At 62.7% G+C, this 56,438-nt stretch carries 56 protein-coding genes, 4 tRNA genes and 1 pseudogene (2 of these 61 running past the window's edge); 58 read left to right on the top strand and 3 right to left on the bottom strand.

Features of this window, described 5'->3' with window-relative positions; translation table 11 throughout:
- Window positions 1–131: the final stretch of an ATP-binding protein gene (locus ACYQ0Z_RS04355; protein ID WP_459864702.1), read on the top strand. 1,705 nt of this gene lie to the left of the window's left edge; the window shows 131 of its 1,836 coding nt (coding positions 1,706–1,836); the start codon falls outside the window, past its left edge; the stop codon is at window positions 129–131.
- A gap of 62 nt (window positions 132–193) precedes the next feature.
- Here ACYQ0Z_RS04355 and ACYQ0Z_RS04350 read toward each other — a convergent pair whose 3' ends face one another.
- Window positions 194–1,414: an ISL3 family transposase gene (locus ACYQ0Z_RS04350; RefSeq protein ID WP_459864700.1), complete on the bottom strand. Its 1,221-nt coding sequence runs from the start codon at window positions 1,412–1,414 to the stop codon at window positions 194–196.
- Between the two features lie 535 nt (window positions 1,415–1,949).
- On the opposite strand from ACYQ0Z_RS04350, the gene metG reads away from it, so the two are divergent.
- The 8 genes from metG (at window position 1,950) to ACYQ0Z_RS04310 (ending at window position 8,858) form a co-directional block, all read left to right on the top strand.
- Window positions 1,950–4,013, top strand: a complete 2,064-nt coding sequence (metG, locus tag ACYQ0Z_RS04345) for a methionine--tRNA ligase (RefSeq protein WP_459864698.1) — start codon at window positions 1,950–1,952, stop codon at window positions 4,011–4,013.
- Window positions 4,014–4,030: 17 nt separating this feature from the next.
- Window positions 4,031–4,801 carry a TatD family hydrolase gene (locus ACYQ0Z_RS04340; RefSeq protein ID WP_459864696.1) on the top strand — a complete coding sequence of 257 codons (771 nt, stop codon included), beginning with the start codon at window positions 4,031–4,033 and terminating at the stop codon, window positions 4,799–4,801.
- Window positions 4,802–4,896: 95 nt separating this feature from the next.
- Complete coding sequence (locus tag ACYQ0Z_RS04335; protein ID WP_459864694.1) at window positions 4,897–6,057, top strand: resuscitation-promoting factor; 1,161 nt, start codon at window positions 4,897–4,899, stop codon at window positions 6,055–6,057.
- A gap of 78 nt (window positions 6,058–6,135) precedes the next feature.
- Entirely contained in the window at window positions 6,136–6,729 is a 594-nt protein-coding gene (gene rnmV / locus ACYQ0Z_RS04330; protein WP_459864692.1) for a ribonuclease M5, read from the top strand.
- Complete coding sequence (gene rsmA / locus ACYQ0Z_RS04325) at window positions 6,726–7,607, top strand: 16S rRNA (adenine(1518)-N(6)/adenine(1519)-N(6))-dimethyltransferase RsmA (protein ID WP_459864690.1); 882 nt, start codon at window positions 6,726–6,728, stop codon at window positions 7,605–7,607. Before rnmV ends, rsmA begins: the two co-directional genes overlap by 4 nt.
- 4 nt (window positions 7,608–7,611) lie before the next feature.
- Window positions 7,612–8,091 (top strand): ribonuclease H-like YkuK family protein, encoded by a 480-nt coding sequence (locus ACYQ0Z_RS04320; RefSeq protein WP_459864688.1) that lies wholly within the window; start codon window positions 7,612–7,614, stop codon window positions 8,089–8,091.
- 223 nt (window positions 8,092–8,314) lie between these two features.
- Window positions 8,315–8,593, top strand: coding sequence for a biofilm formation stimulator Veg (gene veg / locus ACYQ0Z_RS04315; RefSeq protein WP_459864686.1), 279 nt, complete (start codon window positions 8,315–8,317; stop codon window positions 8,591–8,593).
- Between the two features lie 70 nt (window positions 8,594–8,663).
- Entirely contained in the window at window positions 8,664–8,858 is a 195-nt protein-coding gene (locus ACYQ0Z_RS04310) for a small, acid-soluble spore protein, alpha/beta type (protein ID WP_459864684.1), read from the top strand.
- Here ACYQ0Z_RS04310 and ACYQ0Z_RS04305 read toward each other — a convergent pair.
- Complete coding sequence (locus ACYQ0Z_RS04305; RefSeq protein WP_459864682.1) at window positions 8,794–10,338, bottom strand: IS1182 family transposase; 1,545 nt, start codon at window positions 10,336–10,338, stop codon at window positions 8,794–8,796. The two genes, ACYQ0Z_RS04310 and ACYQ0Z_RS04305, sit on opposite strands and share 65 nt — an antisense overlap.
- Window positions 10,339–10,505: 167 nt before the next feature.
- On the opposite strand from ACYQ0Z_RS04305, the gene ispE reads away from it, so the two are divergent.
- The 21 genes from ispE (at window position 10,506) to ACYQ0Z_RS04200 (ending at window position 31,378) form a co-directional block, all read left to right on the top strand.
- Window positions 10,506–11,369 (top strand): 4-(cytidine 5'-diphospho)-2-C-methyl-D-erythritol kinase, encoded by an 864-nt coding sequence (gene ispE / locus ACYQ0Z_RS04300; protein WP_459865145.1) that lies wholly within the window; start codon window positions 10,506–10,508, stop codon window positions 11,367–11,369.
- Window positions 11,370–11,395: 26 nt separating this feature from the next.
- Window positions 11,396–12,214: a pur operon repressor gene (gene purR / locus ACYQ0Z_RS04295; RefSeq protein WP_459864680.1), complete on the top strand. Its 819-nt coding sequence runs from the start codon at window positions 11,396–11,398 to the stop codon at window positions 12,212–12,214.
- A gap of 89 nt (window positions 12,215–12,303) precedes the next feature.
- Window positions 12,304–12,681, top strand: a complete 378-nt coding sequence (locus ACYQ0Z_RS04290; protein WP_459864678.1) for a RidA family protein — start codon at window positions 12,304–12,306, stop codon at window positions 12,679–12,681.
- Window positions 12,682–12,774: 93 nt separating this feature from the next.
- Window positions 12,775–13,068, top strand: coding sequence for a septation regulator SpoVG (gene spoVG, locus ACYQ0Z_RS04285; RefSeq protein WP_459864676.1), 294 nt, complete (start codon window positions 12,775–12,777; stop codon window positions 13,066–13,068).
- Between the two features lie 132 nt (window positions 13,069–13,200).
- On the top strand, window positions 13,201–14,574 hold the full coding sequence (gene glmU, locus ACYQ0Z_RS04280) for a bifunctional UDP-N-acetylglucosamine diphosphorylase/glucosamine-1-phosphate N-acetyltransferase GlmU (protein ID WP_459864674.1): 1,374 nt from the start codon (window positions 13,201–13,203) through the stop codon (window positions 14,572–14,574).
- A gap of 12 nt (window positions 14,575–14,586) precedes the next feature.
- Window positions 14,587–15,537 carry a ribose-phosphate diphosphokinase gene (locus ACYQ0Z_RS04275; protein ID WP_459864672.1) on the top strand — a complete coding sequence of 317 codons (951 nt, stop codon included), beginning with the start codon at window positions 14,587–14,589 and terminating at the stop codon, window positions 15,535–15,537.
- Window positions 15,538–15,727: 190 nt separating this feature from the next.
- The gene (locus ACYQ0Z_RS04270; protein ID WP_459864670.1) at window positions 15,728–16,348 is read left to right on the top strand and encodes a 50S ribosomal protein L25; all 621 of its coding nucleotides are present in this window, start codon (window positions 15,728–15,730) and stop codon (window positions 16,346–16,348) included.
- A gap of 75 nt (window positions 16,349–16,423) precedes the next feature.
- Entirely contained in the window at window positions 16,424–16,984 is a 561-nt protein-coding gene (pth, locus tag ACYQ0Z_RS04265) for an aminoacyl-tRNA hydrolase (protein ID WP_459864668.1), read from the top strand.
- A 61-nt stretch (window positions 16,985–17,045) separates the two neighbouring features.
- Entirely contained in the window at window positions 17,046–17,273 is a 228-nt protein-coding gene (locus tag ACYQ0Z_RS04260) for an anti-sigma-F factor Fin (protein ID WP_459864666.1), read from the top strand.
- Window positions 17,274–17,378: 105 nt separating this feature from the next.
- Entirely contained in the window at window positions 17,379–20,915 is a 3,537-nt protein-coding gene (gene mfd / locus ACYQ0Z_RS04255) for a transcription-repair coupling factor (protein ID WP_459864664.1), read from the top strand.
- A complete protein-coding gene (locus tag ACYQ0Z_RS04250) occupies window positions 20,902–21,888 on the top strand; it encodes a peptidylprolyl isomerase (RefSeq protein WP_459864662.1) in 987 nt (328 codons plus the stop codon). The genes mfd and ACYQ0Z_RS04250 overlap by 14 nt, the downstream gene beginning before the upstream one ends.
- 268 nt (window positions 21,889–22,156) lie before the next feature.
- On the top strand, window positions 22,157–22,699 hold the full coding sequence (spoVT, locus tag ACYQ0Z_RS04245) for a stage V sporulation protein T (protein WP_459864660.1): 543 nt from the start codon (window positions 22,157–22,159) through the stop codon (window positions 22,697–22,699).
- Window positions 22,700–22,869: 170 nt separating this feature from the next.
- Window positions 22,870–24,525 (top strand): putative polysaccharide biosynthesis protein, encoded by a 1,656-nt coding sequence (locus tag ACYQ0Z_RS04240; RefSeq protein ID WP_459864658.1) that lies wholly within the window; start codon window positions 22,870–22,872, stop codon window positions 24,523–24,525.
- Window positions 24,525–25,991, top strand: coding sequence for a bifunctional methyltransferase/pyrophosphohydrolase YabN (gene yabN, locus ACYQ0Z_RS04235; RefSeq protein WP_459864656.1), 1,467 nt, complete (start codon window positions 24,525–24,527; stop codon window positions 25,989–25,991). The genes ACYQ0Z_RS04240 and yabN overlap by 1 nt, the downstream gene beginning before the upstream one ends.
- A gap of 78 nt (window positions 25,992–26,069) precedes the next feature.
- Entirely contained in the window at window positions 26,070–26,342 is a 273-nt protein-coding gene (locus ACYQ0Z_RS04230; RefSeq protein ID WP_459864654.1) for an HU family DNA-binding protein, read from the top strand.
- A gap of 1 nt (window position 26,343) precedes the next feature.
- A complete protein-coding gene (locus ACYQ0Z_RS04225; RefSeq protein ID WP_459864652.1) occupies window positions 26,344–26,637 on the top strand; it encodes an RNA-binding S4 domain-containing protein in 294 nt (97 codons plus the stop codon).
- A 371-nt stretch (window positions 26,638–27,008) separates the two neighbouring features.
- Window positions 27,009–28,460, top strand: a complete 1,452-nt coding sequence (locus tag ACYQ0Z_RS04220; protein ID WP_459863947.1) for an ISLre2 family transposase — start codon at window positions 27,009–27,011, stop codon at window positions 28,458–28,460.
- Between the two features lie 176 nt (window positions 28,461–28,636).
- Entirely contained in the window at window positions 28,637–30,073 is a 1,437-nt protein-coding gene (locus ACYQ0Z_RS04215; RefSeq protein ID WP_459864650.1) for an amino acid permease, read from the top strand.
- Between the two features lie 112 nt (window positions 30,074–30,185).
- Window positions 30,186–30,473: a sporulation protein YabP gene (gene yabP, locus ACYQ0Z_RS04210; RefSeq protein ID WP_459864648.1), complete on the top strand. Its 288-nt coding sequence runs from the start codon at window positions 30,186–30,188 to the stop codon at window positions 30,471–30,473.
- Window positions 30,470–31,039, top strand: a complete 570-nt coding sequence (gene yabQ / locus ACYQ0Z_RS04205; RefSeq protein ID WP_459864646.1) for a spore cortex biosynthesis protein YabQ — start codon at window positions 30,470–30,472, stop codon at window positions 31,037–31,039. The genes yabP and yabQ overlap by 4 nt, the downstream gene beginning before the upstream one ends.
- A 21-nt stretch (window positions 31,040–31,060) precedes the next feature.
- Complete coding sequence (locus ACYQ0Z_RS04200) at window positions 31,061–31,378, top strand: FtsB family cell division protein (RefSeq protein WP_459865143.1); 318 nt, start codon at window positions 31,061–31,063, stop codon at window positions 31,376–31,378.
- On the opposite strand, the gene ACYQ0Z_RS04195 is transcribed toward ACYQ0Z_RS04200, so the two are convergent.
- Window positions 31,367–32,587, bottom strand: coding sequence for an ISL3 family transposase (locus ACYQ0Z_RS04195; protein WP_459863420.1), 1,221 nt, complete (start codon window positions 32,585–32,587; stop codon window positions 31,367–31,369). The two genes, ACYQ0Z_RS04200 and ACYQ0Z_RS04195, sit on opposite strands and share 12 nt — an antisense overlap.
- Window positions 32,588–32,773: 186 nt before the next feature.
- Here ACYQ0Z_RS04195 and ACYQ0Z_RS04190 point away from each other — a divergent pair, with 186 nt between their 5' ends.
- The 28 genes and pseudogenes from ACYQ0Z_RS04190 to lysS all read left to right on the top strand — a co-directional run.
- Complete coding sequence (locus ACYQ0Z_RS04190) at window positions 32,774–33,160, top strand: S1 domain-containing RNA-binding protein (RefSeq protein WP_459864644.1); 387 nt, start codon at window positions 32,774–32,776, stop codon at window positions 33,158–33,160.
- A gap of 147 nt (window positions 33,161–33,307) precedes the next feature.
- Window positions 33,308–33,384 (top strand) — tRNA-Met (locus ACYQ0Z_RS04185).
- Between the two features lie 6 nt (window positions 33,385–33,390).
- Window positions 33,391–33,467, top strand: a tRNA-Met gene (locus ACYQ0Z_RS04180).
- 4 nt (window positions 33,468–33,471) lie between these two features.
- Window positions 33,472–33,547 (top strand) — tRNA-Glu (locus ACYQ0Z_RS04175).
- Between the two features lie 13 nt (window positions 33,548–33,560).
- Window positions 33,561–33,636: transfer RNA gene (locus ACYQ0Z_RS04170), tRNA-Val, on the top strand.
- Window positions 33,637–33,886: 250 nt separating this feature from the next.
- On the top strand, window positions 33,887–36,379 hold the full coding sequence (gene spoIIE, locus ACYQ0Z_RS04165; RefSeq protein ID WP_459865141.1) for a stage II sporulation protein E: 2,493 nt from the start codon (window positions 33,887–33,889) through the stop codon (window positions 36,377–36,379).
- A gap of 122 nt (window positions 36,380–36,501) precedes the next feature.
- The gene (locus ACYQ0Z_RS04160; protein WP_459865139.1) at window positions 36,502–37,269 is read left to right on the top strand and encodes a vWA domain-containing protein; all 768 of its coding nucleotides are present in this window, start codon (window positions 36,502–36,504) and stop codon (window positions 37,267–37,269) included.
- 1 nt (window position 37,270) lies between these two features.
- Complete coding sequence (locus ACYQ0Z_RS04155) at window positions 37,271–38,164, top strand: protein kinase domain-containing protein (protein WP_459864642.1); 894 nt, start codon at window positions 37,271–37,273, stop codon at window positions 38,162–38,164.
- 7 nt (window positions 38,165–38,171) lie between these two features.
- Entirely contained in the window at window positions 38,172–38,957 is a 786-nt protein-coding gene (locus ACYQ0Z_RS04150) for a threonine/serine exporter family protein (RefSeq protein ID WP_459864640.1), read from the top strand.
- Window positions 38,958–38,985: 28 nt separating this feature from the next.
- Window positions 38,986–39,435 (top strand): threonine/serine exporter family protein, encoded by a 450-nt coding sequence (locus ACYQ0Z_RS04145; RefSeq protein ID WP_459864638.1) that lies wholly within the window; start codon window positions 38,986–38,988, stop codon window positions 39,433–39,435.
- Window positions 39,416–40,816: a tRNA lysidine(34) synthetase TilS gene (gene tilS / locus ACYQ0Z_RS04140; protein WP_459864636.1), complete on the top strand. Its 1,401-nt coding sequence runs from the start codon at window positions 39,416–39,418 to the stop codon at window positions 40,814–40,816. The genes ACYQ0Z_RS04145 and tilS overlap by 20 nt, the downstream gene beginning before the upstream one ends.
- 42 nt (window positions 40,817–40,858) lie before the next feature.
- A complete protein-coding gene (gene hpt / locus ACYQ0Z_RS04135) occupies window positions 40,859–41,395 on the top strand; it encodes a hypoxanthine phosphoribosyltransferase (protein ID WP_459864634.1) in 537 nt (178 codons plus the stop codon).
- Between the two features lie 78 nt (window positions 41,396–41,473).
- Window positions 41,474–43,408 (top strand): ATP-dependent zinc metalloprotease FtsH, encoded by a 1,935-nt coding sequence (ftsH, locus tag ACYQ0Z_RS04130; RefSeq protein ID WP_459864632.1) that lies wholly within the window; start codon window positions 41,474–41,476, stop codon window positions 43,406–43,408.
- Between the two features lie 158 nt (window positions 43,409–43,566).
- The gene (locus ACYQ0Z_RS04125; protein ID WP_459864630.1) at window positions 43,567–45,264 is read left to right on the top strand and encodes a formate--tetrahydrofolate ligase; all 1,698 of its coding nucleotides are present in this window, start codon (window positions 43,567–43,569) and stop codon (window positions 45,262–45,264) included.
- 51 nt (window positions 45,265–45,315) lie between these two features.
- Window positions 45,316–46,080 carry a type III pantothenate kinase gene (locus ACYQ0Z_RS04120; RefSeq protein WP_459864628.1) on the top strand — a complete coding sequence of 255 codons (765 nt, stop codon included), beginning with the start codon at window positions 45,316–45,318 and terminating at the stop codon, window positions 46,078–46,080.
- A 64-nt stretch (window positions 46,081–46,144) separates the two neighbouring features.
- Window positions 46,145–47,140: a sigma-70 family RNA polymerase sigma factor gene (locus ACYQ0Z_RS04115; protein ID WP_459864626.1), complete on the top strand. Its 996-nt coding sequence runs from the start codon at window positions 46,145–46,147 to the stop codon at window positions 47,138–47,140.
- A 124-nt stretch (window positions 47,141–47,264) separates the two neighbouring features.
- Window positions 47,265–48,155 (top strand): Hsp33 family molecular chaperone HslO, encoded by an 891-nt coding sequence (hslO, locus tag ACYQ0Z_RS04110; protein ID WP_459864624.1) that lies wholly within the window; start codon window positions 47,265–47,267, stop codon window positions 48,153–48,155.
- Window positions 48,156–48,202: 47 nt separating this feature from the next.
- Entirely contained in the window at window positions 48,203–49,114 is a 912-nt protein-coding gene (locus tag ACYQ0Z_RS04105) for a peptidyl-prolyl cis-trans isomerase (RefSeq protein ID WP_459864622.1), read from the top strand.
- Between the two features lie 74 nt (window positions 49,115–49,188).
- Window positions 49,189–50,127, top strand: coding sequence for a cysteine synthase A (gene cysK / locus ACYQ0Z_RS04100; protein WP_459864620.1), 939 nt, complete (start codon window positions 49,189–49,191; stop codon window positions 50,125–50,127).
- A 217-nt stretch (window positions 50,128–50,344) separates the two neighbouring features.
- Window positions 50,345–50,706 (top strand): annotated as a pseudogene (locus ACYQ0Z_RS04095) (chorismate-binding protein); the annotation flags it as partial.
- A gap of 4 nt (window positions 50,707–50,710) precedes the next feature.
- Window positions 50,711–51,316 carry an anthranilate synthase component II gene (locus ACYQ0Z_RS04090; protein ID WP_459864618.1) on the top strand — a complete coding sequence of 202 codons (606 nt, stop codon included), beginning with the start codon at window positions 50,711–50,713 and terminating at the stop codon, window positions 51,314–51,316.
- A gap of 92 nt (window positions 51,317–51,408) precedes the next feature.
- Window positions 51,409–51,987 carry an aminotransferase class IV gene (locus tag ACYQ0Z_RS04085; RefSeq protein WP_459864616.1) on the top strand — a complete coding sequence of 193 codons (579 nt, stop codon included), beginning with the start codon at window positions 51,409–51,411 and terminating at the stop codon, window positions 51,985–51,987.
- Between the two features lie 32 nt (window positions 51,988–52,019).
- Window positions 52,020–52,877, top strand: a complete 858-nt coding sequence (folP, locus tag ACYQ0Z_RS04080) for a dihydropteroate synthase (protein ID WP_459864614.1) — start codon at window positions 52,020–52,022, stop codon at window positions 52,875–52,877.
- Window positions 52,849–53,412, top strand: coding sequence for a 2-amino-4-hydroxy-6-hydroxymethyldihydropteridine diphosphokinase (gene folK / locus ACYQ0Z_RS04075; RefSeq protein ID WP_459865137.1), 564 nt, complete (start codon window positions 52,849–52,851; stop codon window positions 53,410–53,412). Before folP ends, folK begins: the two co-directional genes overlap by 29 nt.
- Window positions 53,364–53,576 (top strand): helix-turn-helix domain-containing protein, encoded by a 213-nt coding sequence (locus ACYQ0Z_RS04070; RefSeq protein WP_459864612.1) that lies wholly within the window; start codon window positions 53,364–53,366, stop codon window positions 53,574–53,576. The genes folK and ACYQ0Z_RS04070 overlap by 49 nt, the downstream gene beginning before the upstream one ends.
- 77 nt (window positions 53,577–53,653) lie before the next feature.
- A complete protein-coding gene (gene dusB, locus ACYQ0Z_RS04065; protein ID WP_459864610.1) occupies window positions 53,654–54,664 on the top strand; it encodes a tRNA dihydrouridine synthase DusB in 1,011 nt (336 codons plus the stop codon).
- Between the two features lie 203 nt (window positions 54,665–54,867).
- The gene (greA, locus tag ACYQ0Z_RS04060; RefSeq protein WP_459864608.1) at window positions 54,868–55,344 is read left to right on the top strand and encodes a transcription elongation factor GreA; all 477 of its coding nucleotides are present in this window, start codon (window positions 54,868–54,870) and stop codon (window positions 55,342–55,344) included.
- 102 nt (window positions 55,345–55,446) lie between these two features.
- Window positions 55,447–56,438: the 5' portion of a lysine--tRNA ligase gene (gene lysS / locus ACYQ0Z_RS04055; protein WP_459864606.1), read on the top strand. The gene runs 499 nt beyond the window's last position; the window shows 992 of its 1,491 coding nt (coding positions 1–992); its start codon is at window positions 55,447–55,449; its stop codon lies off the right edge, out of view.

Here is a 56,438-nt window from a genome sequence, read left to right as displayed (position 1 = left end):
TCAACAAGACCCTCGGCGTGTCATGGGACGTGACTCGGCTGAAGAGCGAGTTGGACCGCTTGGCCCAGGCGGGGAAGATTCGCAAGCTCTCTACGCCCTTCTGCGCGATGTACGATCGTCCCAAGGCGTAGAACCAGGCGCCGGGAGCCGGCGTGCGGCGTGCCGCCTCCACGCGCCTCTCGCGTCACCGGCTCTAAGTCAATAACTGTGGATGGGAGGTCAACCAAGCCAAGGGTATAAAAGCGAGGAGCATCTTTCGCACATAGATCTCACGGTTACGGAAGCCGTAGCTGATTCGTTTGAGCAGCTTGATCTTGGTGTGCACGCCTTCCGTGTAGCCGTTCGAAACACGCCAGGTGTGGTAAGCCAGAATCGCCTCGCGCCAGCGGCGGAGTGTGCGTCCCCACTGCAGGAGCGCGGCATCGCTTGCCGACTGGGTCTCAAAGATCACGCGGTCCAGGATGGCTGCGGCTTCGTCTCGATTGGAGGCGCGGTAAACGTCTCGCAGCTGCTCCTTGACCCAGTGAAAGTGGGCCACGTTCTTGTGATGCTTCCGAATGGCGGCAAGCTGGGCAGCTTGGCGTTCAGTGAGATCGTCCTCGTTCTTCAAAAGCGGCCAGCGCCTCAGGCGCACCCCGGTCACCTGCTGTTCCACAAGCCGTGCTTCGTCAACCCGACGATTCGCGTCCTGGATGACGTGAAACGGATCCGCCACGATGACAGCGCCGGGCAAAGCGCGCTTCACGGCATGACGCCAAGCATCCTTCAGGTCGATGCACACGGCCCGAATCCGCCGACGAACCGTCTCCGGCAGCTGGCGCAAAAAGCGCTCCAGTGTTTTCATGCGGTCATCCGGCAAGATGGCCAAAAGGCACCGTTTTGGCCACACGCATGTGACCGTAACCATCATGTCACGGCCACGATAGCTGTGTTCATCAATGCTAAGCACGAAGGCATCGACATCCCGGAGGGCTTCCTCGAGATTTACCTGCTGGCCTACGTACCGAAGGAGCAGACGGCGCAAGGTGCTGCTGCTTGTTCCGCTTTCCTGGGCGGCACGACGGAAACTGCCTGCTTTCAGGCGCTGGAGCAAAAGGGCTTCGGCCCGTTCGGTCCTGCGTGCCCAGGGGCGAATACCAGGAAAGCGTTCGGTGAACACTTTTCGACAGGCCGTGCACTGGAAGCGCCGGGGACGTACCCAGAGGTAAACCGGTTTCTCGTTGCACCAGGTGTGCAGCTTTCGTTTCCATTCGCGCGCACGATCGTAGACGCGGCGTGTCAGCTGTCCACAATCCGGACACCGCGCTTCCTTACGCGGCCGACCGGCGTAGATGTGAATACCATCGGATTGATGCACGATACGGTAAACAATCCACGATTGTAAGCCGAACATTTCTGCGGTAAGCTTGTTCATAGGCGGTCGCGAGCCTCCTTCGGGATGTGGTGCGCTTAACTATCCCTTGGCTCGTCGACCGCCTTTTCCTCTTAGTTCCCACACTTTTTAGCGTAGAGCCCGCGTCACCTTGACAGCGTGGCCACTGCTGGTGTACTGTACTGGATAAGTATGGGACAGGTGGTTTTTCGGACAAACGGCATACGGTGATCGTCGAGGATGGGGAGAGTAGCTGCGCATGGCCGATTCCAGAGAGCCGGGTGGGGTGAGAGCCGGTATCGGACGGCGCGGCGAAGATGGCCCCGGAGACCCGCTTTCGACCCCTGGCGTAAGGCGCCCGTACCTGTGCGCGGCGCCGGCGCGAGGCTGAGGGAGCGGCGCGTCCCGCGTTATGGGAGGCGTGCGCGGTAGGCGCACGCACCGAGCCCGTGCCCTGCGAAGGGACGGGGAAGTTGGGTGGTACCGCGTGAGGCCAATCGCCTCTCGCCCCAATGCCGGGGTGAGGGGCGTTTTGTTCGTTTGCCCCGCAATCACATTGCGCCAAGGAGGGAGTGTTATGGGAACGCGACCCACCTTTTACATTACGTCTCCCATCTATTACCCGAGTGACAAACTGCACATCGGCAACGCCTACACGACCATCGCCGCCGACGCCATGGCCCGCTACAAGCGGCTGCGCGGCTATGACGTGTTCTACCTCACCGGAACCGACGAACACGGGCAGAAGCTGCAGCGGCGCGCGGCGGAAGAAGGGAAACAGCCTCTGGAGTTTATCGATCCGCTGGTGGACTGGATCAAGGACCTGTGGGCGAAGCTCGACATCGCCTACGATGACTTTATCCGCACGACCGAGCCGCGCCACAAGAAGGTGGTCCAGCGCATTTTCCAGCGCCTCCTTGACCAGGGCGACATCTACCTCGGCGAGTACGAGGGGTACTACTGCGTGCCGTGCGAATCCTTCTGGACCGAGCGCCAGGCCAAGCGCGAGAACGGATACTTCTGCCCGGATTGCGAACGCGAAGTGAAGCTGGTGAAGGAGAAGTGCTACTTCTTCCGTATGTCCAAGTACCAGGACCGTCTTCTCCAGTTCCTCGAAGAAAACCCGGATTTCATCCAGCCCGAATCGCGGCGCAACGAAATGATCAACAACTTCCTGAAGCCGGGGCTGGAGGACCTGTGCGTGTCGCGCACGACCTTCGACTGGGGCATTCCCGTGCCCAGCGATCCCGAGCACGTGATCTACGTCTGGATCGACGCGCTGACCAACTACATCTCGGCCATCGGGTACCTGTCTGACGACCCGGAGGAACGGGAGAAGTTTGCGCGTTACTGGCCGGCTGACGTGCACCTGATCGGCAAAGACATCCTGCGCTTCCACACCATCTACTGGCCGATCATCCTCATGGCGTTGGGCCTGCCGCTACCGAAGAAGGTGTTCGGCCACGGCTGGCTGCTCATGCCCGATGGGAAGATGTCCAAGTCGAAGGGCAATGTCATCGATCCGAAGTTTCTGATTGATCGCTACGGGTCCGATGCCATCCGCTACTTCCTGCTGCGCGAGATTCCCTTCGGCCAGGACGGCGTCTTTACGCCTGAGGCCTTCCTCCAGCGCCACAACTTTGACCTGGCCAACGACTTGGGCAACCTTGTGTACCGTACGGTGAGCATGATCGACAAGTATACCGGCGGCGTCATCCCGGAACCGGGTGAGGCGGCACCCGTCGACGACGACCTGCGCCAGACGGCCCGGGCCGTCGTGGCCGATGTGGAACGGGAAATGGATCAGATGCACTTCTCCACCGCTCTGCAGCGCATCTGGGACCTGGTAGGCCGGACGAACAAGTACATCGACGAGACGATGCCGTGGGTGCTGGCCAAGGACGAGGCGCGGCGCGGGCGGCTGCATACGGTGCTCTACAATTTGGCCGAGAGCATCCGCATTGTTTCGGTGCTCCTGCAGCCCTTCCTGACCAAAACGCCGCCGAAGATCTGGCGCCAGCTGGGGATCGCCGAGCAGGCCGAGGTGTTGACGTGGGAGAGCACCTACGAATGGGGCCGGCTGCCGGTGGGGGCGCGTGTGATGAAGGGCGAGCCGCTCTTCCCGCGCCTGGACATTAAAGCGGAAATCGCCGTCATCGATGCCTCGACGGCCGAGGCGCGCCGGCGGGCCGAGGAAAACCGCAGGAAGCTGGAGGCGGCCAAGGCGGGGACGGCCGGCGGTCCGGAGGTGGGAAGCGGTTATGCCGCCCCGGGTGCAGCAGGAACGGGTTCTGCGTCGGCGGACGCCGCCGGAGCGGCCGAAGTGACCGTGGAGCAGTTTTTCCAGACCGATTTGCGCGTGGCCGAGGTAAAAGCGGCCGAGCGGGTGCCGAAGACGGACAAGCTCCTCAAGCTGATCCTCGACGTCGGTGGCGAGACCCGACAGGTCCTCTCCGGCATTGCTCAGCGCTACGCACCGGAGGAGCTGGTCGGAAAGAAGGTGGTCTTGGTGGCCAACCTGAAGCCGGCCAAGATCCGCGGCGAATGGTCCCAGGGCATGATCCTCGCCGCCGATGGCCCGGATGGCCCGCACGTCTTGTTTGTTGATGCGGCTGTGCCTAACGGGGCGAAGGTGAAATGATCGGGGAGGGGACGGCTGTGCTCATCGACACCCACGCCCACGTCAATGACGCGCAGTTTGACGCCGATCGCGACGCTGTCCTTGCCCGGGCCCGGGAAGCGGGGGTGGCGCGGATGATCATCGTCGGCTACAACCGCGCCACGATCCCGTCGGCCCTTGCGCTGGCCGATCGCCACGAGGACCTCTTCGCGGCGATCGGCTGGCATCCCCACGACGCGGCTGCCTGCACGGAGGAAGACCTGGCCTGGGTGCAGCGTCTGGCTCGCGAGCACGGCAAGGTGGTGGCCATCGGCGAGATCGGTCTCGATTACTACCGAGACGGAGCGCCGCGCGATACACAACAGGCGGTGTTCCGCCGACAGTTGACCCTTGCCCGGCACCTCGGCCTTCCGGTGATCATCCACTGCCGCGACGCGTATGCCGACGTGCTCGAAGTGCTGCGCGAGGAGGGTGCCGATGAAATCGGCGGCGTTATGCACTGCTTCACCGCCGATTGGGAGACGGCCAAGGCGTTTCTCGACCTCGGCTTTTACCTGGGCATCGGCGGCGTCGTGACGTTCAAAAGTGGCGAGGCGGTGCGAGAGGTGGCGCAGAAGGCCCCCCTCGACCGGCTGCTTCTCGAGACCGACTGCCCGTACCTGGCCCCGGTGCCCCACCGCGGCAAACGCAACGAGCCGGCGTACCTCCGCCACACCGCCGAGGTGGTGGCCTCGGTGCGGAGCATCTCCGTGGAGGAGCTGGCCGCCGCGACGACGGAAAACGCCGCACGCCTCTTCCACCTGCCCTGAATCGACGGCGGTGGCCCGGCGAAAGCCGGCGAACCGGGTCGGTCCGTGGCGAGTGATGAAAAAGCAAGAAAAAACGCCTCTTCCCCTCCAATTGCATGCTACATGGATGTAAATTTGACAAATCCACCGTTTTGCCCTACAATGGCCTTACGTTTGAGGGGGAGGGGATATGGATGAAACTGGCATTCCTCCGCGGTGCCAGTTTTCCCGGCCGTACTCCTCGCGTAGTCGTATGGGGTTGTATTGTTGTTGTCGTCATTGCTTTGCTAATGGCCATGGGCTTTGCGCGTAGGTCCGCATCGGAAACGATTTCGGTTACGCTCTTGGTTGATGGTCGGGAAAGGGTGGTACGTACGGAAGCCGATACCGTGGCGCAGCTTTTGCGTGAACAGGGGGTGGCGGTCGGGCCGCGGGATCGCGTGATGCCGGCGACCGACACGCCACTTTATCCGGGGCTGCGCGTGTCGGTGGAACACGCGCGCCAGCTTACGTTCCGGGTCGGATCGACCACGTTTCACCGGGCCGTGGCGGCGCGAACGGTTCAGGAGGCGCTCTTGGAAGCCGGCGTCACCCTGGGGCCGCTTGACCGCGTGAGTCCGGGGCTGCGCCAACCGGTCGCGAGCGGACTGGTCATCACCGTCACCCGCGTGGAAGAGCGTTTGGTCCAGGAAGAAAAGGTGTTGAAGCCCCACGTGGTGAAGACGGCCAGCCATGACCTGCCCGCTGGCGACCAGCGTACGGTTCGGGAAGGGAAAGCCGGCAAGGCGGTCCTCACCTATCGCGTCCGCCTGGAAAACGGGGTGGAAGTGGCGCGCGATCTGGTCGACCGCGATGTGCTGGCGGCACCGCAGCCCACGATCATCGCCGTTGGGACGCTTCGCGGCATTGAGCGGAATGGGGTCACGTTTATGCCGCGCCGCGTGTTGCACAACGTCGTGCTGACCGCTTATGGTCCCGGCGTGGCCCACACCGGAAAGGGGCCGGATCACCCCTTGTATGCTATCACCGCTATGGGCACACGGGCCAAGGAAGGGCGAACCATCGCCGTCGATCCCGCCGTCATCCCCCTCGGCTGGTGGGTGTACATTGAGGGGTTGGGCTTTCGCCGGGCGGAAGACACCGGCGGCAGTGTGAAGGGAAAGAAGATCGACGTATATTTCGAGACGGATGCGCTCGCCAACCGTTTTGGCCTGAAGCGGGGGCATACCGTGTACGTGATCGGTCCGCAGCTGCCGCGGGGCGCTGCCGGCCCGTGACACGGCCGGGTGTGAGAACACGGACGTGCAGCCGCTGGGCGGGAAAGCCAGGCCGCTTGGGAACGGGAGGAGCCAAGGTTGATTCGGGAAATCATTGTGGTTGAGGGGCGTGACGACACCGCCGCCGTCCGGCGTGCGGTGGCGGCCGATACGATCGAGACGGGGGGATCGGCGCTTTCGGAAGAGGTGATCGCGCGCATTCGCCTTGCCCAGGCGACGCGCGGCGTGATCATCTTGACCGATCCCGATTATCCGGGCGAACGGATCCGCCGCATTCTGAGCGCGCGCGTTCCCGGGTGCAAGCATGCCTTTTTGTCCCGAGAAGAGGCCAGCAGGGACGGGAAGATCGGCGTCGAGTACGCATCCCCGGAAGCGATTCGCCGCGCCTTGGCCGCGGTCCAGACTGAGATGCCTGAACAGCCCGAGTCGATCACCTGGGAAGACCTGGTGGCGGCGGGCTTGTGCGGTGGTCCGGAGGCGCGTCGGCGCCGCGAAGCGATGGGCCGCCTCCTCGGCATTGGCTACGCCAATGCCCGACAGTTTCACAAGCGGTTGCGCGTGTTCGGGGTTTCCCGGGAAATGTTTTACTGTGCGTTGCGCGAGGTGGAGGAAGGGCACGCCGTGGCGGGAGTTGGGAGAGACGACATGGGGGAGGGCGACGGGGAAACGTGACCGAGAAGGAGATCGCCTCGCCCGCGCAGACGCGCGCGATTTTGTCCGCCCACGGCGTGGTGCCCAAAAAGAGCCTCGGGCAAAACTTTTTGGTCGATCGACGCGTGCTCGAACGCATCGTTGCAGCGGCCGAACTGGATGGCGAGACGGCGATATTGGAAATCGGTCCGGGGGTAGGCGCGCTGACCGCGTGTTTGGCACGGGTGGCGGGCAAGGTGGTCGCCGTGGAACTCGACCAGCGGCTGCTGCCTGTGCTGGCGGAAACCCTTGCCCCGTACCCCCAGGTCACCGTCGTCCACGGCGATTTCTTAGCGCTCGACCTGCCCGCGTTTTTCGCCGAGCACTTTGCCGGATGGGCCAAGCGGGCCGTGGTGGCCAACCTCCCGTATTACGTCACCACGCCGATTTTGTTTACGCTGATCGAGGCCCGGGATGAGGTGCCGCTGTTTGTGCTGATGGTCCAAAAGGAGGTGGCCGCGCGGCTTGCGGCCCAGCCGGGAAGCAAGGACTATGGGGTCCTCACCATCGCCGTTCAGTTTTACGCCGAAGTGGACTACGTGATGACGGTACCGAAGCATGCCTTTGTGCCGCGTCCCCAGGTCGACTCGGCCGTGGTCCGCATCCGCTGCCGTCCGGCCCCGCTGGTGGACGTTCCCGACGAGAAGCTGTTTTTCCGCGTCGTGCGGGCGGCTTTTGCCCAGCGGCGCAAAACGATTTTAAACAACTTGGTGCATAATTTAATTGAGGGGGGAAACCGCGCAACCGCGTTTGCCCTGTTGGAGGCGGCCGGCATCGATCCGGATCGCCGGGCGGAGACCCTCAGCATTGCCGAGTTTGCCCGGTTAACACACCGTGTGCACGAATTGACGACGCGCTAGGGGGATGGCCGTGCGCTTCATCAGCCCGACGCGGGGGCCGCTGTCCATCGAGCAGGTGGTTGTCGACATCCGCCGATACATCGAGGACGCGCCCCAAGCAACCTACAAGCTGGTCATCGGCACCGATTCGCAGACGGATGCAGACAAGACCGTGTTTGTCACGGCCATCATCGTGCAGCGGGTTGGGCGCGGTGCGCGCTTTTACTACGCGCGGCAGGTGGTACCGCCCATCGTTGACCTGCGGCACCGCATTTACCGGGAGACCGAGATCAGTCTGCGCACGCTGGAGGCCCTGCAAGGGGCCGGCCTGTCGACTATCGGGGCCGACTTTCCCATCGAGATCCACTTGGATGTCGGCCAACAAGGGGAGACGCGCCTGGTCATCCAGGAAGTGGTCGGCTGGGTGCAGGCGGTGGGCTATACCGCGAAGATCAAGCCCGACGCGTACGGGGCCAGTGCCGTAGCCGATCGGTTTACGAAATAGAGAGACTTTCTGTGTTTAGAAAAATGACCAGAATGCGGATGGTTCACTGAAACATTCGCTGCCCGCACGACGCGGATTTCCCGGTTTCGCACTCCGTCGGCAAAAGCCGACGTTTTTTTTTTAAGTTCATCCGTTGACAATCTCTTTGTCCCGTTGCTATAATATGCACTTTTATTGACATACTAGGGACTGCGTGCTATAATTCACGAGTGAGGTGGTCGCGATGGCGGGAAAAAACGCGCTGCTCGACATCCGGCGGGCGCTCGAAGCCCACATCGGCCAACGCATTGTGCTCCGGGCCAACGGCGGCCGCAAAAAAACGATCGAACGCACGGGGATCTTGGAGCAGACCTATCCTTCCGTGTTTATCATCAAGCTGGATGAAGACCGGCACGCCTTCAAGCGGGTTTCCTACAGCTACACCGACATCCTCACGGAAAACGTCGAACTGACCGTTTGTAAGGATGGGAAAGACATCCGGATCACGTACCCCTCGCAGTAGCCCGTCGGGTTGCTGCGCGTTTTTTTGCGCATACTAGGTCTACCGGCGGCGCAAAAGGAGGCGTTTGGCCATGCCACGCAGGCGTCGCGGCGTCATGTCCGAGGAGCTGAAGCTGGAATTGGCCAAGGAACTGGGCATTTACGACACGATCCAGCGCGAAGGATGGGGGGCCATCACCACCCGTGATGCCGGGAACCTCGTCAAAAAGGCGATCGAAATCGCCGAACGCGCGCTGATCGCCCGTCAGCAGGGTACCGGTTCATAACGCCGCCGGCAAGCCGGGGATTGTTTCCCCGGCTCAGACTGCAGACAAACTCCCTCGGTGCCAACGCAGCCGAGGGAGTTTTCTTGTCGTCTGTGAACAATAAAGAGAAGAAATTAAGGGCATGGCGCCCTGTTTTTCCTAACCTCCATAACCAATTCGCCAGCTTTTTTAAATTCATGCAAGCAAAAACAAGCATCGCCTGCATTGTCACTTTTTCCAACCCACGTAAAGTGGTCCAACGCAAGCCATGCTTCTCCTTGAGATCCGCAAATACACGCTCAATCGTTTCCTTTCGGCGTGCATATAGGCGTTTATTCACTTCTGTATGGCGCAAGTGCTCCACTTCTTCCATGTAATGGGCCCAGATATGGCGGCTCACACGCTTAACCGCGTCGTGGCTTTCTGTGCACTGGGAGCGGAATGAACAAGATCGACAGGTCGTGGCATCGGAACGGTAGATTCTGTAACCCTCACGGGTCGTGGTTTCGTAGGTAAGCACTTGTCCGGCAGGACAAAGATAGCAATCGTAGTACTCATCGTACACGTAATCTTGCTTTCGATACCTTCCGTCTTTTGTGTGGGGACGGGTATACGGCATGACCGGACGGACCTGTTGGTCCAAGAGGTACTTGCTGATATAGGGTGTTTTATACCCTGCATCCACCGCGACAGCGCTGGGTTTTCCGACATGCTTGACGGCTTGCTCGAACACATCCGAAAAGACCTGACTGTCATGAACGTTGGCGGCCGTGACGACGGCACTGACGACAAAGCCGTTTTGGTCGCTGGCCGCATGGAAGGAGTAAGCGAACGTCTGTTCCTTTTCGTTTTTGACAAACCAGCCGCTGTCCGGATCAGTGGTGCTTTGCTTCACCTCCTTCCAGACGGCTTTAGACTTTTTTGGCAACGGCTTTTTCCCATGCGCTACGCGGTCCTGGTTGATTTCCTCTTCCAGAAGTTCTTGATATTTTTTTCCTTCTTCCTGAACGAGCCGCTTGATGAATTTTCTCTTGTTGGCGTTGGCTTTGACATGGGTGGAATCAATATACAGAACGGAAGGGTCCACAAGCCCGTGATGGCAGGCTTCTTCGAGAATGCGCGTAAAGATCTTTTCAAACAGGTCGGTACCCTTGAATCGGCGGACATAGTTTTTTCCAAACGTCGTGAAATGGGGAATGGGCTGGGTGAGATCGTATCCCAAAAACCACCGATAGGCGAGATTGGTTTCGATTTCCTTGATGGTTTGACGCATGGAACGGATGCCGAACAGATACTGGATGAGCACCATTTTGATGAGGACAACGGGATCGATGCTGGGTCTTCCGTTGTCTGGGCAATAACGATCTTCCACCAGGTCATAGATAAACGAGAAATCGATGGCGTTTTCGATTTTGCGGACCAGGTGATCCTGAGGAACCAATTCGTCCAACGAAACAACGGTAAGCTGGTAACGGCCTTCGGCCGACTGTTTTCTCAGCATGTGGCCACCTCTGCATGATGGGATAAGAACTCTATTCGACAAAAAAGCGTGTAGACCTTGTACCTCCCGGTACTTTGTCTACACGCTGAGCCGGGGATTGTTTCCCCGGCTTTTTTTGCGTTAAAATAGACGAGTTATGATGGGCGAGAGGGTGACGTGCCGTGATCATGGTAAAAGCGCCGGCCAAAATCAACCTCACCCTGGACGTAATCGGCAAACGGGATGACGGCTATCATGAAGTCGAAATGGTGATGACCACCATCGACCTGGCGGACCGCATTGACGTGACCTTAACGGACCAACCGGACATTGTCGTCGACTGCTCGACAGCCTATGTACCAACCGACGAGCGCAACCTCGCGTATCGGGCGGCGGTCCTGATGAAGGAAACCTACGGCATTCGCCAGGGCATCACCATCCGGATTGACAAGCGCATTCCCGTCGCCGCGGGGCTGGGCGGGGGCTCGAGCGATGCGGCGGCGGTCATTCGCGCGCTGGATACGTTGTTGGGGCTGAACTTGTCGCACGACGAAATGGCCGCCCTTGGGGCGCGGATCGGCTCCGACGTGCCGTTTTTCGTGTACGGTGGCACGGCCGTGGCCCGGGGGCGTGGCGAGCGAATCGAGCCGGTGTCCCCGCCGCCGCCGTGTTGGGTTGTGCTGGCCAAACCACCCCTGGCCGTTTCCACGGCTGATGTGTACCGTGCCTTGCGTCTGGACGCCATCGCGCAGTCCCCGACGACGGCGGCGATGGTGGACGCGCTGAACCGGCAGGATTTTGCCGCCGTGTGCCGTTCCCTCGGCAACATGCTGGAGACGGTCACCTTCTCTCTGCATCCGGAGGTGCGCAAGCTGAAGGAACGAATGCTGGCGTTCGGAGCCGAGGGGGCGCTCATGTCCGGCAGCGGGCCCACCGTCTTTGCCCTCGTGCGACAGTTCTCCCGGGCCCGCCGGATCAACAATGCCTTGCGCGGCTTTTGCCGCGACGTGTACCTGGTGCGCCTGCTGGGCGATGCGCGGCATCGCCCGTGACACTCTGGCGTTTGGGGGATCGGGCCATGTCCAAAATCCGACGGAGTGCACGAATCGTTGACATAACACACGAATTGCTCACGCGACCGCACACCCTGATTCCGCTGACCTTTTTCGCCGAGCGCTACGAAGCGGCCAAGTCGTCCATCAGTGAAGACTTGGCCATCGTGAAGGAGGTCTTTGAGAAGAACGGCATCGGCCAACTCTTGACGGTTGCTGGCGCGGCGGGTGGTGTCAAGTTTATCCCCTACCTGCCCAAGGAACGGGCGCTCGCGGAGATCCGCGCCATCCTTCGTCGCCTGGAAGATCCGGATCGCCTCCTGCCCGGGGGCTACCTCTACATGACCGATGTGCTGGGGGAACCGCAGACGTTGCGCCAAATCGGGTATATGTTTGCCACCGTCTTCGCCGATTGCCAGGCCGACGTGGTGATGACGATGGAGACGAAGGGCATTCCGCTGGCCCATGCCACGGCGGAATTCCTGAACCTCCCTGTGGTGGTCGTGCGCCGCGACCACAAGGTGACGGAAGGGTCGGCGGTCAGCATCAACTACGTCTCCGGTTCCTCGAAGCGCATTCAGACGATGTCCCTCTCCCGCCGGGCCCTGTCCGAGGAGGCGCGCGTGCTGATCATCGACGACTTTATGAAGGCAGGCGGCACCATCCGGGGGATGATTGACCTGCTCCAGGAATTCCAGGCCCACGTGGTGGGCATCGGCGTGTTTGTGGAAAGCGCCTATGCCGAGGAGCGCCTGGTTGACAACTATGTTTCCCTGGCGCGCCTGACCGAGGTGGACGTGCGCGAGCGCCGCATTCGCCTGGAGCCGGGCAATTATTTCGCGTGACGCGGCGCGCGGCCGCGGCCGGTCCTTGACAGGCGTCTGGTGTGCCGTTACCTTTCGGAATAAACGCATCAACCAAGGAGGCGGGATCCATGAAGCACATCCACACGGACAAGGCCCCGGCGGCCATCGGCCCCTATGCCCAAGCGGTCCGGGTGGGCAACCTGCTGTTTACCTCGGGCCAGATTCCGCTTCGGCCTGACGGCACACTGGTCGAGGGGGACATCGCCGAGCAGACGAGACAGGTGTTGGAAAACCTGCGTGCCATTGTGGAAGCGGCGGGCGGAACCCTCGCCAATGTGGTGAAAACGACGGTCTACCTCCGGGACATGAACGATTTTGCGGCGATGAACGAGGTGTACGGGCAGTACTTTGGGGAGCACCGCCCGGCACGCTCGACGGTCCAGGTGGCGCGCTTGCCCAAGGATGTGGCGGTGGAGATCGAGGCGATTGCGGTGTTGGCCGAGTGAAAAAGCGAACATTTTTCGACACGGGCAGGAATGCACGCCGCTCACGGAGAAGGACATAGGGACACGAATTCCCCGACCAAGGTGGTGAGCGGCGTGGAAATTACCGATGTGCGGCTGCGGCGCGTCTCGGCGGAGGGGCGGATGAGGGCTGTGGCGTCGGTCACGTTCGACAACGAGTTTGTCGTCCACGACATCCGCGTGATCGACGGCAAGGATGGGCTGTTCGTGGCCATGCCCAGCAAGCGGGGCCCGGACGGGACCTATCGCGATATTGCGCACCCCATTTCGTCGGCCACGCGTGCCAAAATCCAGGACGCCGTGCTGGCTGCGTACGCGCGCCTGGCGGCCGAGGACGAACAGGATGGACGGCAGCAGGCGGGTGCGTAACCGTGGCGGGAGGACTTCGGGGGAAGTCCTCCCTTTTCGTTTGGCGCGGCGTTCGTTGAAAACGTTACCCTTGAAAAGGGGGGCGCTTTCCGATATAGTCAGATTGAATCGGGACAGAAGGAGGACCGGACATTGACAGCGACCTACGCGATCGTCCTGGCGGCAGGCTTGGGCACACGGATGAAATCGAAGCGGAGCAAGGTGATGCACCCGGTCTGCGGCAAGCCAATGGTGGGCCACGTCGTCGATGCGTTGACGGCGTTGGGCGTGGACGACATCGTGGTCGTCGTTGGGCACGGTGCCGACGCGGTGCGGGCCTACCTGGGCGACCGCGTCCGGTACGCGGTGCAGGAAGAGCAGCTCGGCACCGGCCATGCCGTCCGGTGTGCGGCGCCGATCCTGGCCGAGCGGGAGGGCACAACCTTCGTCCTGTGCGGCGACACGCCGCTGCTTCGCCCCGAGACGCTGGCGGCGATGCGCAAGGAACACGAGCGCAGGCAAGCGGCCGTTACTCTGCTGACCACCACGGCGGTGGATCCGACAGGGTACGGCCGCATTGTACGAGACGGCGCCGGGGACGTGGTGCGCATTGTGGAGCACAAGGATGCCACCGAGGAGGAGCGGCGCATCCGCGAGATCAACACCGGAACCTACTGTTTCGATAACCGCAAGCTGTTTTCCGCTCTCGAGGAGGTTACCAACGACAACGCCCAGGGCGAATACTACCTGACCGACTGCGTGGCCATCTTGCGTCGCCGCGGGGAGACGGTGGCCGCGTGGCACACCGACGACGAAGAGGAGACGATCGGCATCAACGATCGCGTAACCTTGGCCCGCGCGGAGGCCGTTTTGCGTCGCCGCATCAACGAGGCGCACATGAAAAACGGCGTGACGATTGTCGATCCGGCCACCACGTACATCGAGGCCGGCGTGAGCATTGGCCGCGACACGGTGATCTTGCCGGGCACGCGCCTGGCCGGCGAGACCGTCATCGGGGAAGATGCGGTGATCGGGCCGTATACGGAGGTCATTGACAGCCACATCGGCCGCGGCGTGGTGATCCGTCACTCGGTGGTGGTGCAAAGTGCGGTGGCCGACGGCGCCGAGATCGGTCCCTTTGCCCACCTGCGCCCCGGTACGCGCATTGGCGAGGGCGTGCGCGTGGGCAACTTTGTCGAGGTGAAGAACAGCGTCATCGGGCCGCGTTCGAAGGCGGCACACCTGACGTACATCGGCGACGCCGACGTAGGGGCCGACGTCAATTTCGGTTGTGGCAGCGTTGTCGTCAACTACGACGGCCGCACCAAGCACCGCACGGTGGTGGAGGACGGCGCGTTCATCGGCTGCAACACGAACTTGGTGGCCCCCGTGCGCGTTGGCAAGGGGGCCTACACGGCAGCGGGCTCGACGATTACCGATGATGTTCCCGACCACGCGCTGGCCATCGCGCGGGCGCGCCAGATCAACAAGCCGGAATACGTAAAAAAATGGAAATCAGAAGCGTGATGGAGGGCAGTCATGGGGAAGTATCGCGATCCCAAGCTGAAGGTGTTTACGGGCAATTCCAACCCAGCGCTGGCCCAGGAGATTGCGGACCACATCGGTGTTCCGCTCGGGAATGCGCACGCGTCGCGCTTTAGCGACGGGGAGATCCAGATCAAGCTGGAGGAGAGCGTACGCGGGGCCGACGTGTTCGTCATCCAGTCGACCTGCTATCCCGTCAATGAAAACCTGATGGAACTCCTGGTCATGGTGGACGCCCTCAAACGGGCTTCGGCGAAATCGATCAATTGCGTCATCCCCTACTATGGATACGCCCGGCAGGACCGCAAGGCGCGCGCACGCGACCCGATCACGGCCAAGCTCGTGGCCAACCTGATTGAGACGGCGGGGGCCAACCGCGTCATCACCATGGACCTGCATGCCACGCAGATCCAGGGCTTTTTCGACATCCCCGTCGATCACCTGCTGGGTGTCCCGATCCTGGCCAAATACTTTCTGGAAAAGGGGCTCGACAACATCGTGGTCGTCTCGCCCGACCACGGCGGCGTGACGCGGGCGCGGAGGATGGCCGAGCGGCTTGGGGCGCCGATCGCCATCATTGACAAGCGGCGTCCGGAGCCGAACGTGGCCGAGGTGATGAACATCGTCGGCAACATCGAAGGGAAAACGGCCATCCTGGTCGATGACATCATCGACACGGCGGGCACGATCACCCTGGCGGCCAAGGCGCTCCTCGAGCATGGGGCGCGCGAGGTGTACGCGGCGTGCACGCATCCTGTTCTTTCCGGGCCGGCCATCGAGCGGATTCGGCAGTCCCCGATCAAGGAGCTCGTCGTGACGAACACCATTCCCCTTACGCCGGAAAAGCGTCTCGACAACATCGTCGTCCTGTCGGTGGCGCCGATCATCGGCGAGGCGATCATCCGCGTCCATGAAGAGCTGTCGGTGAGCAAGCTGTTCGACTAAAAGGATGGACCTCCGTCACGAATGCCATCGGGCGGAGGCGTTGATTCGCGTGCGGGCTTTTGCGTAAAATGACGGTGTAGGCGTGCCTGTTGGACGTTTTGCGGTCATGTTTGAACCGGTCCCCGAACGGGAATGGTAGGAATGGACGGCTTGGCTTTCCAATCCTTCCGACGGAGGGGTGATCGGGCGCATGACGGAAACGTTGAAGGCATACGTACGCCATGACCTGCGCCGCTCGGCGACGCGGCGCTTGCGCAAGGCGCGCAAGATTCCGGCCATCATCTATGGAAAGGAACGTCAGCCGCTGCCGCTGGCCGTCGACCGGTCGGCCTTCGAGCGGCTGATGGGTCATCGCACCGCCGGGGCGCTCGTCCAGCTGGACGTTGAGGGCGAGGGCACCGTCCGGGCCATCGTCCAAGAGGTCCAGCGCGATGCGATCAACGGCGACATCCTGCACATTGACTTCCATCAGGTCAGCCTCAATGAACCGGTTGACGTGAGCGTTCCCGTTCGGGTGATCGGCGAAGCGGAACTGGAACGGCGCGGCGCCATTCCGCAGCTCCAGCTGCGTGAGGTGGAAGTGCGCGTGCTGCCGGACCGCGTGCCGGAGGCCATCGAGGTCAACGTCGCCGATATGTCTGTGGGCGACGTGGTTCGCGTGAAGGACCTCGTGGTGCCCGAAGGGGTGACGGTTTTGGAAGACGCCGAGGAAGTGGTGCTCACCATCACCGAACCGGACCTCGAGCCGGTCGATGCGGGCACCGAGACGGAGGAACCGGAACTGGTGGAAAACACTGGTGGCGAGGGCTGATCGGCCGCCGGTCACCACTGGATGCGCAACCCGCGGCGCCGCGGGTTTGCGCCTTTTTTATGGGGGGAACCACACATGAGACTGATCGTGGGATTGGGCAATCCCGGACCGGCCTACGCGGCCACCCGCCACAACGTCGGCTTTTGGGTAGTCGATCGCCTGGCGCGTACGCTGCGCATACCCGTAGAGAAAGCGAAGTGGAAGGGACTCGTCGGCGAGGGCCGTGTGGGCGAAGAAACGGTGATCTTGCTCAAGCCGCAGACGTACATGAATGCCTCCGGCGAATCGGTGGCGGAAGCGATGCGCTTCTACAAGCTGGCGCCGGAAAACCTCCTCGTCATCTACGACGACATGGATTTGCCCCTCGGCACCCTTCGCCTGCGCATGAAGGGCAGCGACGGCGGTCACCGCGGCCTGCGCTCGATCATCGCCCATTTGGGCACCCAGGAGATCCCCCGCATCCGCATTGGCATCGGGCGTCCGGCGCCGGGCGTGTCGGTGACGGACCATGTGCTGTCGCCGTTTGCCCCCGAGGAGCGAGAGGCGGCCGAAGCGGCGGCGGCGCGAGCGGCCGAGGCGGCGGCGGCCTGGCTTACCGAACCCTTTGATCGCGTGATGAACCGGTTTAACCGCTGAATGGCGCCCCCTTGTCGCGGCCATACTGAAAAACAGCACCGCGACAGGGGGAGGGTCGACTGTGGCCGTTAAGTACGCTTGTCCGCGCTGCGGCATGGCGCTGGGCACAATCGAGGCCGAGGTTCCGGAATGGCGCCTGGGGTTCCATTTCTTGACCCCCGAGGAACGGGCGTCTATAATAACCTATGAACCAAATGGTGACGTCGTCGTGCGCGTCATCTGCGAATACTGCCAGGAAGCCGTTTTGCAGCACCCGGAATGGCTGCTCATGAACAGCCATCTGCAGTAGGGAAACGGCTACGGATACCGGCAAAGGTCTAAGCCTTGGCGGTACGCTAAGGCTTCTTTTTGCTTGGATTGCTTTCCTTTTTTTTGGGCATGGAGGGTGTACCCGATGCGCGTGCTCATGCAGGTGTTTCGCGATGACCCGGATTTTCAAACGGTGGTGGACGGTTTTGCCCGTGGCCTGCGCGAGCAGATGGTGACCGGCCTCAGCGGCTCGGCCCGCCCGCTGTATGTGGCAACGCTGAGGCGGGCCCTTGGCCGACCGGTGGTGCTCGTTACCCATAACACGTATCATGCGCAGCGGTTGTATGAAGATTTGGTCGAATGCCTGCCGGAGGACGAAGTATGGCTGTATCCGGCCAATGAGGTAATTGGCACCGAGGTGCTGGTGGCCAGCCCGGAGATGCGCAGCCAGCGGCTGAAAATCCTCACCGAGCTGTCCGCCGGCAAGACGGGCGTCCTTGTGGTGCCTTACGCTGGGCTGTGCCGGCGGCTTCCCCCTCCGGCGGTGTGGCGGGAGGCGACGGTTCGCCTGGCTGTGGGCGAAACGGTAGAGATGGAAGCGCTTACACGTCGCCTGTCGGCCATCGGCTACACGCGAACGGAAATGATTGAAGCGCCGGGTGAGTTCAGCGTCCGCGGCGGCATCGTCGACGTCTATCCTCTCAGCGAGCCGTCGCCGCTGCGCATTGAATTTTTCGATGATGAGGTGGATTCGATCCGCGCCTTTGACGTCGAGACGCAGCGGTCGACCGACCCGCGCAACGAGGCGGTCATCCCGCCCGTGGCGGAGGTTTTTGCCACGCCGGAGCGGCGCCAGCAGGGCGCGCTCCGCCTGGAAGACCGCCTCAACGAGGCCGTGGAGACGATCCGTGACCCGGAGGTACGCGACAGGCTGCGCGAGCGTGTTGGCTGGGAACTGGAGCAGTGGCGGCAAGGGGCCGGCTTTCAGGGGGAGCAAAAATATGTCGAATTGCTCTATCCCGACGCGGGGACGTTGTTGGACTACGTCGCCGGCGAACCGCTCCTGGTGTTCGACGAGCCCGCGCGGGTGTTCGATGCCGTCGACCAGCTGGCCAAGGACGAGGCCGAGTGGCAGACGGCCCTTGTGCAGGCCGGGGAGTTTTTGCCCCGCCTGCGCCTGATCAAGGAGTTTGACGAGACGGTCGGCAGCCGGCAGCGTCTGTACCTGGCCCTCTTTTTGCGCCAGGTGCCGCGCACCCATCCGCAGAACGTGGTGAACGTGCTGTGCCGCGGCATGCAGAACTTCCATGGCCAGATGAACGTGCTCAAGGCGGAGCTGGCCCGCTGGGAGAAGAGCGACATGCGCGTGCTGTTTGCCGCGGCCGACGAGGAGCGGGCCACCCGTCTGGCGCGCGTGCTGGCCGACTACGGGATGGAGGTGGACGTGGCCAAGGACCTTCTGGGGCTGCCCAAACGCCCCACCATCCTGATCGGCAACCTGTCGGCCGGTTTCGAATTGCCGCGCCAGAAAGTGGTCGTGGTGACGGAGAGCGAGGTATTCACCCAAAAGCAGCGCAAGGCCCGCCGGGTGGCAACGATCTCCGGGGCCGAGCGGATCAAGAGCTACCTCGACCTCAAGGTGGGCGACTACGTCGTCCACGTCAACCACGGAATTGGCAAATATATGGGCATCGAAACGCTGGAAGTGGACGGCGTGCACAAGGACTACCTGCTCATCCAGTACGCCGGAAACGACAAGTTGTATGTGCCCATCGACCAGATCGACCTGGTGCAGAAGTACATCGGTGCGGAGGACAAGGAGCCCAAAATCTATTCCCTGGGTGGCGGCGAATGGAAAAAGGTGAAGAATCGCGTCCGTGCCTCGGTGCGCGACATCGCCGAGGATCTCCTCAAGCTGTACGCCAAGCGGCAGGCGGCCCAAGGGTATGCCTTCAGCAAGGACACGCCGGAGCAGCGCGAGTTTGAGGCCCTGTTCCCCTACGAGGAGACGCCCGACCAGCTGCGGGCCATCGAGGAAGTGAAGCGCGACATGGAGTCGCCGCGGCCGATGGACCGCCTCCTGTGCGGCGACGTGGGCTACGGGAAGACGGAGGTGGCCATCCGCGCCGCGTTCAAGGCGGTCATGGACGGCAAGCAGGTGGCCGTCCTCGTGCCGACGACCATCCTCGCCCAGCAGCATTTCGAGACATTCCGGGAACGCTTCGCCGACTACCCGGTGCGGATCGAGGTGCTGTCGCGCTTCCGCTCGCGCAAGGAGCAGAACCAGGTCATCAAGGGGCTGAAGGACGGCACAGTGGACATTGTCATCGGCACCCACCGCTTGCTCTCGAAGGATGTGCAATTTAAGGATCTCGGGCTGCTCATTATCGATGAGGAACAGCGCTTCGGTGTCGTGCACAAGGAGAAGCTGAAACAGCTGAAGACGAACGTCGATGTCCTCACGCTTACGGCGACGCCCATCCCGCGGACGCTGCACATGTCGATGCTCGGCGTGCGCGACCTGTCCGTCATCGAAACCCCTCCGGAAAATCGCTTTCCCGTGCAGACGTATGTCGTGGAGTACAGCGCGGCCCTGGTGCGGGAAGCCATCGAGCGTGAGCTGGCCCGCGGCGGACAGGTTTATTTTGTCTACAACCAGGTGCAGTCGATCGCGCGTATGGCGGAGCAGATCCGCGCCCTTGTCCCCGATGCCCGCGTGGCCGTTGCCCACGGGCAGATGGACGAAAACGAACTGGAGCGGGTGATGCTGGATTTCCTGGATGGCCAGTACGACGTGCTTGTGTGTACGACGATTATCGAGACGGGGGTGGACATCCCCAACGTCAACACGCTGATTGTGTACGATGCCGACAAGATGGGGCTGGCGCAGCTCTACCAGCTGCGCGGGCGCGTTGGCCGTTCCAACCGCATCGCCTATGCCTACTTCACCTACCAACGGGACAAGGTGCTCAGCGAGGAGGCGGAAAAGCGCCTGCAGGCGATCAAGGAATTCACCGAGTTCGGCTCGGGCTTTAAGATCGCCATGCGCGACCTGGCCATCCGCGGGGCGGGCAACCTCCTGGGGCCCGAACAGCACGGCTTTATCGCGTCGGTGGGGTTTGACCTGTACACGCAGATGCTGAAGGAAGCCATCGAAGAACTCAAGGGCGAAAAGCCGGAAGCGCCACCGTTGCGTCCGGAAATCGACTTGGCCGTCGACGCCTACCTGCCCGCGGACTACATTCCCGATGCCAAGCAAAAGATTGAGATGTACAAGAAGTTTGCCGCTGTGGAGACGCCAGAGGACGTTCAGGATCTGGTCGATGAGTTGATCGACCGCTTCGGGGAGCCCTCGCCGCCGGTCAAGAACCTCCTGGCGGTGGTCAAGATCCGCACCTACGCCGCGCGCTACCGCATGGAGCGCATCATCCAGAAGGGCGATGAGGTGCGCATCGACCTGGCCCCGGACCAGACGCCCCGGATCGACGGCGGACGGCTCTTTGCCCTAGCTGCGCGCTTTGACCGTCGCATTGCCCTGTCAATGGACGGGGGACGCGTGGGCATTCGCATTCCGGTCAAGGGGATGTCGTCGGAGGCGATGCTTGCCTTTTTGGAGCGGTTCTTGGAAGGGTATGCCGATGTACTGAAACCGAAAGGAGAAATGAATCATGTGGCCACGTAAACCGATGTGGACGATACTGGTGTTGGTGGTTTGCACGTTATTTGTCCTGACCGGATGCGCCCAGTCGGACGGAACCGAGCCGACGTCGGGCAAGGGAAGCGAGGCGGAAGGGCCCAACTTCTCCCTCGGCGTTGACGCGAAGCAGGTGGTGGCGCGCTATGCGGGCGGGGAAGTGACGGCCGGCGAGTTTGAAAAGTATCTGGCCCTTCAGTACGTGCTCAATCCCCTGTACCGTGCCGTGGTGACCGATCCGGAAAGCCGCGAGGAAGTGCTGCGCAGCTACATTGCCGAGACGATTCTGGCGGGCCGCGCCGGAAACGTCGACGTGCAGAAGGAGGCCGACAGCCTGTTTCAGGCGTGGCGGCAGGCGTTCGACCAGGCGGAGGGGTCGCGCAAGGCGGCGGATCAGCTTCTCAAGCGGCTGAACCTGACGGAAGACGACGTGCGCGACTACTTGGTGCGCTACAAACGCATTGAGACCTATCTCGCCGGGCACGTGAAAGACGAGGACTTGCGAAAGCGCTACGCCGAACGGCAGAACGACTTCACCGTGGCCACGGTGCGCCACATCCTGATCAGCACCGACGGGCGCAGCGACGAGGAGGCGAAGAAGCTGGCCGCGGAGCTGGTCCGGCGCATCCAGCGCGGCGAGGACATGGCTGCCCTGGCCAAACAGTATTCCGATGACCCGGGAAGCAAGGAAAGGGGTGGGGTGTACGAAAACGCCCGCGTGACGGAATGGGTACCCGAATTCCAGCAGGCCGTGCTGACCCAGGCTGTGGGGAAAGTGGGTGCCCCTGTGAAGACGGCATATGGGTACCATGTGATCCGGGTGGAAAAGCGCGAGGTCTTGCCCTTCGAGAAGGTACACGAGGAGTTGCGCGTCGAGGCGCTGAACGAGGCCTACAATCGGTTCTATGACAAGGAGTTGCCGAAGCTGATCCGGGAAATCACGTTGCCCAAGGCGGCATAGCGATCGGCGCGCGGCGGTGCGGGCCCCCGTTTTCGCGTTCCGCCGGAGGCATGCTTTCGTGGTTGGGGTGCGCATCCGCGCACGGTTCCCGTAGCAAACGACAGGGCTTGTCCTTCTGTGTGCCGTGGGACTTGGAACGAAATTCCGCTCATGACAGAAAAAATGAAGAGCCAGACTTGGTAATAGACGTACAGGGAACACAAAATAGGGGTAAAGCCGGAATCCGTGCCAAGGCAAAAACCAACCATCACGAAAGCGAGGCATGTCCATGAAAGCAACGGGTATCGTGCGACGGATCGACGATCTGGGCCGTGTGGTGATTCCGAAAGAGATCCGACGCACCCTGCGGATTCGCGAAGGGGACCCTTTGGAAATCTTTGTGGATCGCGATGGGGAAGTCATCCTGAAAAAGTATTCCCCCATCGGTGAGCTTGGCGACTTCGCCAAGGAGTACGCCGAATCGCTGTACGACAGCGTCAGGCACATCGCGCTGATCGCCGACCGCGACAGCGTCATTGCCGTGGCCGGCGGTTCGAAAAAGGAATTTATGGACAAGCCCGTTGGCAGCATCATTGAGCAGAGCATGGAGGAACGGCGAACCATTCTGGAGACCACGCCCGGCCAGTACGAATTGATCCGGGACGCCGAAGATACCTATTCCAGCTTTGTCATTGCCCCCATTGTGGCCGGTGGCGATCCCATCGGCGCAGTCGTCCTGGTGAGCAAGGACGAGGGCGTCAAGATGGGCGAGCTGGAAGTGAAGCTGTGCGAGACGGCCGCCGGATTTTTGGGCAAGCAAATGGAACAGTGATGCGCCACGTGCCGTTCATCCCCCCGGATTGCGCCGCTGTCCGCAACATGCGGACGGCGGCGTTTTGGCGTTTTGCCGTACCTTATGGCGGTCGCGCTTCGTTTTCCGGTCGCGCAGCGGTCTGGTATAATACCCTCAGTTTGGGTGCCGGAAGCGGAGAGGAGACCGTCATGAACACCGTAACGAGCCACAAGCGTTTCTTGCAGGGCGCGGCCATCTTGGCTGCAGCTTCGCTGATTTCCAAGATCCTCGGCGTCTTCTATCGCGTACCGTACAAGGCGATTACGGGGGACGTCGGGCTGTACGCGTATGCCCAGGTGTACCCCATCTACAGCACGCTGCTTATCCTGGCCACGGCGGGGTTTCCCATCGCCGTCTCCAAGATCGTCGCCGAGAAGCTGGCCGTAGGCGATGTGGCCGGGGCGCGGCGTGTTTTTCATGTGGCGGCGGCCTTTTTGTCCGCCACAGGTGTGGCCTGCTTTGCGTTGCTCTTTTTTGGGGCGCCGCTGATTGCCGCGTTGATGGGCGACCCGCAGCTGACGATGCCGATCCGCATGGTCTCCACGGCGCTGTTGGTCGTGCCCGTCATGGCGGCCATTCGCGGCTATTTCCAGGGCCAGCAGAACATGATGCCGACCGGCGTCTCCCAGGTGCTGGAGCAGCTCGTGCGCATTGCGACGATCCTCGTGCTGGCCATCTGGGCTATGGAGACGGGGCGCGGCGTGTATGCTGCGGCATCCGGTGCGTTGTTTGGTTCGTTTACTGGGGCCCTCGCCGGGTTGGCCGTCATGCTGGTCTACTTGCGCCACGACGAGCTGCGTCCCTTGGCCGACCGGGCGGCTTCTGCGCCCGCGGTGGAGCCGCCGGGGGCGCTCATCAAAAAGATCTTGGCCTTGTCCCTGCCCATCGCCCTCGGCTCGCTCATCCTGCCCTTGATGCAGCTGGCGGACTCCTTTACCGTCAAAAACGTTCTCGACGGGGCGGGGCTTGCCGACGTGTCCGGGGTATGGAAAGGCGTCTACGACCGTGGCCAGCCCCTGGTGCAGTTTTCCTCCTTTTTCGCCGCGGCCCTGTCACTGGCCCTCGTGCCGTCCATTGCCGAAGCCAATGCGCGCGACTTGCGCGGAACGATCCAGCATCGCACCGAGCTGGCCGTGCGCATGACGGTGATCGTGGGCTGGCCGGCCTCACTAGGGTTGGCCGTCATCATGGAACCCGTCAATACCATGCTGTATGGCGACCCGACCGGTTCCTTCGCTCTAGCCGTGCTCGCCTTTTCAACGCTGTTTGCCACATTGAACGTCACCGCGGCGTCGATCTTGCAGGGGCTGGGCGAGGTGATGGTGCCGGTTCGCAACCTGATCATCGGTGTGGCGGTGAAGCTGGTCCTGAACGTGGTCCTGATCGCCGCCTTGAGCCCGTCCGGGCCTGCTTACGGCATTGCCGGGGCGTCGCTGGCTACGGTGATCGGCTACGCGGTGGCCATGTTCCTTAACCTGCGCGTCCTCCGCGCCCGGACGGGTGTGCGATTCGCACGTCGAACGTTGGTAGTCAAGCCGCTGCTTGCTTCGCTCGTCATGGCAGGAGTGGTCTATGGGGCATACCTTGCGTTGCACAAGGCGTTGCTTTCTTGTGACCTGACCCTCCGTGCGGCCAGCATCGTCGAGTCGCTGCTGCTGACGGCGCTGGGTGCGGTGGTCTACGGTGCCGCTGTCTTGCGCCTTGGTGCGGTGAGCCGGCGCGACCTTGAGATGGTGCCCAAAACGCGGCGTCTCGTACCGGTGCTCGAGCGGTTGGGCATGCTGAAGGAAGGGAGGGAAGCCTAATGGCCACAATTGAGGTGGTGGGTCTTGGCGCGGGCGGGCTCGACCTCATGCCCCGCGGCGTTTTCCGGCGGCTTCGATCCGCCGATCGCCTCTTTTTGCGGACGGCGGACCATCCGGCGGCGGCGGAATTGCGTGCCGAAGGGGTGGCCTTTGTCGCCTTTGACGACCTGTACCGGCAGCATGACACCTTCGACGCGGTATACGAGGCCATTGTCGATCGCCTGCTTCGCGAGGCGCAACGTGGTGACGTCGTGTATGCCGTGCCAGGCCATCCCATGGTGGCGGAGCGAACGGTTCAGCTTCTCCTCGAGCGGGGCCCGGCAGCCGGGGTGCGTGTCGTGATTGGCGGCGGCCAGAGCTTTCTCGATCCGCTGTTTGCCCGTCTCGGTGTGGATCCCATCGAGGGCCTTGCCGTGCTGGACGGGACGGCGCTGCGCCGCGAACATCTGGCGCCCCACTTGCATCTTGTCATCACACAGGTGTACGATGCCTTTGTCGCCGCCGATGTGAAGCTGACGTTGATGGAGGTGTACCCCGACGACTACCCGGTGACCGTCGTCACGGCTGTCGGCGTGCCGCAGCGGGAGAAGGTGGAGCAAAGGCCGCTGTATCTGTTGGACCGTCTGGCGACGGACAACTTGACCCTCGTTTACGTGCCGCCGACGGACGATCCGCGGGTCGTGAACCGCCGGTTTGACCGCCTGCGCGAGGTTGTGGCTATCTTGCGCGGGCCGGAGGGATGCCCGTGGGATCGCGAGCAGACCCATCGTTCCATCCGCAAAAACGTCATCGAAGAAGCCTTTGAGGTGGCCCAAGCCATCGACGATGGAGACCCCGACGCCCTGTGCGAGGAGCTGGGAGACCTTCTCTTGCAGGTGATGCTGCATGCCCAGATGGCCGAGGAGGAGGGGGTCTTCACCGTCGACGACGTGATCGGCGGCCTGGTGGACAAGCTGATCCGCCGCCATCCCCACGTGTTCGGCGACCGGTCGGCCGCCGACGCCGAGGAGGCGCTGGCCAACTGGGAGGCGATGAAGCAGCGGGAAGCCGCGGCCAAGGGGAAAGCTGGCGCTTCGTCGCTTCTCGACAGCGTTCCCCACGCCCTGCCCGCCCTGCTCAAGGCGTGGAAGATCCAGAAGAAAGCGGCGAGCGTTGGATTTGACTGGACGGCCATCGACGACGTCTTCGCCAAAGTAGAGGAAGAGGTGCGGGAAGTGCGCGAGGCGGCGGCCCAGGGGCCGGAGCGGGCGGCTGACGAGGTGGGCGACCTCCTGTTTGCCGTGGTCAACCTGGCCCGCTTCCTGAAGGTGGATCCGGAGGAAGCGCTGGCGCGGACGTGCGCGAAATTCGCCCGCCGCTTCCGGTATATCGAGGATCGGCTGCGCGCGGAGGGTCGTACCTTTGCTGATGCCACCCTGGCGGAGATGGATCGATGGTGGAACGAGGCCAAGGAAAAGGGGATTTGATGCGGCTGATGGAGCAGGATTTTGGCGGCGGAACACGAATAACATTACCCGTACATTTTGAAGAAGGAGGTTTTGGCTATGAACAAACAGGACATCATCGCACGCATTGCCGAGAAAAGCGGTTTGACGAAAAAAGATGTGGAAACGGTTGTGAACGCGGTACTGGACGAGATCACCGAAGCGCTGCGCGCCGGGGAGAAAGTCCAGTTTGTGGGTTTCGGCACCTTTGAGACGCGCAAGCGGGCGGCCCGCACCGGTCGCAACCCGCAGACCGGGGAGACGATCAACATTCCGGAAGCGGTCATTCCGGCGTTCCGCGCGGGCAACAAGCTGAAAGAAGCCGTGAAGTGACATGCGCCTCGACAAATTCCTCAAGGTCTCACGGTTGCTCAAGCGGCGAACGGTGGCGAAGGAGCTGTGTGATCAGAGCCGCGTCGAGCTGAACGGGCGGCCGGCGAAGGCATCGAGCACCGTGAGCGTGGGGGATTTGCTCACCCTCCATCTGGGAACGAAAACGCTAACGGTCCGCGTCGAGCGCGTAACGGAAAGCGCACGGAAGGAAGAGGCCGAGAGCCTGTACTCGGTCGTGGAAGAGACGCGGATCGACGCGGCGTTCGAAAACGGGGAGGACTACCGCCTGCGGTAGTCTCGGACGCAGATCAACTCCCTCGGTCCCATTGGGATCGAGGGAGTTTTCTGTGTGTGCCCAGCATGGGTGCTGTCGATTGAGTGACAGTCCCGAACGGTGAAGGCGGCAGTAACCGTTAGCTTAAGGCAAGGGCGTCCGCGGCGAGGCGGAGTCTGAAGGAAGCCGGCGGGACGTCCGGTTCAGTTTCGCCGACTTGTACGCTCAGCTTCGTCAACTCGATTGTGTACCGCGTGCGCAGGGCGTTGGGTTTAAGAGCGTGTAAAGTTTCAGTAGGAACACGGTGAGGAAAAAACGAAAAGAGACCTCACCGCAAGTTGTCTGGCCAGGCAACTTGCCCCGACACGAAGTCGAGGAGGCGGTGAGGTCTCATGGAATGGATTCGCGAAACCGCGCAAGAAATCCTCCTTCTTGTGCAGGAAATGGCTGACCTCCTGAAGCAAAGCCCGGATTTTGAGGCATTGGAGAAGGGCATCTACCGGCTGGTGCAGCAGGCAACCCTCCGGCTTTTGCAGGCGGCCTGTGCGGAGTTGGATCAACAGTTTATGAAAAACCGGGATCGGAAGCATTTAAAGATCGTGCATCGCAAGGAGCGCACGGTCCTGACGCCCTTTGGTGAGGTGCGTATTGAGCGGCGGTACTACGTGGACCGGGAAAGCGGTCAGGGCCGGTACCTTCTGGATGAGGCGCTGGGCTTGGCACCACGCCAGCGGCTTTCGCCGTGGGCAAGACAGTTGGCCGTAGCCCTGGCGGTGGAGATGCCGTATCACCGGGCAGCGGAAGTGCTCAAGCACGTGACGCTTGGGAATGTGGACATCCGGGCCATGAGCATCTGGCAGGAGGTACAAAAGGCCGGTAGGGAATTGGGGCAACAGATCGAACAGCGGCGGCGGGATGTGTTTGAACGGGGCGTAAGCCCCAAAGGGCAACGAAAGAGCTCGGCAGTGTATGTGGAAGCGGATGAGGTTTGGGTACCAGCCCGGCGTTCGGAAGGGAAGCGGGCAACGATTCCCGTCAAGGTGGCGGTGGCCTACGAGGGAAAAGGGGACGTTTCGGCCCAGCGGCGTCGTTTGCAAGAACGTTGTGTGCATGCCGGTGTAGCAGAAGGGACGACCTTTTGGGAAGAGTGCGTGGCGAAGTTTGGTGAACATTGGGATTTCGGCGCAGTGGAGCGATGGTATGTGGGGGGTGATGGAGCGGCGTTTGTAAAAGAAGGGTGTGCGTATTTTCCGGGAGCGCAATACCGGCTCGATCCGTTTCACCTTCGTCGGAACCTGGTGGAGAGTCTTCGACATGACGAGAAGGCGTATCGGGAGGTTTGTGCTGCGCTGGCAACGTCCGATTGGGAAGGGGTTGAGCAGGCTCTGAAAGCAGCCGAACATCGCAGCCGCGGGGCACAGCGGCAGCGGGTGGTTCAGTTGCGGCGCTATCTGCGGACCAACTGGGAAGGCATTCGGGAGTTGGGAGAGCCCGTGCGATTAGGGGCGATTGAGGGACAAGTGTTTCATCACATTGCACGGCGGATGAAGCGTCATGGAGCGCGTTGGAGCGTCGAGGGGGCCGGCCGGTTGGCGCGGCTTTTGGCGTCGCGGGCAAATGGGGAACTGGCTGAAGTGGTGAAAACCAAGTGGACAGCCCAACCGGAAAGAATGAGCCATGTGTTTGGCAAAGGAGCGGCGGAGGAAAGGGAAAAGAGTTGGAGAGCAGACATAGAGGGATGGCTGCGCGCAAGGATTCCGGCCCTTAACGGGCCTGGATCCGGTGCGCCTTGGGTAAAGTATGTGCTTCGTGAGCTTGTGCGGGCGATTCCAAGAAGGGTGTAAACCGATCACTCAAATTTTTGTGTCGGGGTACCTACTGAAAGTTGACACGCACTGGGTTTAACATTCCCTTGATGATCGGCGCGGTTTTCGGTAAGATGAAGCAAGTTGTGTGGGGTTGTCGTTTATCTCACTAATGGAATAAAGGATTGGTTGTGAAGGGGAAAGGGGTTGGAACCGTGACCAATGATGCCTCACGCCGCACGCTGGGCGTTTGGCTGCTGGCCGCGCTGGTGGTGGGCAATATGGTGGGGTCGGGCATCTTTATGCTGCCGCGCACCCTGGCCGAGAAGGCCAGCCCGGCTGGTGTGCTGCTGGCCTGGTTGATGACCGGTGCCGGTGTGTTGATGAGCGTGCTGGTGTTCGGCAACCTTGCGTTGCGCAAGCCTGACCTCACCGGCGGCCCCCAGGCTTATGCCCGGGCGCTCTTTCCGGGCCGATCCTTCTGGTCTGTGTTTTCCGGGTACGCCGTGGCCTGGGGCTACTGGGTAGCCAACTTTGGGGGCAATGTGGCCATCATCACCACCTTTGCCGGGTACCTGTCCACGTTTTTTCCCATTATGACGAGTCAGGCCGTGATCGGGACGCTGGGCCCGTTTGTGCTCAGCGTGGGCAATGTGCTCACCTTTGCGGTTTGCTCGGCCTTCTTGTGGGGCATTCATTTCTTGATCCTGCGGGGCATGGAAGGGGCGGGGAAAACCAATTTTGTCGCGACGGCGGCAAAAGTGGCCGGCTTTCTGCTCTTCCTCATTGCCGCCTTGTTTGCCTTTGACGCGGGCAACCTCGTGCCCTTTGGCGCGCCACGCACGGACGAGACGGGCCAAGTGCTCGGCCTCTGGGAACAGGTGAACCAAGCGGCAGTGGCAACCCTGTGGGCGTTTGTCGGCGTGGAATCGGCTGTCGTGTTCTCTGGGCGAGCCCGCAGGCCGCGGGACGTGAAGACAGCCACCCTTGTGGGGTTGCTGGTGGCGTTGGCGCTGTATGTCGCCATTACTTTTCTCGTCATGGGTGTCTTGCCACACGAGCGGTTGGTCGCTTCGGACAAACCGCTGGTCGATACGCTTTCGGCCGCAGTAGGGCCCTCCGGCGCGTATCTCCTGGCGGTGCTGGGACTCATCAGCTTGTTTGGGTCCTCCATCGGCTGGATCTGGTTGAGCGCGGAGGTCCCGTACCAGGCGGCCAAGCAGGGCTTGTTCTTGTCGCCGTTCCTTCGGGAAAACCGGCGGGGCGCGCCGACCGTTGCCCTGACGGCCACCAACGTGATGGCCCAGCTTTTCTTGCTGTCGACGTTGTCGCAGTCGGTGGCCAAGGCCTTCGATTTCGTGATTCACGTGGCCACGTTGGCGTACCTGGTTCCGTATCTTGTGGCCCCAGTCTATCAGCTAAAACTGGTGATTACCGGGGAAACGTATGAATCGGATGGCCGGCCGCGCCGTGTCGACGGCGTCATCGCCGTGCTGGCGACGGTGTACGCGGTGTGGGTCGTCTGGGCGGGAACGGCAGACCTGAGCACTTTCCTGCTCGGCGTGGGGCTGCTTGTCTCGGGCATCGTGTTTTACCCGTGGGTGTGGGCAGAGCGTGCCAAGCAGCGGCGGGGAAAGCCCGATGCTGCGTAGGGGATGTTGGCAGGCGGGGAAAAGGCGTGGGGGTTGCCTGCGGTTCGGAGGACGACCCGGGTTCTATTTCCGGGGGACTGTCCGTAAGATGACCGTGAGGAGGTGTCCGATGATGGAAGGAAAGGGCCGCGGGCAACTGCACCACGAGATCATCATGGAAAATCGGAAGACGCTTCGGATCACGGGTGTAATCAATGTGGAAAGCTTCGACAGCGAGGAATTTCTCCTCGAGACCAGCTGCGGGTTTTTGGCCATCCGCGGGCAGCATTTGCACATGAAAAACCTCAATGTGGAACAGGGACAGGTGGCCATCGAGGGGAAAGTCATTGAGATGGGCTACTTGGACGAAGGGACACCGGGAGAGCGGGCTAAAGGGTTCTTTAGCCGATTGTTTCGGTGACCGTTCGGGAGCAGTTCCTCTCTTGGTGGCTCACGGTGGCCTGCGGCATCGGACTGGGCGCGGTCTTTGACCTGTACCGCGTGATCCAGTGGCGGCTGCGTCTCGGACGGGCCGTGGTGACCGCCCTCGACCTGATACTCTTGGGCATCGCCGCCCTCGGGGTGTTTTGGGTCTTGTTCCACGTCAACGGGGGAGTGGTTCGTGCCCACACCTTCTTGGGGCTGGCGGCGGGCGCCGTTTTTTATGGTGCGGCGCTCAGCGCGCCGATGGTGCGCGGATGGGGGATGCTGCTTGCGCTGGTCGGGCGCGTCCTCTGGGGGTTGATGTGGTGCCTCGATGTCGTTTTTGTCCGCCCCGCCGCGTGGACGGTGCAGAAGATGGTCGTGGGGGTGGAGCTGGTCTTCCTCGGGGTGGTGGGGCTTGCTGCGGGCGTCGGCAAAGCCGTGTGGAGGGTCCTGGCGGTCCTGTGGCGCCCGGCCCGAAAAGGGTTCGCAAGCGGAGCAGGATTCGCGCGGCGAACCGCGAAAATCATTTGGCGATGGGGAAGAAAGCCGAAAGACAGGTGAGGTGATGGACCCGTGCCAAAGATGGGAATGCCTCGGCGCCGCGGATTGATCCTGCTCGTGTTCCTCGTGGCCTTCGGCGCATGGGCAGCGGGGAAATGGTGGGAACAGGAACAACAGCTTCGCGCCCAGGAAGCGACGCTGACCCGGCTGAAGCAGGAAGCGGTGAACCTCGGCCGCAAGCGGGAGTCCCTTGCCGAGCAAGTGAAACGGCTCGAAAATGAGGACTATGTGGCCGAACTGGCACGACAGTATTTCTTCCTCAGCAAACCGGGAGAAACCCTTTATTTGATGCCTCGCACCCCACAGTCACCGGCCCCTAACCAGGCTCTAAGTCAATAACTGTGGATGGGAGGTCAACCAAGCCAAGGGTATAAAAGCGAGGAGCATCTTCCGCACATAGATTTCGCGGTTGCGGAACCCGTAGCTGATTCGTTTGAGCAGCTTGATCTTGGTGTGCACGCCTTCCGTGTAGCCGTTCGAAACACGCCAGGTGTGGTAAGCCAGAATCGCCTCGCGCCAGCGGCGGAGCGTGCGTCCCCACTGCAGGAGCGCGGCATCGCTTGCCGACTGGGCCTCAAAGATCACGCGGTCCAGGATGGCTGCGGCTTCGTCTCGATTGGAAGCACGGTAAACGTCTCGCAGCTGCTCTTTGACCCAGTGAAAGTGGGCCACGTTCTTGTGATGCTTCCGAATGGCGGCAAGCTGGGCAGCTTGGCGTTCGGTGAGGTCGTCCTCGTTCTTCAAAAGCGGCCATCGAGGCAGGCGTACCCCGGTCACCTGCTGTTCCACTAGCCGTGCTTCGTCAACCCGCCGATTCGCGTCCTGGATGACGTGAAACGGATCCGCCACGATGACAGCGCCGGGCAAAGCGCGCTTCACGGCATGGCGCCAAGCATCCTTCAGGTCGATGCACACGGCCCGAATCCGCCGACGAACCGTCTCCGGCAGCTGGCGCAAAAAGCGCTCCAGTGTTTTCATGCGGTCATCCGGCAAGATGGCCAAAAGGCACCGTTTTGGCCACACGCATGTGACCGTAACCATCATGTCACGGCCACGATAGCTGTGTTCATCAATGCTAAGCACGAAGGCATCGACATCCCGGAGGGCTTCCTCGAGATTTACCTGCTGGTCTACGTACCGAAGGAGCAGACGGCGCAAGGTGCTGCTGCTTGTTCCGCTTTCCTGGGCGGCACGACGGAAACTGCCCGCTTTCAGGCGCTGGAGCAAAAGGGCTTCGGCCCGTTCGGTCCTGCGTGCCCAGGGGCGAATACCAGGAAAGCGTTCGGTGAACACTTTTCGACAGGCCGTGCACTGGAAGCGCCGGGGACGTACCCAGAGGTAAACCGGTTTCTCGTTGCACCAGGTGTGCAGCTTCCGTTTCCATTCGCGCGCACGATCGTAGACGCGGCGTGTCAGCTGTCCACAATCCGGACACCGCGCTTCCTTACGCGGCCGACCGGCGTAGATGTGAATACCATCGGATTGATGCACGATACGGTAAACAATCCACGATTGTAAGCCGAACATTTCTGCGGTAAGCTTGTTCATAGGCGGTCGCGAGCCTCCTTCGGGATGTGATGTGCCTAACTATCCCTTGGCTCGTCGACCGCCTTTTCCTCTTAGATCCCACACTTTTTAGCGTAGAGCCCCCTAACCATTGACGAGACCCGAACGCCGGGATAAAATGAAATAGATTCGTGATTCTTAGTGCACCAAGGGAGGATTTCTTTGTACATGGCCATTGAGGTTGGCAGCAAACTGCAAGGCAAGGTAACCGGTATCACCCATTTCGGGGCGTTCGTGGAGCTGCCAGGAGGGGTTACGGGACTTGTCCATATTTCGGAAATTGCTGACTACTACGTGAAAGATGTACGCGATGTTCTCAAAATCAACGACATCGTCACGGTGAAGGTGCTGAACATCTCGGAAAACGGGAAAATCGGCTTATCCATTCGCCAGGCCCAAGACAACTACGATCCCCGCGCACGGAAGCGGCGTCGGGAGCGGGACGTTTCCTTCGAGGAAAAGCTCAGCCGATTCCTGCGCGAGAGCGAGGATCGGTTGGCCTCCTTGCGCCGCCACGGTGAAGGACGCCGTGGGCGCGGCGCGCGCAAGGGGTGACGGTTGAGCCAGAACGAGCAAGGGCAACACTCCCGGCGTGGGAGTGTTTTTTTGCGGACGACGCAGAAACCTAAAAATGGAACTATTTCTCATCCTTGACCCCTTGACACATCCAGAAAGGTATTGTATACTGCTTGACGTGAACGACGCGGGGTGGAGCAGCCAGGTAGCTCGTCGGGCTCATAACCCGAAGGTCGCAGGTTCAAATCCTGCCCCCGCAACCATATGGTGGCGGCGTAGCTCAGCTGGCTAGAGCGTACGGTTCATACCCGTAAGGTCGGGGGTTCGAGGCCCTCCGCCGCTACCAGCGTGGCCCGTTGGCGAAGTGGTTAACGCACCAGATTTTCAATCTGGCATGCAGGGGTTCGAATCCCCTACGGGTCACCATTTTTCTTTTTCTGGACGGTTAGCTCAGCTGGGAGAGCACCTGCCTTACAAGCAGGGGGTCGGCGGTTCGAGCCCGTCACCGTCCACCATCTATCGTGTGCAAGCACCGCCTGCACGGCGATGAGCCGGAGCAGGCGATTCGTTTTTTCCGGGCTTCGACAGACGTAGGGTGTCGGGGGAAGATTGCGACGGGTGGGGCGGCGAGTCGGCTCGACCGATCGGAGAACGGGCAGAGGAATGTCGGAAGATTTCCATCGGCTGGCGCGCGAAATGACAGACTTTTGCGAAACGCGGGCGTATAATGGGGGCACCAAAGGGAAACGGGTGGTGACGAACGTGATGTTTCGCAAACCGGATGGATTCGCGGGGAATCTGATGGGAGCGGCGTGGCAAGCCGGAACCGCCGAGCCTGCCGAAAGGGGGGCGGGAAGGGCTGCCCGCTGGTGGATCCGCTGGAGCGTGCCCCTGCTTGTCATCGGCTTTTTGCTTGGACAAGCTGTATTGGTCGAAGGGTTGGCGCCATTTGCCGTACCGTTTTTTGCGGTGGCATACCATTTGCGCCGCGATCGGTTCCTGCCGATTGCGATTGCCCTTTGCGGAGGGGCGGCCTTGGTGTCGACCGATCACCTCTTCGTTACATTGCTCGCGTGCGCCATGTACCTGATGCTCCAGCTCGGTTTGGAACGCCGCAAGCGTGTGGCGCGGAGCGATCTTTCCCACGCGCCGCTCTTGACGGCGCTGGCGGTGTTCGGTGCTCATACCGGGTATACCTATGGAATGGCCAACACGCTGACCGTCTCCCAAGCGGTGGGCTACGCGGTGGAAGGGGCGCTCAGTTTTCTGCTGACGCTGATCTTTGTTCAGGCGCTTCCCCTCGTGACGTCACGCCGGTATCGCCGTCCGCTTCGTCAGGAAGAAGTGGTGTGCGCCCTCATCCTTCTCGGATCCGTGCTGATTGGCACCGTGAACTGGCAGCTTTATGGCATGGCCGTGCACCACGTGCTGGCACAGTATTTCCTGCTCGTCTTTGCCTTCGCGGGAGGCGGGGGGATCGGCGTGACGGCGGGCGTGGTGATCGGGCTGATGCTTGCCCTGGCCGACATCGGCGAGCTGAACCACATGAGCCTGCTCGGGTTTGCCGGACTGTTGAGCGGGCTGTTGCGCGAGGCACGGAAGCCGGGGGCGGTGACTGGCCTCCTGATCGGGGCAAGCCTCTTCACGTTCTACATGGAGCCCACGGGGCGGATGTGGAGTGCCCTCGGGGAGTCGCTGGTCGCCGCGGTCCTGTTTGTGCTGACGCCGCGTGTGCCGTTGCGCCAGTTGGCCGCCCTCTTGCCGGGCACCCACGAGCACCTGCTCAACCAGCAGTCCTATATGCGCCAAGTGCGGCAAGCTACCGCTGCGCGCGTGGAACAGTTTGCGCGTCTATTTCAGAAACTGGCGCACAGTTTCGCCCAGGCGGACCCGGATGCCCAACACGGCAAGGCGGATGTGATGAAAGAGCTAGACAGCTTCCTGGGTGACGTGACCGCCGTCACGTGCAACGTCTGCCGAAAGAAGGATGTCTGCTGGGGCGAGAAAGCCGAGGAGACGTATGATTGGATGCGGTACTTTGCCGGGGTGGTGGCGGCCGATGGCACGTTCCGGCGGCAGCTTCCCTTTGAATGGAAGCGCCACTGCGTCAAGGCGCAGGATGTCTTGAACGTTATGGCGGACCAGTACCCGCTTTTCCGCGAGCGATTCCGCTTGAACCAGCGTATCCGTGACAATCGGCTTCTGGTTGCCGAGCAGCTGAGCGGCGTGTCGCGGGTGATGGACGATTTTGCCGCGGAAATCCGCCGCGAGGGACAGGACCTGGTGGTGCAGGAAGGGCAGATTCGCGAGGCCCTCGAGGAGATCGGGCTGTCGGTGCGCAAGGTGGACATCTACAGCCTGGCCGAGGGCAACGTGGACATCGAGGTGAGCCAACCGAGCTGCGATGGCCGTGACGAGTGCGAGAAAATCGTGGCCCCGCTGGTGTCCGACCTGCTCGGGGAGACGGTGGCCGTGGCGGAAAAGCGTTGCCACGCCTACGCCGACGGGTATTGCACGATGTGTCTGCGCACGGCCCACAAGTACCGGGTCCAGTCGGCGATTGCCGCGGTGGCCAAGGATGGCGGCTGGCTGTCCGGTGACAGCTTCGCCACCCTCGATCTCGGGAACGGGCGGTACGCCGTGGCTCTGTCCGACGGCATGGGCAACGGCGAGCGCGCCCACCGGGAGTCGAGCGAGACGCTGGAGCTCCTGAAAGAGATGCTGAGCGTGGGTTTTGACGAGCAGATGGCCATCAAGTCGGTGAACGCCGTGCTCTCCCTGCGTTCGACCGAGGAGACCTTCGCCACCCTTGATCTGGCCATCATCGACCTGCATTCGGCGGAGGCCAAATTCTTGAAGACCGGTTCGACGCCGAGCTTCATCAAGCGTGGACGCGAGGTCTTCACTGTGTCGGCGGGCAATTTGCCCATCGGCATCCTGCGCGATATCGAGGTGGACGTGGTGACGCTCGGCCTCAAACCCGGAGACCTGCTTATCATGCTCACCGACGGCGTCTACGACGCGCCCACCGTGGAAAACAAGGAGCGGTTCCTGAAGCGCATGATCGCCGAGCTGGACACGGACGACCCGCAAGAAGTGGCCGATCTCTTGCTCGAGCACGTCGTGCGCCATCACCAGGGTGCCATTCGCGATGACATGACCGTGGCGGTCGTGCGCATTGACCAGTACGTTCCGGAGTGGGCCACCATCAAACTGCCGCACGTGCGTCCAATCGAGCGCCCGCGCATTGTCAGCTAGCTACACCCGCCGAGCCGGCTGATTGGTGACGGGCAGGTATGCGCGATGCGCCTTCCGTCGATACTGGGAATGTCCCGTTTTTTCAGAATCCTTGGCCGACGGGAGGCGAAAGCGTGCGCGAGATGGTTTTAGAACAGATTCTGCTCGTCACCGACGGTTGTTCCAATGTCGGGGGCGATCCGGTGGAAGCGGCGGCGGAGGCGCGGCAGCAGGGCATTGTGGTCAACGTGATCGGCATCCTGCACGGGCAAGCCCTCGGGGAACAGGGGCGGAGAGAAGCCGAGCGCATTGCCGCCGCCGGGGGAGGGGTGTGCCAGTTCGTACAGCCGGAACGACTGTCGCACACAGTTCAGGCCGTCACGCGGCAGGCGATGACGCGGACGCTCCATGCCGTGGTACGAGAGGAGCTGCAAACGCTCCTTGCCGAGGGAAGCGTGGCGGACTTGGCGCCCGAGCAGCGTGCGCGCCTGGCCGCCTCGGTGGAGACGTGGGCCGAGGCGTCCCACCTGCGCGTGTTCCTGCTTCTCGACACCAGCGCCAGCATGGCCCCGCTGGTTTCAACGGTGCGCCGGGCGGTCCGCGACTTTTTCCTCAGCTTGGCCGCCCGTTCGGGGCCCAGTGAGGTGGCCGTCGGCGCCTTTCCGGGCGTTGAGGGGGCGCTCGATCTTCTCGTCGACTGGACGACGGACGGCTCTGCCGCCCGCTTGGCCCTGGAGCGGCCGCCAACGGGGCTGACGCCGACGGCTCCGGCCCTGCGGGCGACGTTGGCCCATTTTCGTTCCTGGCGGATCCTGGGAGAAGCAGGCGGATTTGTCGCCCTCCCGCCCGCGTCGAAGGTTTCCGCCGACCGCCCGCCCAACGGGGGATTGCTGCGGGACTATGTGTTTTGACATGCGGACGGGAACGGTTGTTTGCGGCCGATGGAACCGCAACGTGTATCGCATCGAGGGCGTCGCCGGCCGGGGCGCGACGGCGACGGTGTACGCGGCCCGGGGGCCGGCGGGCCGTGTGGCGCTGAAGGTGGCCGATGACGAGGCGTGCGTGCTGGTGGAGGCGGACATGCTGCGGAACCTCGAGGCCCGGGGAGTGCTCCCTGGGCCTTTTTTGCGTGACGTCGACGAAGCCGACATCGACGGTCGGTCGGTCCTGTTTCTCGCCCTCGACTGGGTGGATGGGATACCGCTTCACCGGTTTCCCGCGGGACGACGGCCGGCGGTGGCGGCAGCCGTGTTGACCCAGGTTCTGGACGGTTTGGAGCGGTTGCACGCGGCGGGGTTTGTCTTTGGCGACCTGAAACCGGCCAACGTCCTTGTGGTGCCGGGATCGCTGCCGCGCGCGGTGATGATCGACTTCGGCGGTGTAACCCCCCGGGGTCGCTGCGTGCGCGCCCACAGCGAATTGTACGACCGGGCTGCGTGGGGCGCCGGCGGGCGTGTGGCGGAACCTGCCTACGATCTGTTTGCCGCGGCACTTACGTTTCTGGCCGCCGTCATAGGCGAAGCGCCTCTGGCCGCGGCTTTGGCCCGGCCGCAGTCGGTGGTGGCGCTTTGTGATATAATACGGGCGGATTCGCGACTGGCGCCATACCGGCGGGTTCTGGAACCGGCGTTCCATGGGCGGTGGGCGAGCGCGACGGCGATGGGTCGCGCCCTTGCCGCGGCATCCGGCGCGGGGGCGGAGGATGCCGCGGCGTTGGATCGCCTGACAGTGGGGCTGATGGGCGCGTGTGCCGCCGCGGCCGGATGGTTGTTGCTGGCGAGTGCAGCATGGTGGGAGAGGCTGTGATACAACGATGGATGCGATGCCGCACGGGACGCAGTTGACCCCTTCCTCCGACGACATCCTGGACCTGTGTCTGTTCGCCGGGGCCCTTGTCTTGAAAAACGGCGGGGAGACGCACCGCGCGGAGGAGACGATGGTGCGCATGGCTATCGCCTCCGGCGTGCGGGAGGCCCACGGATTTGCCACCCCGACGGGCGTGTTCCTTTCGTGCGTGACGGCCGAGGGGGTCAAGACGCGCGTGCGGCGCATCGCGGCGCGCACCGTCGACCTGAGCAAGGTGGCGGCGGTCAACGAGATCTCCCGCCGCTACGAGGCCGGGAGCCTGTCGGTCGCGGAGGCGTTCCGGCAACTCCAGGAAGTAGAGGGGGCGCCCTTTCCGTACAGCGACGGGTTGCAGCACCTGGCCGCCGGCGCCACCAGCGCCAGCTTTGCCCTTTTGTTCGGCGGGTCGTGGCCGGATGCGGGGCCGGCCTTTGCCGCCGGGTTCGTGGCCAATGTGGCCCTCAAGTTGGTGGAGCGCCTGTTTGCGGTACGCTTTGTCGCCGAGGCTGTGGCCGCGTTTTTCAGTGCCCTGGCCGCCGTGGTGGCGGTGGCGGTCGGATGGGGGGCTGACCGGGACGCCATCCTCATCGGCGCGCTCATGCCCTTTGTGCCCGGCGTTGCCCTCACCAACGCGGTTCGCGACGTGATGGCCGGCGATCTGGTTTCGGGGCTGGCGCGCGGTGCGGAGGCGGCTCTCACCGCCCTCGCGGTGGCGGCGGGCGTGGCGTTCTTGCTGGGGCTGGTGGCGGGGTGAAGGGCGTACCGCAAGGAGGCGAAGACGGGTGACCGGGGCTGTGGAAGGGCTGCTCAGTTTCGTGGCCGCCGCGACCTTCGGTTTGTTGTTTGGCGTCCCGCGTCCTGAATTGGTATGGGGTGGTCTGGTCGGGGCGGCGGGCTGGTTGGTGTACCGGGGCCTGATGGCCGTGGCGGTGGGCCCGCTCGGGGCGGTTTTTGCCGCCTCCTTTCTCGTGGCCGCCCTCAGCCAACTTCTGGCCGTGCGCCGGCGCGTGCCGGTCCTCCTGTTCGCCGTGCCGGGCATCATTCCCCTCGTTCCGGGCGGGCTGGCATACCGGACGATGCTGGCCTTTTTTCACGGCGAGTATGCGGACGGGCTGGCGGTAGGGGCGCAGACCCTGTTGTTTGCCGGTGCCATCGCCGCCGGACTGTTGCTGTGGACTGCGCTGTTTACCGCGTTTCGGCGGAGGGGTGCCCATGCGCGAACGGGTGCGTGAGACGATTCGCTGTCACCGGCTTCTCGAACGGGGTGACGGCGTGGTGATCGGCGTGTCGGGCGGTCCCGATTCGATGGCCTTGCTCCACGTGCTGCTCACCTTGCGGGACGAATACGCCCTGTCCCTCTTCGCGGTCCATGTCCATCACCAGCTGCGTGGCGCGGAGGCCGACGCGGACGCGGCCTTTGTCGAGGGCTGGTGCCGCGCCCACGGCGTGCCGTGTCGCGTCGAGCGGGTGGATGTGCGCGCGCACGCCGCCGCCCGCGGCCTGGGGGTGCAGGCCGCGGCGCGCGAGCTGCGCTACGAGGTGTTGCGGAAGGTCGCGGCGCAGGAAGGAGCGGGCAAGATTGCCCTGGGCCATCATGCCGACGACCAGGTGGAAACGGTGCTCATGCGCCTGGTGCGCGGGACGGGGATTGGCGGGCTGGCGGGAATGCCCGTCGCGCGGGCGGAAGGAGCCGCCACCGTCATCCGTCCCTTGCTTTACGTGCGGCGGGAGGAGATCGAGGCCTACTGCGCGGCCCACGGCGTGCCGTACCGCCTCGACGCGTCCAACTGCTCGAGAGCCTACCTGCGCAACCGTGTGCGCCTCGACGTGGTGCCGCTCCTTTCGGCCCTCAATCCGCGCTTTGCCGAGGCCGTCTGCCAGCTGGCCGAGGTGGCGCGGGCCGAGAACGCCTACCTCGAGGAGCGGGCGCGTGAAGCCCTCGAGGCAATCCTGTGCCGGCGCGGCGCCGATGGCGTGATCCTCGATCGGCGGGGCTTTGCCCGGCTGCCCCTTGCTTTACAACGCCGAGTGGTTAAACTAATATTAAGTTATCTGTGTGTGGACGAACCGGATCGGCTCTTCGAGCACATTGAGGCGGTGCGCCGGTTGGCCGCATCCGACAAGCCGGCTGGGCGCCATCGCGTCACCGGCTTGTGGTGGGCCGAGACGGACTACGACGAGCTCGCCTTTTGGCGCGGGGAGCCTCACGCCGGGGACGAACACGACTTTTGCTACCCGCTCGCCGTCCCCGGACACACGGTTGTCCCGGAGCTGGGCCTGACGATTTGCTGCCGCCTGACGAACCGGCCCCTCGAGGACGGGGAATTGTCCGCGCCGTGGGCCGTGTTTGATTACGAGCGCCTCCCCGGACCGCTGGTCGTGCGGGCGCGACGTCCGGGCGACCGCATGACGCTATGGGGGCGTGCCGGCCATAAAAAGGTCAAGGACATCCTGATTGACGCGAAGGTACCGCACCGGGTGCGCCGCAGGACGCCGGTGATTTGTGCCGGGGAGACCATCCTGTGGCTGCCGGGCGTGCGACGGTCGGCGGTCGCGCCGGTGACCGCCGCGACGCGACGATTTTTATACATGGAAGTAACGGACGACGCGTAACGGTAAAAGCAGATGGGGTTTGGTAGCAGGAGGAACTGAACGATGGATCAGGACATAAAGGAAGTGCTCATCTCGGAAGAGGCCATTCGCGAGAAGGTACGGGAACTGGGGCAGATCCTGTCGGCGGAGTACGCCGGCAAAAACCCGCTGGTCATCTGTGTGCTCAAAGGCGCGGCCTTGTTCATGACCGACCTCGTTCGGCAGATGAACATTCCCTTGGAGATGGATTTTATGGCCGTGTCGAGCTATGGAGCCTCAACGCAATCGTCGGGCGTCGTGCGCATCCTGAAAGACCTCGACACGCCGGTCGAGGGGCGCCACGTCTTGGTGGTCGAAGACATCATCGACAGCGGGTTGACGCTGAGCTACCTAATCGACCTCCTCAAACGCCGCAACGCCGCTTCGGTTAAAGTGGTCACCCTCCTCGACAAGCCGCATCGTCGCACGGTCGACTTGAAGCCCGACTATTGCGGGTTTGTCGTTCCGGACGCGTTTGTCGTCGGGTATGGGTTGGACTACGCCGAGAAGTACCGCAATCTCCCCTACATCGGCGTGCTCAAGCCGGAAGTGTACCGGTGAGATGGACGGCGTTCATTGTTCGCCATTCTCGTTCTGTGCTACAATAAGGAAGTGGTTCGGCTTGAGAGGAGGTCAGGGATGAACCGTTTCTTCCGGAACACCGGCTTTTACCTGCTGATTGTGCTCGTCACGGTCGGAATCGTCAATTTTATTGCGAATAAAGACACGAAAACGCTGCAAATTCCGTACCACGAGTTCCGGCAGGCCCTTGTGGCGGGAAACGTGGAACGGGTATTCGTGCAGCCCGACCGCGGGGTCTACCTTATCGAGGGGATGTTCAAGCAGCCGCCGGCCGAACGACCGTCGAAGCAATTCTACACCTACGGCCCCCTCTACACCGATGAAGTGCCGAGACTCGTCGCCCAAAGCGGGATTCCCGTGGAATACCGGGAGCAGAAGGGCGATTCGGTTTGGCTGACCTTTTTGACGTCGATCATTCCGTTTGTGGCCATCTTGATCCTCCTCTTTTTCCTCCTGAACCAGGCCCAGGGCGGCGGCAGCCGGGTGATGAACTTCGGGAAGAGCCGCGCCAAGCTGTACACGGAGGACAAGAAGAAGGTTACCTTTAACGATGTAGCCGGCGCCGACGAGGAAAAAGCGGAACTGGTGGAGATCGTGGAATTCTTGAAAAACCCGCGGAAATTTTCGGCCCTCGGCGCGCGCATTCCGAAAGGCGTGCTGCTGGTTGGCCCGCCGGGTACGGGGAAAACCCTCCTGGCACGCGCGGTGGCCGGCGAAGCAGGTGTGCCCTTTTTTAGCATCAGCGGCTCCGACTTTGTCGAGATGTTTGTCGGGGTCGGCGCCTCGCGGGTGCGCGACCTGTTTGAAACGGCCAAAAAGCATGCCCCATGCATTATTTTTATCGACGAGATCGACGCCGTTGGCCGGATGCGCGGGGCCGGGCTGGGCGGCGGCCACGACGAGCGGGAGCAGACGCTGAACCAGCTGCTCGTCGAGATGGACGGCTTTGGGGTCAACGAGGGGATCATCATCATCGCCGCCACCAACCGTCCGGATATCCTCGACCCGGCCTTGCTCCGACCTGGACGATTCGACCGGCAGATTACCGTCGATCGGCCCGACGTCAAGGGGCGGGAGGAGATCCTGCGCGTGCACGCGCGCAACAAGCCCCTGGCCGATGACGTGGACCTGAAGCTGATCGCCAAACGCACGCCGGGCTTCACCGGTGCCGACCTGGAGAACCTGCTGAACGAAGCGGCGCTTTTGGCGGCACGCCGCGACTTGAAGCAGATCACTATGCGCGAGATCGACGAGGCCATCGACCGTGTCATCGCCGGTCCGGAGAAAAAGACGCGCGTGATGAGCGACTTCGAGCGCAAGTTGGTGGCCTACCATGAAGCGGGGCATACCGTGGTCGGCTATCATCTCGAACACGCCGATGCGGTGCACAAGGTGACAATCATCCCCCGCGGCATGGCCGGCGGGTACACGGTGATGTTGCCGAAGGAAGACCGCTTCTTTATGACCAAGTCGGAACTGATGGACAAAATCACCGGCCTCCTCGGCGGCCGGGTGGCCGAGGAGCTGGTGTTGGGCGAAATCAGCACTGGCGCGCACAATGACTTTGAGCGGGCCACGAACATCGCCCGGCGCATGGTGACGGAATTTGGGATGAGCGAAAAACTCGGGCCGATGCAGTTTGGCCGTCCGCACGGTCAGGTGTTCCTCGGCCGCGACCTCGGGACCGAGCAAAATTACAGCGACGCTATTGCCTACGAAATCGACCGGGAGATCCAACGCATCATCCGCGAGTGCTACGAGCGCGCCCGGGCGCTCTTGGAGCAGCACCGCGACGAGCTGGAGCTGATTGCCCAAACCTTGCTGGAGAAGGAAACCCTTGACGCCGACGAGATCCGCCAACTGATCGAGACGGGACGGCTCGACACGCCGGCAGGCGGTGGAGATGTCAAGGTGCAAATCCAGTCCAAACCGGACGGCGCGGGGGCGCCTCCGGGCGGCGAAGGGCCCGATCAGCCGGAAAAACCGTCATAACGCACAACGACACGGCGGCGTCCCGCGGGGCGCCGCTTTTTCCATGACCAAGGATTTCCTTGCTTCCTTTTCGCCCATTGGCGTACGATCAGCGCAAATTTGCGTCACCCTGTAACTGACGGCAACGAACCGTACACGAGAGGAGTGTGAGTCAGGCCGTGCTCATCACGACGCGTCCCATTGACGACGACATCACCATCGCCCGGCGGGCCAAGCTGAAACCGATTGGTGAGATTGCCGCTGAACTGGGCCTGCGCGAGGAGGAGTGGGAGCCCTACGGGCGGTACAAGGCCAAGTTGTCGCTGTCCATCCTCGAGCGGCTAAAGGATCGGCCCGACGGCAAGCTGATCCTCGTCACCTCCATTAACCCTACGCCGGCCGGCGAAGGCAAGTCGACGGTCACGGTGGGGTTGGGACAAGCCTTGAACCGCCTCGGCAAACGCGCCATCGTCACTCTGCGTGAACCGTCCCTCGGCCCGAACCTGGGCGTCAAAGGCGGAGCGGCCGGCGGCGGGTATAGCCAGGTCGTGCCTATGGAGGATATCAACCTGCATTTCACCGGTGACTTCCATGCCATCACGACGGCGCACAACACCCTGTCGGCCCTGATTGACAACCACCTGCACCAGGGCAATGCGCTTCGCCTGGATCCGCGGCGCATTGTGTGGAAGCGGGTGCTGGACATAAACGACCGTGCCCTGCGCCATGTCGTCGTGGGGCTGGGCGGTCCGGCCAACGGCGTTCCGCGGGAGGACGGCTTTGACATCACCGTGGCCTCGGAAGTGATGGCCGTCCTCTGCCTGGCCACCAGCCGTTCCGACCTGAAAGCGCGGCTGGCGCGGATGGTGGTGGGGTACACCTATGACCGCCAGCCGGTAACCGCAGGCGATCTCGGGGCGCAGGGCGCCATGGCCGTTCTGCTGAAGGATGCTCTGTTGCCCAACCTGGTGCAAACGCTGGAAAACACTCCGGCCATCATCCACGGCGGCCCCTTCGCCAACATCGCCCACGGGTGCAATAGCCTGTTGGCCACCAAGATGGCCCTCAAGCTGGGCGACTATGTTGTCACCGAGGCCGGCTTCGGCGTGGACTTGGGGGCGGAGAAATTCCTCCACATCAAGTGCCGCACCGGCGGCCTCCAGCCGGCCGCGGCGGTGGTGGTGGCCACCGTCCGCGCTCTCAAGATGCACGGCGGCGTGCCGAAGGACCGGCTGCACGAGGAGAACCTCGACGCCCTGCGCAAGGGACTGGCCAACCTGGAAAAGCATCTGGAGACGCTGGAAAAGGTGAACCTGCCGGCGGTGGTGGCGGTTAACCGCTTCTACACCGACACCGAACGGGAGTGGAGCTTGCTGGGCGACTGGGCGCGGGATCGGGGCATCCCCTTGGTCTTCGCCGACGTGTGGGCGCGCGGCGGTGAGGGCGGCCTCGAGCTGGCCGAGCGGGTGCTGGCGCTCGTTGAGGAGGCGGATCGCCGCGGCCCGGTGCGTTTCCTTTACGACGTAACCCAATCGTTGCCGGCGAAAATTGAGACCGTCGCCCGGGAGGTGTACGGCGCCGACGGCGTGCGCTACACCGCCCAGGCGGAGAAGCAGATGGCCCAAATCGAGGCCAACGGCTGGGACCGGCTCCCGGTGTGCATGGCCAAGACGCCCTATTCTTTGTCCGACGATCCCACGCGCCTGGGCCGACCAACGGGCTTTACCATTACCGTGCGCGAACTGCGGCCAGCCGTGGGGGCGGGGTTCGTCGTCGTCCTGACCGGAGACGTGCTCACCATGCCGGGACTGCCGAAGGAACCGGCCGCACTGAAGATGGACATCGACGATGAGGGGAACGTGTACGGACTCTTCTAAGGCATCGTCGGCTTACGCGGCCGGCAGGCGAAACGGGGAGGGGAATCAACGGTGCTCTTGGTGATGGACGTGGGCAACACGAACATCGTCATCGGGGTCTACGAGGGACGCGAGCTGCGCCACCATTGGCGGGTGCACACCGACCGCGACAAGACGGAAGACGAATATGGCCTGTTGATCCGTGCGCTGTTCGACCACGCCGGCCTTACCTTTTCCGACATTGAGGCGGTCGTGATCGGATCGGTGGTTCCGCCCCTCATGTATGCGCTGGAGCGGATGGCGCGAAAGTACCTGGGCCGCGAAGCGATGGTGGTGGGCCCGGGCATCAAGACGGGGGTCAACATCAAGACGGAAAATCCCAAGGAGGTCGGCGCCGACCGCATCATCAACGCCGTTGCCGCCCTTCACCTGTACAAACCGCCGCTGGTGATCGTCGATTTCGGCACGGCCACCACCTTCGACGTGATCGACGAGCGGGGCGATCTGATCGGTACGGCGATCGCCCCGGGGCTGGTCATTGCCGCCGAGGCCCTCTTCCAGAAGGCGGCCAAGCTGCCGCGCATCGAGATCGTCCGCCCGTCCCATGTCGTGGGCCGCAACACCGTGACGGCGATGCAGTCGGGCGTGTATTTTGGCTATGTGGCGCTGGTCGACGGCCTGGTGTCGCGCATTCGGCGCGAGCTGAAGGCGTCGGCCACCGTGGTGGCCACCGGCGGTCTGGCGGAGCTGGTGGCCGCCGAATCGGAGACCATTGACATTGTCAATCCGTTTTTGACGTTGCAGGGGCTACAGCTCTTGTACGAGCGGAACCGATAAGGAAGCGGAGGTGACAACGGCACAAGGATTTGGCAGGGTTTTGTCGAAATAGAGGAACGAGTGCGTGAACGTTTTGGGCCGTGAGGTGAGGGTTGTGGCCGACAGCCGGCGTTTCCGCCCAAGCCACCGGGCGCGCCTGGAGCGCGTCGAACGGCTGCTCAACGTGCGTTTGCCGCGCGCCATGGAGGAGGACGAAGCGACGCTGCGCTTTTTGGAGGGGGTGGCGCGCGCGCCGACCCACACCCGCCAGGAGGAACGCGAACAGATCCGGCGGGTCCAGGAGTGCGGCGATGCGGCGGCGCTGGAGGCGTTGGTGCGGGCCAATTTGCGGCATGTGGTGGCGGTGGCGGTACGGTATTGCGGCCACGGCCTTTCGCTCATGGACCTCGTCCAGGAGGGGGCCATTGGCCTCCTCGCGGCCATTGCGCGCTTTGATTGCCGGCGCCGGGTGCGGCTGGCCCACTACGCCCGTTGGTGGATTGTCCAGGCGATCGCCCGGGCCGTGAACGACAAGGGCGACCTCATCCGCCTCCCCGTCCACATGCACGAACGCCTGCGCCGGTACTGCACCTGTGTCACACGGCTGGTCCAGGAATTGGGGCGGTTCCCATGCCCGGCGGAAGTGGCCGCCGTGCTGAAGACGAGCGAGGCGCAGGTGAACCAGCTGCGCGCCCTATTGGCGCGGGAGCGGCTCGATGTTGACGGACCGGTTGACGGCCTGTCCGTTCGCTGGCCGGAGGGGGGGACGGACGGTCCGGATGAGCCGCTGACGCTGGCCGAGGTGTTGCGTAGCGAGGAAGACGGTCCCGAAGAGCGGGTGATGCGTGATGACCTGCGCGCACAGGTGGAACAACTGCTGGCAGGCCTCCACCCTCGGGCGCGGACCATTCTTGTCCTGCGGTTCGGGCTGGTCTTCCATGAACCGTACACGCTGGAGGAAGTGGGCAAGCGGCTAGGTTTGACGCGCGAGCGCGTGCGCCAGATCGAGACGGCTGCCCTGGACCGGCTGCGCCAGGCAAAATTGAGCAAAACCCTCCAGGAGTACCTGCGAAAACCGTGATCAACGGTTTATTTTGTTTGCAACCAACTATGCTACACTATCGTTGTATAGAAGAGAGGAGTATAGAAGAGGAGAAGCGGTGCGCGCCGCTTTTCCGACGGGTAGGGAACAGGGAGGACCGTTCATGGGTGACTACGCGATTCGGGGCTTGGCCTGTGGAGGCCAGGTCCGGCTGTTTGCCGCACGCACGACCGAACTCGTCGACGAACATCGCCGCCGCCATGGGACGCTGCCGACGGCGACGGCCGCCCTGGGGCGCGCCGTTACCGTGGCGGCGTTGATGGGCCTGACGCTGAAAGGGGAACAGGACCGCGTGACAATTCAGGTGCGCGGGGACGGTCCGTTGGGGGCGATCGTGGTGGACGCCGACGCCAAGGGCCATGTGCGCGGGTACGTCCACAATCCCCAGGTACACCTGCCGCTGCGGGCCGACGGAAAGCTGGATGTGGCAGGCGCCGTGGGGAAAGGCGGATACGTGTACGTGATCAAGGACCTGGGCCTGCGCGAACCGTATCGTGGAAGCGTTCCCCTCCTGTCCGGGGAACTGGGCGAGGATTTCGCCTATTACTTTGCCGTTTCCGAACAGATTCCATCCTCCGTGGGCCTGGGGGTGCTCGTGGAACCGGACGGGCGCGTTCGCGCGGCCGGCGGGTTCCTGCTGCAGGTGATGCCGGGGGCGGAGGAGACGGTGATCGAACGGTTGGAACGGCGCGTGGCCGGACTGAGCAGCGTGTCGGCGTTGATCGACCGCGGTTTGACGCCGGAGGAGCTGGCGGCGGAAGTAGTCGGCGAGCCGGTGGAGGTGGCCGAGGCCGTCCCCCTTTCCTTTGCCTGTCACTGTTCGCGCGATCGCGTCAAAGCCGTCTTGGCCGGCTTGGGGAAGGACGAGTTGGAGCGCCTCGTACAGGAGCAGGGCGGTGCGGAAGTGACCTGCCAGTTCTGCAACGAGGTGTACCGCCTCTCCGCGGATGAGGTGAGGGCGCTTGCCGCCGCGGGTGACCCGTCGGTGCCGTAGGACCGGCCGGATGCCGGCAGTAGAGGAGAAAGCGAGAGGACGAACCGATGAACCGAACGACGGTGTTGTGGGGCATCATTCTGGTCCTGGTCGTGGCGTTGGGGGTTTCCATCTGGTGGGGGTTGAACCGCTCGACGAAACCGGTGGCCGTGATCGGCCAGGGGACGGATCAGGTGGTCATCACCGAAGAAGAGTGGATCAACCAGCTCAAAAAGCAGTACGGCCGCCAGGTACTCGAGGACATGATCAACCGGCGGGTGGTGTTCCTGCAGGCGCAAAAGGCGGGAATTGTCGTTCGGCCGGAAGATGTGGAAGCGGAGCTCCGCGAGATGAAGGCCGGATACCCCAACGACGCGGCTTTTTACGAAGCCATGCGCCAACAGCTCGGCCTCACTCCGGAGGAACTGCGCAAGGATATCGAGTTTTATCTGTTGTGGGAGGAGCTGGCCACGCGGGGGGTGAAGGTGAGCGAGGAGCAGATGCGCGCCTATTATGAGCAGCACAAGGCGCGATACGTGGAACCGGCCCGCGCCCGCGTGTTCCAGATCCTCGTGCCGACGCTGGAAGAGGCGCAGCAGGCGTTGAACGAGCTCGATGCCGGCGTGCCCTTCGAGGAAGTGGCGAAGCGTCGCTCCACCGATGAGGCCTCGGCGGTTCACGGCGGCGACCTCGGCAAGGTGGAGCTGGATGCCGGCTATCTGCCTTCCAATGTCGCTGAAGCGGCAAAAACGTTGCCGTTGAACCAGGCGAGCGCACCGATTCCCGTCGAGGGCGGGTATGTCATCATCAAGGTGACCGAGCGCACACCGGCGCGGCAACGGCCCTTTGAGGAAGTGAAGAACGATATCCGCCGCGAGCTGGCCTTGAACCAGGTCGGTTCCCTGCAGGCGGTGCTGGACCGGCTGAAAGCCCAGGTGGGGGTCAAGCTGGAACCACCCTTTGACACGGTTATGAATTGACAGCAAAATCCCTCCGATGGTATGCTGGAGATGGGATAAATCCTATTTACTCAATCGGTATTGGAGGGTTAATGATGCCGAAAGTCGCCAACAACATATTGGAGCTGATCGGCGATACCCCGCTCGTCAAGCTGAACCGCCTGGTGGGCCCGGAAGACGCCAGCGTTTATGTGAAGCTGGAATGGTTTAACCCCGGGGGCAGCGTGAAGGACCGGATCGCGTGGTCGATGATCGAGGAAGCCGAAAAAGCGGGTCGGCTGAAACCGGGTGACGTGATCGTCGAGCCGACCAGCGGCAACACGGGGATCGGCTTGGCCATGGTGGCGGCGGCCAAAGGGTACAAGGCCATCCTTGTCATGCCGGATACGATGAGCCTAGAGCGCCGCAAGCTGCTGCGCGCCTATGGGGCCGAACTGGTGCTCACGCCGGGGGCGGAAGGGATGCGCGGCGCCGTGCGCAAGGCGGAAGAGCTGGTGGCCGAAAACCCGAACTATTTCATGCCGCAACAGTTCAAAAACCCGGCCAACCCCAAGGTGCACCGCGAAACGACGGGGCGGGAGCTGCTCGAGCAGGCCGAGCAGATCGGCGGCATCGACGCCCTGGTGGTCGGCGTGGGCACCGGCGGGACGATCACCGGTGCGGGCGAAGTGCTGAAGGAAAAATATCCGCACCTGAAGATCTACGCCGTGGAACCGGCCGACTCGTCTGTTCTCTCGGGCGGCAAGCCGGGTCCGCACAAGATCCAGGGTATTGGCCCCGGCTTCGTTCCGGAGATCCTGAACACGGAGATTTATGACGGGGTGATCACCGTCAAGAACGAGGAGGCCTTCGAGACGGGGCGTCGCCTGGCCAAGGAAGAGGGGATCCTCGGTGGCATCTCGACGGGGGCCAACGTGTTCGCCGCCCTCAAGGTGGCCCGCGAACTGGGCAAAGGGAAAAACGTGGTGACGGTCTCCCCGTCCAACGGCGAGCGCTACCTCAGCACGCTCATGTTCCAGTTCGAGGAAGAATAAGCGGTCCCTCCGGCGTCCGCACGCGTGGCGGACGCCCTTTTTCTGTCGCGTATTCATCGTTTTTGCTGTGGTGTTCGCCTCCCGTTTCCCCTTCCCCCCGTTGCGGGGCCGTTGCGCCGCTTGCGGTCTTCCGGCATACTACTGGTAAGACCGGATGGAGTGTGAGAGCGGCGTGCTGCTCGTGGACGAATCCACCGTTTCGGCCAGCGCCGGCCGTTTCGATCGCGTTCCGATCGTTTTCCCGATCTTGAAATCGTTTGCGGCTCGCCGTGTTTCCCGGGGGACGATCACCGGTGCGCCGAAAGTGCGGACGATGGAGATCATCGAGGAGCTGGAGCCGGTCCGCCGCGGTCCGTACACCGGGTCGATCGGCTGGTTTGGTTACCAAGGCGACATGACCCTCAACATTGTCATTCGCACGCTGGTAGCCAGGGACGGATGGGCTCACGTGCAGGCCGGGGTGGGCATGTCATCGACTCGCAGCCCGCTGCCGAGTACGAAGAATGCGTGAACAAGGCGCAGGCGCTGTGGCAGTCCGTTGAGGAGAGCCGAGCCGAGGTGAGCTCGAGAGGAGGATGAAGGGATGGTTCTCGTTATCGACAATTATGATTCGTTCACGTACAACCTGGTGCAGTACTTCGGGGTTTTGGGGGCCGATGTGCGGGTGTATCGCAACGACGCCATTACCCCAGAGGAAGCCGAGCGCCTCGCTCCCCGGTACCTAGTCATTTCCCCCGGGCCGTGCACACCGGACGAGGCTGGCGTGAGCCTGGCCATGATCCGCCACTTTGCCGGCAGGGTGCCGATCCTCGGCGTCTGTCTCGGCCATCAGGCCATCGCCCAAGCCTTCGGCGGCCGTGTGGTGCGCGCCCGACGCCTGATGCACGGCAAGACGTCGGAAATTTTTCACGACGGCAAGACCCTGTATAGGGGTCTTCCTTCGCCCTTTGTGGCCACCCGCTATCACTCGCTCATCGTCGAGGAGGAGAGCCTGCCGGCGGAATTTGAGGTGAGCGCCCGCACGGCGGAAGGGGAGCTGATGGGGTTGCGCCACCGGACGCTGCCCATCGAAGGGGTGCAGTTTCACCCCGAGTCGATCCTCACCGACTGCGGCATGACGATGCTGCGCAACTTCCTCGACACCTATGCCGGGCGCGGAGGGCGTGTAGCGCGTGATCGTGTGGGTTGACGGTACCCTGAAATCGGTTGGAGCGGTGCGCATCTCGCCCCTCGACCACGGCTTTCTATACGGCGCCGCCTTCTTCGAGACGCTGCGCACCTATGGGGTTGACTGCCGCTTCCTACGAGCACCCGGTGACGCTGCTGTTTGCTCGCCCCCTTCCCGCCGCCCTTGCCGCGTGGCAGGAGCGGGGGCGCCCCCTGGTTACGGTGGCCCTCGCGCGCAACGGACCGAAGGGGCACGAGCGGTACAAGGCGCACAGCTTCCTCAATAACCTGCTGGCGCGGCGCGAGCTGGGCGAAGGGGATGCCGAAGGGCTGATGCGGACGACCGACGGACGGGTGGCCGAGGGAATCGTCAGCAACGTCTTTCTCGTGCGGGGCAACGAGCTGGTCACCCCGGCCCTCTCGGCGGGCATCCTACCCGGTGTGACGCGCCGCTTCGTACTGGCCCTCGCGCTGCAGGTGGGCCTTGTGCCCGTTGAGCGGGACGTGTGGCCCGAGGAGCTGGTCGAGGCCGATGAAGTGTTTGTGACCAACGCTGTTCAAGAGCTGGTTCCCATTTGCGCCATCGCCGGACGACCGGTGCGGGCCTGCCCGGGGCCATGCACGCGCTGCTTGCTTTCGCGGTACCACGAGCTGGCCCGACAAGGCCTGCGGTCGGTGGCGGACATTCTGTAATCCATCGGATGGACGAAAGCGAGGCACGAGCCATGGTGCAGCAACTGCGGACCTTGTTGTCTGCCGTGCGCCGCATAGAGGCGCGCGGCAAAACCCTGGTCTTTGGCGAGCGGACGTTGGTGATGGGGATCCTTAATGTGACCCCGGATTCCTTCTCCGACGGCGGGCGCTACAACCGCCTCGATGCGGCCGTCCGGCGCGCCGTGGAGATGGTGGAAGAGGGGGCCGACATGATCGACATCGGTGGGGAATCGACGCGGCCCGGCGCCGTGCCGCTCTCCCTGGAGGAGGAACTCGAGCGGGTGATCCCCGTCGTCGAGCGCGTCGCCCGGGAGGTGGACGTGCCCATCTCCGTCGACACCTACAAGGCGGAAGTGGCCCGCCAGGCCCTCGAGGCCGGGGCACACCTCATCAACGATGTGTGGGGGCTGAAGGCCGATCCGGACATGGCCCGCGTCGCGGCGGAATACGGGGCGCCGGTGATTCTCATGCACAACCGGCATGACCGGCATTACCGCAACCTGATGGCCGATATCGTGGCCGACTTGCGCGAAAGCATTGCCCTTGCCCGTGCGGCGGGCATTCCCGACGAGCGCATCATCCTTGATCCCGGGATCGGCTTTGCCAAGACCTACGAGCAGAACCTCGAGGTGATGCGCCACCTCGATGCCATCGTGGCCCTCGGCTATCCAGTGCTACTCGGCACGTCGCGCAAATCGCTCATCGGCCTTACCCTCGACCTGCCTGTCGACGAGCGCGTGGAAGGGACGATCGCCACCGTTGTTCTTGGCATTGCCCAAGGGGTTGACATCGTCCGCGTCCACGACGTGAAGGCCAATGTTCGCGCTTGCCGTATGGCCGATGCCATCGTACGCGGGAGGCGATCCTAGCGTGACGAGGCGTGGGCAGACGGCATACGTGGGCCTGGGGGCCAACCTTGGCAACCGGGAGGCGGCCTTGCGCGGCGCGCTGGCGGCGCTGGCGGATGCGCCGGGCGTGCGCGTGTTGCGCGTCTCCCCCCTTTACGAGACCGATCCCGTGGGGGTCACCGACCAGCCGCCGTTTCTCAACCAAGTGGCCGAACTGGAGACCGACCTGGCGCCCGATGATCTCCTGGCCCTCCTTCTTGCCATCGAGCGCCGTTTTGGCCGCAGGCGGCGCATTCGCTGGGGGCCGCGGACCCTGGATCTCGACCTGCTCCTCTATGGCGATGCGCAGATCGCCACGGAGCGCCTGCATGTGCCGCACCCGCGGATGACGGAACGGGCCTTTGTCCTCGTGCCCTTGGCCGACATCGCCCCGGATCTCGTCATTCCCGGGACGGGGCGATGCGTGCGCGAGTGGGTCGGCCTCGTGGGGACGAAAGGGGTGAGACGATGGAAACCCAGCGCTTCGGGAACCGCATCCGCGCCTATCGAAAGCTGAAGGGGATGACACAAAAGGAATTGGCCGAGCGGCTCGGGATCTCCGTTGCCGTACTCGGGGCGGTCGAACGCGGCATGCGCCAGCCGTCCTCCGCGCTTCTGCGCGCCATCGCCGATGTGCTGCAGGTCCCCGTGGAGGAGCTCGTCGGCGGTGGAAGGAAGTAGGGGCAGGCGGCTGCTTGCGAGGGATGCCGCTTGTCGGTAAAATGATGAGGAACAGCGGGGAAAGGAGGGATTCCGCCATGACGCTCCGCATCGGCAACGTGGAAGTGGAAAACAATGTGGTGTTGGCGCCCATGGCCGGAGTCTGCAATCCCGCCTTCCGCCTCATCGCCAAGGAGTTTGGCTGCGGACTGGTTTGCGCCGAGATGGTGAGCGACAAGGGCATTCTTTATGGCAACCGGAAGACGTTGCAGATGCTGTATGTTGATGAGCGGGAACGGCCCCTTTCCCTGCAAATTTTCGGCGGGGACAAGGAAACGTTGGTCGAAGCGGCCAAATACGTCGACCGCTACACCAACGCCGACATCATCGACATCAACATGGGCTGTCCGGTGCCCAAGGTTGTCAATTGCGATGCTGGGGCCAAGTGGCTGCTGTATCCGGAGCGGATCGAGGACCTGATCCGCAGCATCACCCGGGTGGTCCGCAAGCCGGTCACGGTGAAGATGCGCATCGGCTGGGACGAGGACCACATCTACGTGGTCGACAACGCCAAGGCTGTCGAGGCCGGGGGCGGCGCGGCGGTCACCGTTCACGGCCGGACGCGCAAACAGATGTACACGGGGAAAGCCAACTGGGATTACATCCGCCAGGTGAAAGAGGCGGTGCGCATTCCCGTGATCGGCAACGGCGACGTCAAGACGCCGGAGGACGCCAAGCGCATGCTGGACACCACTGGCTGCGACGGCGTGATGATCGGCCGTGCGGCCTTGGGGAACCCGTGGATGCTGTATCGCACCGTCCATTACCTCAAGACGGGGGAACTGTTGCCCGAACCCACGCCGCGCGAGAAGGTGGAGATAGCGCTCCTGCACATGGATCGCCTGATCCAGTTGAAGGGGGAGACGGTCGGCGTGCGCGAGATGCGCAAGCACGCCGCATGGTACCTGAAGGGGCTGCCCGGCGCGGCAAAGGTGAAGGATCTCGTCAACCAGCAGGAGACGCGCGAGGGCATGGCCCGTGTGCTCCTTGCCTACGTCGAATCGCTAGAACAGCAGCAGGATGCGGGAGAACCCGTCCCCGTTGCATAAGGCTATTCGTTGACAGCGGGGACGGATTTCCTTATAATACGACCATGCTTCTCGTCAGGATTGGGAACATCCGCATCGGCAGGAAGCATGTGTGAAGCGTGGGTGGGTGGGGGCGGCGCAGAGCGGCGCCGCGAACCGAATGGCCTTTGCCGCCGTATCATATAATTCTATGGGAATTCTTCACGCAACGGGGGAATGGTCCGATGTCCGAAAAAGAAGTGATCCTAACGCCTGACGGGCTGAAAAAACTGGAGGAGGAGCTGGAGTACCTCAAGTCGGTCAAACGGCGCGAGGTGGCCGAACGGATCAAAACCGCCATCAGCTACGGTGACCTCAGTGAAAATTCCGAATATGAGAATGCCAAGAATGAGCAAGCCTTCATTGAAGGGCGCATCATCACCCTGGAAAAAATGCTGCGCAACGCCCGCGTGATCCAGAGTGACGACGTGGGTACCGACGTTGTGACGATCGGCTCGACGGTGAAATTGCGCGATCTCGAATTTGACGAGATCGTCGAATACACCATCGTCGGCTCGGCGGAATCCGATCCGATGGCCAACAGGATTTCCAACGAGTCGCCCGTAGGCAAGGCCCTCTTGGGGAAACCGAAGGGGGCCATCGTGGAAGTGCAGGTGCCGGCGGGCACCATCCAGTACGAGATTGTGGACATCAAAAAGTGATCTGCAGAAGACGCGAGGGAAGACGCGAGCAATCCGCCCCGGTTCGGGTTACCGAGGAGCGGCTCGCGTCGTTTTCCGTAACGGGAGGAGTGGAACGCGAGAATGGCGACAGACACCGAGCGCAGCGAACTTTTGCGGGTGCGCCGCGAGAAACTCGAGATTCTGCGGCAAAAGGGAATTGACCCGTTTGGTGGCAAGTTTGTCCGCACGCACCATGCCCAAGGGATTCTCGAGGCGTATGGCGGGCTGACCAAGGAGGAGCTGGAGGCGCGGGAACCGGAAGTGGTCATCGCCGGCCGACTGATGGCCAAACGCGGTCACGGGAAGGCCGGTTTCGGCCATGTGCAGGACCGCACCGGACGCATCCAGATCTACGTCAAGCTGGATGACGTGGGAGACGAGACCTTCTCCCTCTTTGAGATGTGCGACATCGGCGACATTGTCGGCGTAAAGGGCACCGTGTTTAAGACGAACAGAGGGGAGACGACGGTTCGTGCCCGCGAGTTTGTCCTCCTGACCAAATCCCTGCGTCCGCTTCCGGAGAAGTTCCACGGGCTGAAAGACATCGAGGTCCGGTATCGCAAGCGGTACCTCGACCTGATTATGAACCCGGAGGTGCAGCGCACCTTCGAGATCCGCACGAAGGTCATCCAGGCCATTCGCCGCTTCCTCGATGACCGCGGTTTTTATGAGGTGGAAACCCCGACGATGCACACCGTGGCCGGCGGGGCCGCGGCGCGGCCGTTTATCACCCACCACAACGCCCTGGACATGGACCTGTATTTGCGCATTGCCCTCGAGCTGCACCTGAAGCGGCTCATCGTGGGCGGGATGGAAAAGGTGTACGAGATCGGCCGCGTCTACCGGAACGAGGGGATCTCAACCAAGCACAACCCCGAATTCACCATGCTTGAGCTGTACGAGGCCTACGCCGACTACCACGACATGATGGCGCTAACGGAGCAGATGATCGCCTATGTGGCCGACACGGTGCTGGGCACGACGGTGATCCCCTACCAGGGCCACACCGTCGACCTGACGCCGCCGTGGCGACGCGCGTCGATGGTCGACCTGATCAAGGAGCATGTCGGCGT

This window comes from Calditerricola yamamurae (genome assembly GCF_054654135.1).
The sequence above is the reverse complement of the archived record's forward strand: the minus strand, read 5'-3'. Positions and strand labels throughout refer to the sequence as shown.

Excerpts from the sequence above, each read along its gene's own strand:
- spoIIE (WP_459865141.1), top strand. The coding sequence starts at position 33,887 with ATGTTTCGCAAACCGGATGGATTCGCGGGGAATCTGATGGGAGCGGCG.
- purR (WP_459864680.1), top strand. The coding sequence starts at position 11,396 with ATGTCCAAAATCCGACGGAGTGCACGAATCGTTGACATAACACACGAA.
- ACYQ0Z_RS04200 (WP_459865143.1), top strand. The coding sequence starts at position 31,061 with ATGGGAATGCCTCGGCGCCGCGGATTGATCCTGCTCGTGTTCCTCGTG.
- ACYQ0Z_RS04150 (WP_459864640.1), top strand. The coding sequence starts at position 38,172 with ATGGATGCGATGCCGCACGGGACGCAGTTGACCCCTTCCTCCGACGAC.
- tilS (WP_459864636.1), top strand. The coding sequence starts at position 39,416 with ATGCGCGAACGGGTGCGTGAGACGATTCGCTGTCACCGGCTTCTCGAA.
- ACYQ0Z_RS04155 (WP_459864642.1), top strand. The coding sequence starts at position 37,271 with ATGCGGACGGGAACGGTTGTTTGCGGCCGATGGAACCGCAACGTGTAT.
- ACYQ0Z_RS04290 (WP_459864678.1), top strand. The coding sequence starts at position 12,304 with ATGAAGCACATCCACACGGACAAGGCCCCGGCGGCCATCGGCCCCTAT.
- ACYQ0Z_RS04335 (WP_459864694.1), top strand. The coding sequence starts at position 4,897 with ATGCTACATGGATGTAAATTTGACAAATCCACCGTTTTGCCCTACAAT.
- yabN (WP_459864656.1), top strand. The coding sequence starts at position 24,525 with ATGGCCACAATTGAGGTGGTGGGTCTTGGCGCGGGCGGGCTCGACCTC.
- cysK (WP_459864620.1), top strand. The coding sequence starts at position 49,189 with ATGCCGAAAGTCGCCAACAACATATTGGAGCTGATCGGCGATACCCCG.
- ACYQ0Z_RS04105 (WP_459864622.1), top strand. The coding sequence starts at position 48,203 with ATGAACCGAACGACGGTGTTGTGGGGCATCATTCTGGTCCTGGTCGTG.
- dusB (WP_459864610.1), top strand. The coding sequence starts at position 53,654 with ATGACGCTCCGCATCGGCAACGTGGAAGTGGAAAACAATGTGGTGTTG.
- hslO (WP_459864624.1), top strand. The coding sequence starts at position 47,265 with ATGGGTGACTACGCGATTCGGGGCTTGGCCTGTGGAGGCCAGGTCCGG.
- ACYQ0Z_RS04160 (WP_459865139.1), top strand. The coding sequence starts at position 36,502 with ATGGTTTTAGAACAGATTCTGCTCGTCACCGACGGTTGTTCCAATGTC.
- ACYQ0Z_RS04085 (WP_459864616.1), top strand. The coding sequence starts at position 51,409 with ATGGGGTTGACTGCCGCTTCCTACGAGCACCCGGTGACGCTGCTGTTT.
- mfd (WP_459864664.1), top strand. The coding sequence starts at position 17,379 with ATGCGCGTGCTCATGCAGGTGTTTCGCGATGACCCGGATTTTCAAACG.
- ACYQ0Z_RS04230 (WP_459864654.1), top strand. The coding sequence starts at position 26,070 with ATGAACAAACAGGACATCATCGCACGCATTGCCGAGAAAAGCGGTTTG.
- ACYQ0Z_RS04305 (WP_459864682.1), bottom strand. The coding sequence starts at position 10,338 with ATGCTGAGAAAACAGTCGGCCGAAGGCCGTTACCAGCTTACCGTTGTT.
- ACYQ0Z_RS04090 (WP_459864618.1), top strand. The coding sequence starts at position 50,711 with ATGGTTCTCGTTATCGACAATTATGATTCGTTCACGTACAACCTGGTG.
- ACYQ0Z_RS04195 (WP_459863420.1), bottom strand. The coding sequence starts at position 32,587 with ATGAACAAGCTTACCGCAGAAATGTTCGGCTTACAATCGTGGATTGTT.
- ftsH (WP_459864632.1), top strand. The coding sequence starts at position 41,474 with ATGAACCGTTTCTTCCGGAACACCGGCTTTTACCTGCTGATTGTGCTC.
- hpt (WP_459864634.1), top strand. The coding sequence starts at position 40,859 with ATGGATCAGGACATAAAGGAAGTGCTCATCTCGGAAGAGGCCATTCGC.
- greA (WP_459864608.1), top strand. The coding sequence starts at position 54,868 with ATGTCCGAAAAAGAAGTGATCCTAACGCCTGACGGGCTGAAAAAACTG.
- ACYQ0Z_RS04250 (WP_459864662.1), top strand. The coding sequence starts at position 20,902 with ATGTGGCCACGTAAACCGATGTGGACGATACTGGTGTTGGTGGTTTGC.
- veg (WP_459864686.1), top strand. The coding sequence starts at position 8,315 with ATGGCGGGAAAAAACGCGCTGCTCGACATCCGGCGGGCGCTCGAAGCC.
- ACYQ0Z_RS04240 (WP_459864658.1), top strand. The coding sequence starts at position 22,870 with ATGAACACCGTAACGAGCCACAAGCGTTTCTTGCAGGGCGCGGCCATC.
- yabP (WP_459864648.1), top strand. The coding sequence starts at position 30,186 with ATGGAAGGAAAGGGCCGCGGGCAACTGCACCACGAGATCATCATGGAA.
- folP (WP_459864614.1), top strand. The coding sequence starts at position 52,020 with ATGGTGCAGCAACTGCGGACCTTGTTGTCTGCCGTGCGCCGCATAGAG.
- pth (WP_459864668.1), top strand. The coding sequence starts at position 16,424 with ATGAGACTGATCGTGGGATTGGGCAATCCCGGACCGGCCTACGCGGCC.
- ACYQ0Z_RS04310 (WP_459864684.1), top strand. The coding sequence starts at position 8,664 with ATGCCACGCAGGCGTCGCGGCGTCATGTCCGAGGAGCTGAAGCTGGAA.
- spoVT (WP_459864660.1), top strand. The coding sequence starts at position 22,157 with ATGAAAGCAACGGGTATCGTGCGACGGATCGACGATCTGGGCCGTGTG.
- ispE (WP_459865145.1), top strand. The coding sequence starts at position 10,506 with ATGGTAAAAGCGCCGGCCAAAATCAACCTCACCCTGGACGTAATCGGC.
- ACYQ0Z_RS04070 (WP_459864612.1), top strand. The coding sequence starts at position 53,364 with ATGGAAACCCAGCGCTTCGGGAACCGCATCCGCGCCTATCGAAAGCTG.
- ACYQ0Z_RS04270 (WP_459864670.1), top strand. The coding sequence starts at position 15,728 with ATGACGGAAACGTTGAAGGCATACGTACGCCATGACCTGCGCCGCTCG.
- metG (WP_459864698.1), top strand. The coding sequence starts at position 1,950 with ATGGGAACGCGACCCACCTTTTACATTACGTCTCCCATCTATTACCCG.
- ACYQ0Z_RS04220 (WP_459863947.1), top strand. The coding sequence starts at position 27,009 with ATGGAATGGATTCGCGAAACCGCGCAAGAAATCCTCCTTCTTGTGCAG.
- ACYQ0Z_RS04320 (WP_459864688.1), top strand. The coding sequence starts at position 7,612 with ATGGCCGTGCGCTTCATCAGCCCGACGCGGGGGCCGCTGTCCATCGAG.
- ACYQ0Z_RS04275 (WP_459864672.1), top strand. The coding sequence starts at position 14,587 with ATGGGGAAGTATCGCGATCCCAAGCTGAAGGTGTTTACGGGCAATTCC.
- ACYQ0Z_RS04225 (WP_459864652.1), top strand. The coding sequence starts at position 26,344 with ATGCGCCTCGACAAATTCCTCAAGGTCTCACGGTTGCTCAAGCGGCGA.
- folK (WP_459865137.1), top strand. The coding sequence starts at position 52,849 with ATGCCATCGTACGCGGGAGGCGATCCTAGCGTGACGAGGCGTGGGCAG.
- ACYQ0Z_RS04350 (WP_459864700.1), bottom strand. The coding sequence starts at position 1,414 with ATGAACAAGCTTACCGCAGAAATGTTCGGCTTACAATCGTGGATTGTT.
- ACYQ0Z_RS04190 (WP_459864644.1), top strand. The coding sequence starts at position 32,774 with ATGGCCATTGAGGTTGGCAGCAAACTGCAAGGCAAGGTAACCGGTATC.